Below are 57,671 nucleotides of genomic sequence, written 5' to 3'. Positions count from 1 at the left end.
ACCTTTTTCGTTGCTCTCAGACCGCTTGGATAGTACGTATATTGCGAAGAAACCCCGTTGCTTGCGTAAGTTGCAAGCTGATTCTTAGCCGTATAGGTGGAGAGACTCTCGATCCCGGCCGGGGCGCTAGGCATGGCTAAGCTGTTAGACAACGACGAGCGGTTGCCCATATCGTCATAGGTGTACGTCAATTGACCTGACAAAGCGGTCTCCGAGTTAATACGGTTCAACGCATCGTACTGGAACGTACGAGTTGTTGTTCCCTTCTGGATCGTCTTGATATTGCCGAATCCGTCCGTTCCGTAGGTCTCGGACCAGTTAGGCGTCGTGCTGTTGTTCAAATAGCTTTGCATCGTCGTAACGGATCCGAATGCGTCGTATTGCTTTACTTGCTTGTTATTATTCGGATATTGAATCGTGTAGGACGAGTTGTTGCTTCCTTTCGTGTATGCGTAAGTAATGGTTCCCATTCCCGGGTAGCTCACCGAATTAATGCGATTGGAAGTATCGTAAGTGTAGAGAACTTCCGACTGATCCGGGTATTTGAGCGAATTGAACCGCAGATTGGAGTCGTAATTGACGTCGTACACGCGGTTCGCGACCGTGAAGGTGTCCAAGTTGCCCCACTTGTCATAGATATAGCCAATGGTTTCATTCGCGGAATTAGTTTCATTGCTAACCAGGTACGTTACAGGATCATATTGATACGTTTCGGACAATTCGAGCTGATTGCTTCCATTGTAAACCTTATACGCTTCCACCTGGTATGCAGTCGAATACTCGTATTGATGCTTTTTGCCGTTGGCATCAACATAATAATCGACCAGTCCATTGATTTTGTAGGCATAGGTCTGCTGAACGTCATCTGTCTCCAGACTCTTCATTCTCCAGCCAGCCTCGTTATAGCTGTAGTTGGTCGTTTTCGTACCCGTTTTCGAGCGGATCAGATTTCCCATCCAGTCATACGTGTAAGAATAAGTCTGACCTTCGGCATCGTTCACTTTGATTAAATTACCGAAACTGTCGTACGCGAATTTCGTTGTCTGGGCGACTCCGCCGCTCGTTGCTTTTTGTTCGAGCAGTTGACCCAGCTTCGAGTAAGTATAGGTTGCAATGATATTTTTAGCTGCGTCTGGGGTCGTTGCCGTCGCCTTGACCAGCTCGCCCAACGGGTTATAGTATGAAATTTCTTCTTTTCCATCCGGCTGAACGGCTTTTACCGTATTCTGCAGCGTAGATTTGTTCGTGGCCAAGTTCTTCGCGCTATTGGAATAATAATAGGTGGTCGTTTCCGCTGCCGGGTTAACGGTTGTCTTGATTCTGCCTAGCGAATCGTAAGTGTACGTCGTTGCATAAGCTGCATCGCCGTAGGGCTTGGATTTATTAATATTCAGACCGTCGTAGGTCTCGTTGACTAACATCAATCGGACATCGGAGTCCTTCTTGACCTGCTGCTTGATTTCAAGTCCAAATGGCGTGAATGTGGAAATACTCTCGGTGCCATCCGGATTTAGCGTAGTAAATGTACGACTGGAATCCGAATACGTATAAGCGGTAACCCGCTCGGGTTTGTTCACCGGCTTAACTCTGTAAAGCTTCGTTCGATCCAGCGCATCGTATTCAAATTCCTCGTAGTTACCGTCCGGATACGTTTTTTTGATAAGCCGTCCCTGCGCATCATAATCATAATCGACAATGACATTGGATTGCGGACTACCTTCCTTGAGAGTAACCTTTACCTTCTCCGTATCTAACTGACCGACCGCTGTATACGTAAATTCAGATTCCGTGTTCACGGAAGATTGACCAAACTGCGCGCCGCTAGAAGACGCTTTGGTCGAGATAACCTGACGATTTGCATTGTAGTTCAGAAATTCGGTCGTTATCGTATCGCTATTAACTACACCTGTAAGGTTAGGATCAGGATATTGCTGGGTTATCGTCGTTTTTTTCAATTCGTTGCGGCGGTTGACATTCGCGTCGTTAGCCGGGTAGTACTCGTATTCTTCAATTCCCTTGTAAGCAGAGTCGGCGCTAATTTGCGTTTTCTTGCTTAAATGATGGTTTGGTCCGTTGTACTCGTAAGTAACGGTGTTATTCTTGGCGTCTTTTTCGGTTAGAACCTTTCCCCACGTATCGTAAGTCGTATCCTGAACAAGCGTACTTAAACTGTTGTTCGATGCGGAGCCTTTGTTTGAGACCGAAGTAAGATTCAGACCATCGTACTCGTAACCGTAATACGTATTGGCTTTATTATCATTCTCATATTGGATCTGGTTTGCCGTGTCAATCGCGCTGAATGGGTTATAATCGGTCCCTTGTTCCGTCCAAGTCTCCGTTAAATTCATATGACGGAATTTAGCGATATTGTCGTGTATTTCAAATTTTTGATAACTGCTTCGAGTTTTACCCGACTCGGTTCCGGGCGAGCGGGTCTCGATGATTTGTTGATGTCCGTAACGGGTAGCGAGATGCAGACGATAGTTCGTGTCGCCATACATGGAATTGTGACTTTTCAGCACTTCATTGATAGGGTAGTTCTTTACTTTGTTGTAGCTGATATAAGTATCCGTCAGTACTTTGGTTACTCCATCCTGAGTGTACTTGTAATTGACTTGATTAACAGCGTGATAGGAAATGTATTGCAACGCAAATTGATCCATGAACAGGCGCGTAGTGCCGCGAGTTTGCTCACGATTTCCGATTGTAGTAAGCGAAATTGTAGGCCAAGCACGAATATATTTGTCATACGTATACTGAATTTCCAATCCGTTGTAAAGAGTAACGGTGTTGAGAAGCAAATACATCGTTTCACCGTACGTCTCCGCTCTTCGGGTCTCTACCTGGACGGTTTCAAAGAAATTATCAACGATGCCGTCGTTGTTCCATAAAATTACATTATTCTGGCCTTTCGTACAACTGCAGAAGGGATGTTGAACAGTAGCTTCAGCATCGGATTGCGCATAATAATAGTACCCTTGGGGGCCGAGATTGAAATCTGCAGCCGTGTCCAATGACAAGTCCTTATAAGTATAACTAGCTATAGTTTTAGTTTCGCCTTTGACAGTATAGGTCACGCTGTTCAATGTCCAATAAGGAGAGTTCGCTATATTAGTATCGACTCCGAAGTGTTTTAACAAAGCCGAATCCTTTATTTTACGCTCGACAACGTATTGTCCGGACTTGATGGCGGTACTGCCGATTGACGCTGAAAATCCCATCACATTCTTGGTAGTCAAATTGCGTTGAATGACGATGTCTCGATTGTAGGAATCTTTAATAGTCAGTACATTTTCGGTATGGGTATAGGTGATCTGATCTCCGTACTCGTTCTTCTTGCTTTTTATTTTCCCGGAAGCGTCAAACGTATAGAAAATTTCATTATCGATGGAAATAACGTATTCAACTGCACCGGACAAGCTTGCGTTTCTTTGTTTGTATGCCGTAACGTTCTGATAAGGATATTCGGTTGCTGATAACGTTTTTTTCGTATAATCGCTTAAACCAATTGCACCGTAAAAATCTTTGAACTCGACAGAATTGCCGCTATCGAGTTGAAAAGTCACTTTATCATAGCCCTTATCAACGCCATCTACTTTGTTTGGAAAAAAAATATACCAAACGCTTTCACAACTTCCTTCCGTTGAAGTAGAAGACGCGCAAGCATTCGTTCTGCGTATGGAATTAAGATCTGCCTCAATGTACTGAACCGACATTGTCGGAATATTCAACGACCATCCAGTGGCAATAAAATTAGGGTCGTTTGCGATGACTGAATCATTAATGCTCGTAGTATAATTCTTCGAACCTTGTGAATAAACGTTATCCCCGTAATAAGCAATCATCTGCGGGCTGAACAGTTTGCTGTTCATCGAGTTGTATGTGCGTACTAGCGAAAAATCTAACCCCTTTTTGCCGTTCAGAAACAAGTCGACAGACTTTTGGTTAGCCGTTCGATACAACGGATCGACAACTTCGTCGGAATTAACCTTGTAGTTATACTGCGTTTTTCGCTCGTTAATTGTATACTGGGAGCTGGCTAGCGTGCGAACTTCGCCGCGTTCATTGGATTTCGAAGTTTTGGATTTATCCGGGTTCGTTTGCTGAAGCTCCTTCGTTTTCTGCTCTATCTGCTCCTGGGAATCTTTCATAATATTTCGCACATGCTCGCGATACGCCTCTTCTTGCTCCTCTGTAAGGCTTGACGAATTGGACGTAGCTTCCGGAAGCGTGCTTAAATACGCTTCGTAAGCGATCGGCGCATAGCTTTTCAATTGTTGCTTCTGCTTATTGGACAGAGAAGCCATTTTTTGTTGGACGATATCGTAATTCCAATCGAGTACTTCCAGCTTTTCCGTGTCGCTTAACGTTTCGAAAAAGTCGGGATAGTAGTAGGCTCCGATTTTGTAGATATCGGAAGACAGGTTTTTCTTTGCTGTTTGTCTGTCCTTATCAGCCTTGCTTTTAGAAGCGGAAACTTTTTGAGTAAGCTCGTTTTTCGAGTCTTTATCAGTAATTGTAATTTCTGTGCCTTCAAACGGATTGATTTCTGCCATATCGTCAACAGGAACTTCCTTCAATCCGTTAACCGATAAAACCTTGCTGTTGCTGCTGGCCGCATACACGTTGCCAAACGGAAGACTCGATTGGATGAGTACAACTACAAATAGAAAAGAAATAATTATTTTTTTAGACAGTCGATTTTTCAACTTTTTCACTCCACCTGAATGTATTCGAATTTAGAATATTAATGACTTGAGTGTTGCGAAAATAGTGCCGTCGACAAAAGCAGTATAAGACCAAGAATTTAGAAGCTTCGTCGAATCATAAAACAGAAGAGGGACATCGCCCTTGGATAGAAACATTGTTGTTCACTACATACACAATTTAATACTCACACGAAGCTGGAAAATCGGTCTGGTGTGACTTCGCGGACAGTTCTCCTTCCTAACCTGAGTAGTAACCGTACGTCCTAATTAAACTTCACATCATCGATATAAACCGTGCCGCTACCGCTAGCGGCAATGGGCTGTAAGACGATCAGAACGTTCGCCCGAACCGCATTGGACGGAACAGTATAGTTGCTCAGGTAAATCTGGTCATACGAGTTGCCGACGGTAGTGGACACCATAGAGTTCACCCCAACCACTTGGCCCTGGACGTCGAAAAAATTAATTTGGAGACGGACCAGGGCGTTGGTCAGACTCTCGACATAGACGTTGGCGCTGGTGGAGTAGAGGGCGCCGGGCGTCACCTTGATCGACTGGCATACGTACACGACGTATCCGTTCGGTATGCCTGAGCCTGCTAGCTTCTGGGCCCTTCTGCCGCTCAGGACGGGAGAAGAGACAAGGTCGAATATACTGGCGGCTCTCTGCCAGCCCGCCGCCAACTTCGGATCGGTACCGGCGACCTCAAAGCTTCCGTTTGCCACCTTGTTGGGCGCAGAGGTGTACTTCAGGTTGACCATGTCTGCGAATATGGTTCCGGTCCCTCCCGTTCCCGTCGAGCGGAGCAGGATGTAGACGATTGCATACGCCGTATTGGGCGGAGTAGTGCCACTCAACGACAGGGCTAGATTCGGTACGAGCAATGTATTCTCCGTGACGTTGTTGCCGATATACTGATGCTGGCTGTTTAAAAAATCGATAAACAGCTGAACCTTGGTATTCGTAAGGGCAACTGTGTCGAATACCGCGCTCAAATTGTAAGCTGCATTTCCCGACATTTTAACATTCTGATAGATGCCCGAAATTGCGCCGCTCGGAATATTCGAATCGAACACTTTGTGCGAGCGCAACCCTTCGCTGACGGATTCGTTCACCACCTGAATGTAAGGCGTGCTGCCACTAGACAACTTGATCCAGCCGTCCGCTGTGCCGCCAAGACCCGAGTAGCCTTCGAAGCCCGGATTCGTCAGCAGGTTGGGCTCGGAATCGTAGCGGAAGTTCATCTGATCGACATACAGAGTGGCCGAACCGTAATTGGCATTGGCGAGTACCATAATGTAAACATCCGCGTACGTCGCGTTGGCGGGAACCGTGCCTGTAGTCGTCATCGTTATATATTTGCTTCCTGTCGTACCGGAGTACGCATCGCCGCTATTGCCGATCCAATTGTTCTGGCTGTCCATAAAGTCCATATACAAATAAACGGTCGCGTTGGACAGCGCTTCGATATTAAGGCTGGCATTAGCGATAAACGGCTTGCCGCCGTCGACTCGCACGCGCTGCGACATGCCGACATAATAACCGCTCATTACGTTGCTTGCAGTCAACTTCTGCGCTTTCTGACCGCTTGTTACCGGAGAACTGACCGTCTGAGGGGTAAGATAGATCGGGTTCCAGCCATCTGCAATGCCGGTCGTGCCGGTGTTAAGTTCGAAGCTTCCGTTCACAAGCAGATTGTTGGACTTGGTCCTGCGGAGCAGATTGCCGTTGAGGTCGTACAGATAATCAACCGTGCCCAGCAATGAGACGGTCTGGGAGAGACGCCCGCCATTGTCGTATAAATAATAACTGCCGCCGCTGCTGACAGTGTTGTAGATGGCCGCAGTGGACGGGTCTACAATGATCGGGTACTTCAGCCCCTCGTCATTCAGCTTCAGTTGGATCACTGTTTTTCCTCTGCTCTCGACGATGCTCACCTCGAGGCGATCGTAACGGCGATCCGGGCTGGAGGAATCCTGCACCCAGAACGAAGGAATCTTGAAGACAGGCTGTCCATCAGCATTCAGGAAGTCGACCGATTGATCGGCGTTGATGCGGTATTGCACCCCCTGGGTCTGAATCTCGAATCCGAAAACCTTCGGTGCCTTGGCGTCGCGCAGCAGCAACTCCATCTTCAACTCGTCGTCCTGAACCTGATAGACGAGATCGGTGCTGGCCCACGCTTCCGGATAGCTGATCGTATCCTGCTTGACAACGCCTTTGACCGCCTTCATACCAACGGGCTTGTACGTCACCGCCTGATCGCCGATCGCGAACGAGACAGCTGCCTTCCCCGCTTCATGGTTCAGCCGCACCTTGAACTGGTTGGCCAGCATGCTGTAACTAAAGCCGGCGATGGAGGTGTCCGCTCGCAGCGTCGTGTCGATCGGAAGCCATTCCTTACCGGAAAAGTAATTCACCGAATACCGCGACTGGTCCACCCGCACGGAGCCGTCTGCCCGGACGAACGTACGCGAGTTTCGCGTGCGCTTGCTGACGTCCTCTTTGACCTTGCTTGACTGATTTCCGACTAGCGATCGATCCCGACTAAACTTCATTTCGGCCGCACCCGAAGCTTCCGTCTCCGGAACTGGGACCGCCACCTTCACGCCGCCTTTGCCGGAAGTATCCTTCGACAGATCGCGAGCTATCGCCGGAGAGCCGAAGATCTCCGAAGCTGGGGCAACTGTTCTCGCATCAAAGGAGGCACCCCCTGCGGACTGCGCCGAGCATATCCCCGACATGCTAAAGAGCAGCACCGCCGCCATGATCCATATCAAACCTCTGTTTAAGCTCCTTCTCATCTTGTTCCCACCTTATTTTGGTATAAATATGCTTTTACACGATACCAAACAAATCTTTAAGAGGCAATATAAGGATATAGATCTTGTAATTAATCAAAGAACGATGCCGAACATTGTAATCGGGCAGGCAAAAACAGGCGTATGTAAACACGCAAACGACAGATGCCAAGATATTTGACTCGTAGTATATTGCCGTAAGAATCGAAATTTTCGCAATCAATTTGTTGCAGCAAGGTTTCGAATGCACTCGATTCCCTCACCGCAGTCTGCGTGATGCCGCCTTGCGCATTGCGCGTATATCCCGTATAGCGAGTCTGTGTGCTGCTAATCGGTTCAAGCATGCTTTCCAACTGAACTGTGACCCCATATATGGACAGTAATGAAAAATGGTTACCATAGTCTTAAAGCAGCTAGGAGATGGCTCCTGTATTCATCAGGAGTCATCTTTTTTAAAGGATAGGTCATGTACTCATTAACCCGTAGACGTAGCTCTTTATGAGATTTACAGTCTTTGTAGTTAAGCTCGTCCTTCATATGACCAAAGAACGTCTCCATAGACGCATTGTCCCAGCAGTTTAAACCCAGCTTCGGCGATGACCATCCTACACACAAGAAAGATAGGCCCACTGACCGCTGCCATAGCGTATGTACGTGATGTCTGTAAGGAGGATTTTCTCTGGTTCTCCTTGATCAAACGAATGCTCCAGAAGATTAGGACATGTACGATGTTCTTGCATTGCTTTAGCCATCGCCTTTCGAGCACTTCTAGCTTTTTTAAGAGCTCGTTCTCCGCTTCGAGGAGTTTAATCCGAGCTGCTGCTTGTTTCAGCTTCTCTTCTGCTGATGATTCCGTTTTTGATCGTCTACCCGTACTTCCAATGCCTCTGCGTTCTTCAAGTAAACCTGCCTCTCCGTACTTAGCGTAGGTCTCCCTCAGCGATAGAGGCTCTCTATAGGTGTTCTCTGACCGATAAACTCGATACTAAAGCCTGCTTTCAAGAAAATCTCCATTGGCGGCTCTCCCGCTTGGCATGCTTGCACTGCTGAGAGTCTACACGCTGGAGCATACGAGATGTTCCTTCCCAATACACGGCTTACATTTGGATTGGACTCCAGCAGTTTGATCTCCGTTTCAGTAAATCCTGTTCTGATATTCCTCATGATGTTCATTCCCCGTGTTAACTCGATAGTTTGATTAAAATACAAAGACCCGTAAGAGGTCACTTTTTTCAAGTGTCCATCTTACGGGTCACAGTTCAAGGGATAGTCGCATTGTGGTCGATGAAGGTTAATTAACTCCATTTGATGTTCCTGCTATGATGTCTATTTTGAATTTCTCTTCAGGTATGCCAAGTTCTTTTGTCGTATACAGAATATATTCAGATTCGGTGTCCGTTGGTTCTAGCATGACCCAATGATTTACCTTTTTTACCCCAAGTCCTACAATCTTTCTTGTCTGAATATCGACAGGAATGTAGGTTTCTGTTCCCGAACCTGAATCTTTTAAATACAGTCGTGCATGACCGTTCTTTTGAAATAAACTAATTAATTCGATTCGATATTCATACTTTTTATCTGCCGTAACTTTGACAGAATCACTTTCAATCTTTTCATTTGCCCATCCGTTTGTGCTGACACTTTGAATTAATACGACTGAGAGTAGTATAGATACTAATAGCCCAATAGAGATCGCAGCATATTGTCCTCCGCTCGTTGGCTTCCATCCTTTAATAAGCAGAATAATAAATAATCCAACAAACAAAAGAACAGGTACAGCCGCACCCCAAAATGCGGTAGTTCCGATAATATCCATACTCCGTTGGAAATAAGCTGTTGAACCTAGAAGAAACCAAACAAAGGATGAAGCGCAAAATATTATTACTGCTACAAGTAGAAGCCGTAACCATAGTTGCATATTCGTTCCCCTTTGGATTGTGTATCATTCATCACAAATTTTTATATTGCTGTGCATATTAGGCTGTCATACTCGTAGGTTTCCGCGAACTGATTGGATGTTTTTACCCGGTTCAGTGCGTCGTACCCGAACGTATTCGTCGTCCCATTTTCGATACGTTGATTTATATTGCCGTTCGCATCGTAGTTGTAGTCGAATGATTGAATCACGGTATTGTCAGCTTTCCGGTGCGTGAGCGTATCGAGCTGAAGACCGTCGTACGTGTACGTGCTTGAAACGTCATTTTGCGTTGAATCTGCAACAATAAACCGTTGCCATAATACGTATATTCGGCTTCATAGTCATTGTATGCTGTGCCTACGTCGGCAACCCTTGCTGTGCCTACGTCGGCAACCCTGCTCAGGGCATCATACGCGTAATACACGTTGCCGCCGAACGGATCGATCATTTGGTTTCGACGGCCATTCACATCATAGCTGTACTGAATGGACTTGCTGTCCGGATAAGTGACTTTGGTGAGCAGCCCGTTATACGGGTTATATTGGTTCACCGTCGCCCCGGTCGAATCCGTCATCGTAAGACGCTTGCCTGCCAAGTCATACGTGTACGAAATCGTCTCGTCGGAGGCGATCTTCTTCGTCTGGGAATTCCGGTTGTTGTACTCGAATGCAAATGTCTTGTTGTTCCGATCCTCTGAGAGACCATGTTGTTATTCGTATCGTATGCATAGGTAGCCTTCTTGCTATTGCCGTCCTGCCGTTTGATCAAACGCCCTAGCCCGTCGTACTTCTTCACAATGAAAGTTTGATCTGGGAAGGTCGTGCGAATTTGCTGCCCCAACATGTTATAACTATAATGCGTCGTCTCCTGCTTCGCGTTCGTAACACTTGTAAGCTGGCCCAAGAAGTTGTACCCATAGAAGGTAGACTGCTGCTTCGCGTCCTTCGATTCACGCACATTGCCGGCGTAATCGTAGACATTCTCCGCTAACGTGGTGACGAGTCCCCCGGGCTTATTCTCTTCTTGCTTGACAGTTCTCCCTACAATATCCGAAGTGGTTATCGACTCGTTTCCTACAGCGTCCGTAGAAGTCACTTTTTTCTGAATATCGTTGTAGGCAGTTGTAGAGAATGTGGTGTCTGGATACGTGACCCGATCCGTGCGACTCCAAGCGTCATACTGAAATTGTGTCCGGTTGCCGATCGCATCTTCCTGCCACAGTAGACGTCCGTAGTCGTCATGCCGCCGACCCGACTAGCATTCCGAGCTGTTCGATACGAAGGCTCTCCAATTGTGATTGCAGGCTGCCTAGGCTGCATCCTTGTCAGCCTATTCGATCAGCTTCAATCCGACGACGCAGCCGATCACTCCGGCGATGCAAAGCATTCGCAGCCTGCTTTTCGACTCTTTGAAGAACAGCATCCCCACCACCGCGGCCCCGACCGAACCGATGCCGGTCCAGACGGCGTACGCGGTGGACAACGCGATTTCGTCGAGCGCTTGGAGGAGAAACTGGAAGCTGATCACGAAGCCTCCGATCAACAGCAGGTTGTTCGTCCAATTGTTTTTGACCGCTGTCCTCTTAATGCCGATTACCCCGACAACCTCAAGCATTCCCGCTATTATCAAGTACACCCAAGCCATCAATGCCCCTCCTTTCCGCTCGTCAGCTTAAGGCCGATAATAAACAGCAACAGCAAAAGTACGAGACCGACCTTGCCTAGCCCGATCTCCCCGCCCTCGGCCACTGCCTCGACGACTACCATCCCGACCGTTCCGATCCCGGCGAATACGGCGTAAGTCGTACCGACCGGCAGAACCTTCGTCGCCCGAACGATAAGGTCGAAGCTGACTAATAACGATATGATGACCACAATCATCGGTACCGCATCGTATTTGAATCCCGAAGCCCAGATGATTTCCAAAGCTCCGCCGAGGAGCACGTAAGCCCACGCCCGGTTCCGGCTGGCCGGATTGGCTTTTGCGTTGCTGTTGTCCGTGTGCTGCGTATCGCTCATGACATGCGTTCCCCCTTTTTCCTCTTCTACGTTGATTTCCATATTCGGGTAACAAAAAAACCGACCCAAGGTCCGTTTTCGACCCTCATGCCGGTTCTAGTTTGTATGTGCGAATTCCGACAAAATAGCGCGATACTTCGCCTATTTCTCCACCGGATGACTCGGACCCGCCAGCTCATATTCGTAAAAAGCCAGGTTCAGCCACCGCCCGAATTTGTAGCCTGCGTTCCGGATCGTCCCTGCATGAGAAAAACCGTGCTTTACGTGCATTCGAACGCTTGCGTCATTGGACTCGTCGATCCCGGCGACAAGCGTCTTATAGCCGCGTTCTTCCGCGATTCGAATGAGCTCCTTCAGCAGCGCCGTCCCGATTCCCCGCTGGCGGTAGCCGCCGTGCGCGTAGATCGAGTGCTCGATCGTATACTTGTACGCCGGCCACGCGCGAAAAGGCCCGAACGTCGCAAAGCCCGCCGCTTCCCCGTCCGCCTCGAATACGAGCACCGGATAGCCCGCCTCCCGTTTTTCGCAGAACCATTGCTCTCTTTGACTCAGCGTTTGCGCTTCATAGGTATAGACGGCGGTCGTGTTCAGAATGGCATCGTTGTAGATGTCCAAAATAGCGGGCAAGTCCCGTTCGAGGGCTTCTCTGATCATGTTAGGCTCCGGCGCTCCTTATGAAAACTTGATATCCTTAATGTTCCCGCTCTCGATGAACCCGATATTCCGGTATACCTTGTTCGAATCGGGGTTGCTCTTGTCGGCGTACAGCATCGCGTTTCGGCCTTCGCTGGCGGCGACCGCGCTCAGCTCGGCGACCAGCGCGCTGGCATAGCCGTTCTTCCTGTGATTCCTCGGGGTATACACGCCATTGATCCGCGCATGCCTTCGCGAGCGATGGGCAATGCTGGCCATGGAGACGGGAAGTCCTTGAACCTGCCACAAATACAATCCGCCGGACGCAACGGCCGATTCCGCGTCTTCCACTTGACTCGACGGCTTGACCGTTAATCCGAAAGCGTCGAAAGCGAACTCCGCCAGAAACTCCGCCACCCTCGGAACGTCGTCTCGCCGCGCGCTTCGGAGACTGCCTTTTACGCGCAACGGCTTGACGGCCTCCTCGCACCGATAAGCTTCCAGCATCATGTTCGTCCGATACGAATAACCGCGCGCCGCCGCGTACGCATGAGCAAAAAAATCGGCCGTAGCCGGGCGCGCGCACACTCCGGGAACCGGTCTGTCGCCCAGATACTCGATTAACTCCGCAAGCCGCTCTTGCGCCTCTTCGTCGGACAAGTCTCTCTGCATCCACAGCCAGCCGTTCAGGCCCGGATTCTGCGCATATATCAAGCTTCCGTCGGAGCGCTTGAGACGCAGAGCGTCGTTGGAATCGCATATCCGAAACAAAAGATTATACGGAACCTCCTCATCGGTAAAAGGAGGCTCGTGAAGCAGCGTATCGTCAGCCGGCATCTTCTCGAGCATTCGCAACGTTTCCCCCTCGCACGAGCTTTCCGCCCCTATTTGCCTCTAAGTCTAGGGATGCCGCCTGCCTCTGTCAATCTTCCCGCTCTTCGCGCTGCCAATTGACCGTCGTCTCCAGCAAGACGGATACGACAATGCCGACGATCAGACCGCTTCCGAGGAGAGGCCGGATATAGACGGGCAATACGGAGAATGCTTCCGCAGGCACATTCATGATGCAGATGCCTAGCAGAATCGGAAGCGCCAGCCTGTAGATCGTTTTCGAGTCGAAGGCTTGGCCGCGTATCGTTCGGACGGCCGTGCCGAACATTTGCAAATAGGCGACGAACAGCACCGCGCTGCCGATGCTAAGGGGCATTTCCGACAGGAAATCCCCCAGCGGCGGAACGAGTCCGAAGAGGAAGAATAGGCCACTGCCGATAACCATCGCGGAACGGTTCAAAATTTTCGTACTCTCCAGCAAGCCGAGAGACGAAGCGAACGTTCCGAAAGGGAGAAGTCCGAACGCCGGCGATAGCGCGCTGAACGCTCCGGTCAGCACGAACGAGCGCCGATACTGTGCGTTGGTGGTCTTCCTCTTGTATAGTTTTTCCGCCGACGATAAGGCAGTAACCGTGTTGGACATGTTGACCAGCCCGACGACGAAAGAGGTGATCATAATTCCAATTTCAATCCGGGGCGCTCCCCAAGGAAACCAGGCGAATGCCGCTTCTGCGGAAGGATGGGACGGAGGAGGGGCGTGTCGGGAGCTGTATCCGGGAAACAGCCATTCGAAAACGATCCAGCCGACGATCATGCCGAGCAGCAGTGCAAAGTTGCTGATCCATCCTCTCCCCTTCAAGTAGAGCAAGCCGACGAACAGAGCCGTAGCTGCCGATAATGCGGCAATGGAAGGATTCAGGCGTCCCTCTCCGTCAACGGCGAGCATTCCGGAAAAAAAGTTCATCTCTAGCTGAACGGTCAGAAGAAATAGAAATACGCTTATGACGATCGGATTGAACACCTTGGTCAGCACGCTCACGAAGCCAAGCGCTCCGAGAGCAACCATCAGCAGCGCCGACAGCAAGTAGCCTGCCGCAAGTCCGCCGCCGACCGCCGCCAGCCCGGGTCCTCCGGAGCCTGCGCCCGCCGTTGCCGCCAAGCTCAGCGTCAATCCCCACCAGACGCCTGAGGGACCTTCCATGAGCGCATAGCGATGCCCGATCCAAGCTTGCAGTACGCAAGCCGCTCCGGTCAGGACGAAGGACATTTGCACGGAAGCGGCTATTTGCTCCGGCTGCAGGTGAAAAGCCTGTCCCAGCGTCAATGGAACGACAACCGTGTTGGTCAAAATAAAAAACATCCATTGGATGCCTGCGAACAGGATTTTGGGTGAGAGGTCTGGTTTCACTTAGCTGTCTCGTTCCTTCCATAGCTCGTAAGAGCTGCTAGCGGCAGCCGATCTTGGCGGTACCGGCTTTATATGTCCCGACTGTCGCGTTATTTTCCGTAGGTTGCGCCTGCTTTCTTCTGTCGATTCCCCTTCAGGTCTATCAAAGCCCTTGATTGGATAGCTTCACAACGTCGAGAAGACCGATGCGCTCCTGCGTCTGTTCGTGAAACAACCAAGGGGTTTGAACGTGATCGATGAACAGAATGCCTTCCAGATGATCGATTTCGTGCTGGATGCAGCGGGCGAGGAAGCCTTCCCCTTCAAGCTCGAACGTCTCTCCCGCCCTGTTCAGACTTTCGATTTTAACATAATTGGACCTGAGGACGTGCCCGTAAAAGCCGGGAAAAGACAAACAAGCCTCAGCTCCCGTCTGCTCGCCGGACCGCTCGACGATTCGCGGATTGATGAGCTCGATGAGTCCGTCGCCGCAGTCCATGACGATGACCCGACGCAGGATGCCTACTTGCGGCGCGGCTAGTCCGGCGCGGCCGTCGGTCGCGTACAAGGTCTCGGCCATATCGTCGAGCAACTGAATGATTTTGGGCGTTACGGCATCGACGGGCTTGGCTTTCTTGCGCAGGATCGACTCGCCGAACGGGAGAATAGTTTTAACGGACATGCTGCTGCCCCTTTCGCTTTTCGGTATTCAAGCATTCAATTATACGTTCTTCCTCGTACCATAATACTGCAAGACGCCCGTCTATTTCATTAGGAATTAGCTTCGGGCTCCGCCATGCGGCGTGACGAACCGTGTTGCATAAATGGGTTGTAAAGTCTTCCTTCGCTTTACTTTTGTGAGTAATAGGAATACTTTTGAGGGAGAGCTTTTGTTTGCGGGATTCGAAGAAAGAAGGGTAATCATGCTATCGGAAAATAAAACTCGAGTGCTCATCATGACCGCGGTCGATGCGGAGAGGGACGCCGTCTTGCGCGGTCTTGGCGAGAGGGGCGACAAATTCGATGTTAAAAGTAACACGGGCTTGCCTGAGTCTGGCGACAGAATCGAATTTGAAGTGGAACTGGCGGGCGTCGGACCGGCGCTTGCTGCGGCTCGCACGGCGAGAGCGCTCGCTCGCGGCAGGTATAGCCTTGTTGTTAGCGCGGGGATTGGCGGAGGATTTGTCGAACGCGCCGAGGTCGGAACTTTGGTTATGGCGAGCGAGATTGTTGCCGCCGATCTGGGGGCCGAGACGCCCGACGGTTATTTGAGCGTTGACGAGCTGGGCTTTGGGGCCTCACGTATTGCGGTAGAGTCGGGGCTGGCAAAAGCGTGGGCCGATAAGCTCGTCGAGCAAGGGTGGACGGTTTGCTCGGGCCCGATCTTGACCGTGTCGACGGTGACCGGGAGTGCGGAGACGGCATTCGACAGAGCTGCGCGGGTTGTTGGCGCAGCAGCCGAAGGGATGGAGGGCTACGGCGTCGCGGCAGCCGCGCATGACGTCGGGGTGCCTGCGCTCGAAATTCGTTCTGTCTCGAACCCCGTCGGTCCCCGCGACCGCGCCGCTTGGCGGATCAAAGACGCTCTTACGGCTTTGGAAGCCGCATTTTCCAACTTTCCGGAGGTATTACGATGAATATTGCATTCTCGCCTTGCCCTAACGACACTTTCGTCTTCCATGCTTGGGTGCACGGGCTTATCCCCGGAGCTCCGAAGCTGGATGTTCAATATGCGGACATCGACATTACGAACGGCCTTTCGGCCGGCGGCGAAGGACCCGAGGTGCTGAAAATTTCCTACGCCGCGCTGCCGTGGGTATTGTCCGATTACCGTCTCATTCCATGCGGAGGAGCGCTTGGACGCGGCTGCGGCCCGCTCGTGCTGACGGCTGGCGGAGTCGACTTGTCGGCTAACCCCGCCGCTTTAGCCGGACGTCGCGTCGCGGTACCGAGCGAGCGTTCTACCGCCTATTTGCTGTTCCGGCTATGGGCCGCACAGAACGTTCCCGGCGGCTTGGGCGAAATCGTCGTCCTGCCTTTTCACGAAATCATGCCCGCCGTACGAGACGGCCGTATCGATGCCGGGCTTGTCATTCACGAAGCGCGCTTCACTTACCCGAACTATGGCCTAACGCTGCTGACCGATTTGGGCAGCTGGTGGGAAGCCGACACGGGATTGCCGATTCCGCTTGGCGCCATCGTTGCCCGACGTTCGCTCGATGCCGAGGCTATCGCCGAATGGGCCCGAGCCTCCGTCGAGTATGCATGGGCACACCCGGAAGCATCCCGGGACTATGTCATGAAACACGCGCAAGAGATGGATCCTGAAGTAGCCAAGGCTCATATCAGCCTGTACGTGAACGAGTTCACGGCAAGTTTAGGCGAAGACGGATACGCGGCAGTCACCGCGCTGCTCGGCCGCGCCGCGGCGGAAGGCCTCGTACCGGTGATCGACCCGGCTCTTCTTCGTTGAGGGAAATGGGTTGGCGGCGCGGTACGACGGCTCTCGTAACCGGCTGTGGGTGGGTTACCGGAGTTTGCGCACACTCGATTCATACTCGTAACCGGCTGCGGGTGGGTTACCGGGGTTCGCACACGTTCGATTCGCGCTCGTAACCGGCTCCGAGCGGGTTACCGGGGTCCGCTCACACTCGTTTCGCTCTCGTAACCGGCTGCGGGTGGGTTACCGGCGTTCGCGCACGTTCGATTCATACTCGTAACCGGCTCCGAGCGGGTTACCGGGTGCGCATACGCTCATTTCACACTCGTAACCGGCTCCGAGCGGGTTACCGGGGTCCGCTCACACTCGTTTCGCTCTCGTAACCGGCTGTGGGCGGGTTACCGGGGTTCGCACACGTTCGATTCGCGCTCGTAACCGGCTCCGAGCGGGTTACCGGGTGCGCACACGCTCATTTCACACTCGTAACCGGCTGTGGGTGGGTTACCGGGGTGCGCACACGCTCATTTCACACTCGTAACCGGCTCCGAGCGGGTTACCGGGGTCCGCTCACACTCGTTTCGCTCTCGTAACCGGCTGTGGGCGGGTTACCGGGGTTCGCACACGTTCGATTCGCGCTCGTAACGGCTCCGAGCGGGTTACCGGGGTTCGCGCACGTTCGATTCACACTCGTAACCGGCTCCGAGCGGGTTACCGGGTGCGCATACGCTCATTTCACACTCGTAACCGGCTCCGAGCGGGTTACCGGGGTCCGCTCACACTCGTTTCGCTCTCGTAACCGGCTGTGGGCGGGTTACCGGGGTTCGCACACGCTCATTTCACACTCGTAACCGGCTGTGGGCGGGTTACCGGGGTTCGCACACGTTCGATTCGCGCTCGTAACCGGCTCCGAGCGGGTTACCGGGTGCGCACACGCTCATTTCACACTCGTAACCAGCTGCGGGCAGGTTACCGAGACTCACGCACACTCGATTCCCGCTCGTAACCGACTCCAAGCGGGTTACCGGGGTCCGCTCACACTCGTTTCGCTCTCGTAACCGGCTGTGGGCGGGTTACCGGGGTCCGCTCACGCTCATTCCACACTCGTAACCGACTCCAAGCGGGTTACCGGGGTCCGCTCACACTCGTTTCGCTCTCGTAACCGGCTGTGGGCGGGTTACCGGGGTGCGCACACGCTCATTTCCCGCTCGTAACCGACTCCAAGCGGGTTACCGGGGTCCGCTCACACTCGTTTCGCTCTCGTAACCCGCTCCGAATGGGCTACCGAGACCCGCGCACGCACGAATGGCTTGCACAAGCTCAACAACCTTAACGCCGCGTCAACGTTCCTCTGCAACTCCCCATATCCGAAGAAGGAGGCCTGCCTTGCCTATGAGAATCAAAGAAGTCGCGAATATGCTCAACCTCTCCCCGAGAGCAATCCGCTTCTACGAGGAACAGGGCTTGCTCGCACCTTCCAAGGATAAAACAAACCGCTACCGCACGTTCACCGAGCAGGAGCTCGAACGCTTGCGGACAATCATCTCTCTGCGCGAAGCCGGAATGCCCCTTGAGCACATCAAGCAATGGCTGGACGGCAGCAGCGATGAAACCGAAGCCCGCGACGAGCTGCTGCGATTTCTGGAAATGCGCCGCTCCGCCATAGTCGCCGACTGGATCGAAATGAAGCAAGTCATCGAAACGACCGACCGAATGCTGCTCCTCCTGAAGGATCGGGATAAAGAAATTCCCTACGCTGACTTGTTCCAATTAGCCGACGACTCGAGACAGCTTCGCGAACAGCGCAAAAATTGGCTGGATCGCTGGAATTACGACCTTCTCGCTGACCATCATGACGAACGGGTGCGAGCTTCATCCGGAACATTCGCCGATTACGAGGAGGCGCTGGAGCTTGTTGCCGAATGGCTCTCTCCCATACCCGGAGAGACCGGCCTCGATCTGGGCGTCGGGACGGGTAATCTGGCAAGCAAGCTTCTCGACCGGGGAGCGCGAATGTGCGGCGTCGACCAATCCGCCAAAATGTTAGAGCAGTGCGCAGCGAAGCTTCCTGAGCTCGAGACGAAGCTGGGCAATATGCTCGCCGTTCCTTATACGAACGGACAATTCGATTTTATAGCATCCAGCTTTGCATTCCGGCATCTATCGGCGGAGCAGCAGCCTCTCGCGCTGGAGGAAATGCGCCGGGTACTAAAGCCTCACGGCCGCATCAGCATCGCGGACTTATTCAGCCTTAGCGACGCCGATAGCGACCTCGACGACAGCGATCCGATGAGCGGCTATCCGAAGCTCCCCACCGTCATCCGATGGCTCGAAGCCCATGGGTATATGACCCGGGCTCGCCGGATCAACGACATGCTTCATCTCGTCTGCGCCGTACCAATCCGACCGCAAAATCGCTATTGACCTTCACGTTACGTCAACCGCTAGGCTTAAAGCCGAAGCAGTCGAACTTATACGAGGAGGTTTTTTTCATTATGCCGGACCACGCGAAAATTTACTTGGAGGAAGCGGAAAAATACGCCCGGTTAATCGCGTCGCAGCCGCCGCTCGATGGAGTTATCGAGGAAATCAGGCCGTTCGAGGGGTTGGACATCGTCGACATAGGCGCCGGAACGGGGAGGTTGTCCGCCGTCCTGGCCCCACGCGCCAAATCGCTCGTCGCCCTGGATGCCTCGCAAGCGATGTTGAACGAGACGGCCAGACAATTATCGGAGGCGAAGCTGAGCAATTGGCGGACAGAAGTCGCCGACCATCGAAGATTGCCTCTGGAAGATGGATGCGCGGATCTGGTCGTAGCGGGCTGGAGCGTCTGCTACCTGGCCAGCGCCGACGCTCCCGATTGGGAGGACAACCTGCGCATCGTCATGTCCGAATTGAAAAGAATTGTCCGCAGCAAAGGGACGATCATCCTGTTCGAAACGATGGGAACAGGCGTCGAAACGCCTGCTCCTCCAGACTTTCTTTTGCCGTACTACGCCCAGCTTGCGAACCTTTACGGCTTTGCCCACAGGTGGATACGGACGGATTATCTCTTTGAATCGACCAAGGAAGCCGAGGAGATGACCCGCTTCTTCTTCGGAGACGAGCTTGGCGACCGGGTCGCCCGCGAGGAACTTCTCCGCGTTCCGGAATGCGGCGGAGTCTGGTGGCTGCATGCGGATTGACCCCGGAACGCCCCCATATCTTGGCACTCCATACGCGAATATGCTATCATTCACGAAGGTAAAGACAAGTTAAGGGGGTACTACCGTAATGATTAAAAAACCGAAATTAGCCGTTACCGCAATCGTAATGATCGCCCTCCTGCTCGCTTTGACGACAGCATGCGGCAAAAGAGTCGAGACTCCCGCAGCCGAGGGCACCAGCACCTCTTCAAGCGGGAATGGAGGCGCAGCCTCGTCCTCTCCCAGCGCAGAGCCGACGCCTACTCCTTCGCCGTCGTCTACCGATCCGTTGGACAACCCGAACCATTCGGATCAAAATCCGGTCGTCACAATCGAGATGAGCACCGGCAAGACGATCACCGTCGAGCTATACCCGAAAGTAGCGCCGAATACGGTCAACAACTTCATTTCCCTCGTCAAAAAAGGCTTCTACGACGGGCTCATTTTCCACCGCGTTATTCCCGACTTTATGATTCAGGGCGGTGACCCGGAAGGTACAGGCATGGGCGGCCCCGGCTATGGCATTAAAGGGGAGTTTTCGACTAATAAATTCACAAACGATTTGAAGCATACGCGTGGAGTCATCTCCATGGCGCGTTCCCAAAGCCCGGATTCGGCCGGCTCGCAATTTTTCATCATGGTCGCCGATTCCCCTTTCCTGGACGGCCAATACGCCGCGTTCGGACAAGTGCTGGAAGGAATGGACGTCGCCGACGAGATCGTGAGGCAGAATACAGCCGATCAAGATCGCCCGCTCGATCCGATGTCCATGACCAAAGTAACGGTCGACACGAAGGGCGTCGACTATCCGGAGCCGGAAACGATCAAGTAAGCCTCTGGAGCTGATTCGCGAACATTCGGCTGTACTCGCCGTTCCTCTCGATCAGCTCTTCGTGGCTTCCTTGCTCCGCGATGCCCCCTCTATCGACTACCATGATCGTATCCGCTCCCTGGATCGTATTGAGCCGGTGGGCGATGATGAAGCTCGTGCGTCCTTGCATGACGGTCAGCAGCGCGTCCTGAATGTGCAGCTCCGTCCGGGTATCGATACTGCTGGTAGCCTCGTCGAGGATCAGAATGGACGGCTTCGCCAGAATGGCTCTCGCGATTGCCAGCAGCTGTCTCTGCCCCTGGCTCAGATTGCCTCCGTTCTCCGACAGAACGGTTTCGTATTGCCGAGGCAGCCTTCTTATGAATACGTCCGCGTTTGCCATTGCGGCAGCTCTCGCCACTTCTTCATCGGTGGCGTCGGGGCTGCCGTATTTGATATTGTCCTTGATCGTGCCGGAGAACAGGTAAGTATCCTGCAAGACGATACCGAATGTTCGGCGAAGGCTGTCTTTCGTATACTCCCGAATATCGCGGCCATCGATCCGGATGCTGCCGCTCGTCACGTCGTAGAAGCGCGCAAGCAGATTGACGACGGTCGTCTTGCCCGCCCCGGTCGGTCCGACGAACGCGGTGCTGCTGCCCGAAGGGGCAACGAAGCTTACATCGTGCAAAATCGTGACGTCCGGGCGGTAACCGAACGACACTCGGTCGAATTCGACATGCCCCCCGGGTTGGACAGCGCGACAGCCCCCGACGGATCGGCCGGCTCCTCCTCCTCGTCCAGAACCTCGAACACCCTTTCCGCGCCGGCCACTCCGGATTGCAGAAGATTGAACACGTTCGCCAGCTCGTTAAGCGGCCGCACGAATTGCCGGGAATAGCTGATAAAGCTGGCGATGATGCCTATCGTAATCAGCCCTTTGACCGCGAGGATTCCCCCGACAATGGCTACGGCTGCGAAGCCAATATTATTGATAACGTTCATGATCGGCATGAGGAAGCCCGCCCGAATTTGCGCCTTGATCCCCACCTCGCTTAGCTCCCGGTTGACGGCGTCGAATTCGGCGATCGCATGCTCCTCGCGATTGAACGCCTTAACGACTTGTATGCCGGAGATCGTCTCCTCCACATGGCCGTTCAGCTTGCCGAGCCGATTCTGCTGCTCCTTGAACAGCGGGCCGGTCGAGCGGGCTATCGTCCGGGTTAACAGGAAGACGGCAGGAACCGTAATAAGACTGGCCAACGTCAAAATCGGGCTCATGACCAGCATCATGACGAGCGCGCCGACGATAGCTACCGAGCCTGTCATGACCTGCACGGCGGACTGAGCGATCGTGCTGCTGACGTTGTCGATATCGTTGGACATGCGGCTCATCATTTCCCCGTGCGAGCGCGAATCGAAGTAACGGATCGGAAGCTTTTGCAGCTTGGCGAACAGAGCTCCGCGAAGCCGCATGACAATGCGCTGGGATACGCCCGCCATCAGCCAGCCTTGCACGAAAGTCAGCGCCGCGTCCGCTATATAGGCGGCAATAAGCGCGACAAGAGCTATTTCCAGCATGCCGAAGTCGACCGGCCCGCCGCCGGCGGCCTCCATCGCGTCCACGGCTACTCCGATCAAATAGGGCCCGGCCAGGACAATCGCCGAATCGACCGCAACGATAACAAAGATAAGAGCAAGCAGTCTCTTCTCCTTGCCGAAATACGACCAGAGCCGAGCTAGAGTCTCTCTTAAATTTTTCGGTTTGGCGACAGGCCCCCGCCGCATTCCTCCGATGGGAGGACGGCCGGCTACCTGCACCGGCGGCATCGGAGGAGGCGGCGACGCTTCTTCTTTGCGAGCTTCGGAGAAAGCGGCTCCCGTTCTCCCCTCTATAGGCTCATTCGATTTGTTAGGCATGTCCCGCCGCCTCCTTGCCCGCCTGCGAGCGGTAAATTTCCCGGTATGTACGGCATTGCCGAAGGAGCTCGTCGTGCTTGCCCATGCCCGCGATCGCCCCATCGTCCAGAACGACGATCCGGTCCGCATCCATGACGGACGTAATTCGCTGTGCGATAACGAGACAAGTCAGCCCGCTTGAATAGCCTCGCAGTCCCGCCATGATCCGGGCCTCCGTCGCCACGTCGACCGCGCTCGTGCAATCGTCCAGAATCAAAATATCAGGACCCCTGACCAAAGCGCGCGCAATGGACATTCGCTGCTTCTGTCCTCCGGACAGATTCACGCCGCCTTGCCCAAGGAAAGTGTCGTAGCCTTCGGGAAAGGACGCAATGAATTCATGGGCCTGCGCCAGCTTCGCCGCAAGCACGATCTCTTCGTTCGATGCGGCCTCCTTGCCCCAGCGGATGTTCTCCGCCACGGTTCCGGAGAACAGCACCGCCTTCTGCGGAACGACCGCGATCCGCTCCCTGAGCGCTCGGGGCTCAAAGCTTCGTGCGTCCGCTCCGTTAACACGAACCGTGCCGGAGACCGCGTCGTAGAAGCGCGGGATGAGGCTGACTAGCGTGCTTTTTCCAGAGCCAGTCGAGCCAATGATGCCTACCGTCTCGCCCGGCAGACAAGAGAAGGTTACGTTTTTTAGCACGGGATCGCCGCCCGCTCCCTCGTAGGAAAAGACCACGTTCTCGAAGTCGATCCTTCCTCTGTCTCGCTCACTGAAGACCAATTCCGTCCTGCTGCGCCCCGCTAACGACGCGTTTTCCGCATCTGCCTCCGACCGTGTTTTCTCCGTTCCTATATTCCGATCGGTCTCCGAGAACACTTCGCCGATTCTATCCGACGATGCCTTGGCTCTCACATACATCGTGAATACGTTCGATATCATCATGAGAGAGAACAAAATCTGCGTCATGTAATTGATAAACGCGATAATATGCCCGACCTGCATATGGCCTTGATCGACCCGAACTCCTCCGATCCAGATGACCGCCGCGATGCCGAAGTTCACGGTCAACATGATGCCGGGCCGAAGACGGCCATGAGCCGCATCGCTTTCGTCGACTGGTCCCGGTATTCGCCGTTGACCGAGCCGAACTTGTCCGTCTCGTAGTCGAACCGGTTGAACGCCTTCACGACGCGTACTCCCGACAAATATTCCCGGGAAGCTCCGTTCACCCGGTCAAGCGCCTGCTGGACTTTGGCGAACAATGGAAATCCGATTCTCATGTTCATGACGATCAGAATGGAGACGAGCGGGACGACAACCGCCAGCACGACGGAAAGAGGGGGATTCAATCGCACCGCCATAATAAGACTGCCTATGCAAATAAGCGGCGCCTTCACAAAAATTCGCATCAAGCCGTTCACGAAGTTTTGTATTTGCGTCACATCGTTCGTTAGGCGGGTCACGAGCGACGCCCGGTCGAACTTGTCGATGCTCTGGAACGACAGCGATTGGATGTGGCGGAACAGGTTCGATCTCAGCTCGGCCCCGAATCGCTGCGACACATGGCTGGCAACTATGCTTCGCACGGTAGCCGCCACTGCGCCCGCAGCCGTCACGAGAAGCATGAACATGCCGATTCGGAAGACGATCGGCAGCTCCTTGTTCGCTACGCCCTCGTCGATGATCCGGGCCATAAGCGTCGGCTGAAGCAGATCGCACAACGTCTCGAACGTCAGAAACAGGAGAGCAACGAAGAATAGCTTCCAATAGGTACGAAAATAGGGGTACAAGTAGCGCACGATTGCTTCTCTCCTGTTCGAACGAAGGTTTCTTTCGGAACGGCCGGCTAAACAAGGCTTGTCCGTGCCGACTCAGCGATAATGTCCGTGTCGCGAGGAACACGGAGCTTATCGTATCGCTGATCTTTATTGTATCGGGTGTATCGCCCAACCTCAATTACGGCCCTACGATTGTCCGTTGGCCGGCCCGGACGAACTTGTTCGCCACAGACCGCTTGCTCGCCCGGCTTCGGACGGCTTTCGCCTTCCGTACCGCCCTCCCCGTCCTCAATCTTCCGCTTCTGGCAGACAACGGCTTGCGGTTTCGGGCTCTGCTCGCGGCTTTCGGCGCCGGAGCTTTCGCCGCCGGACTCGCGGAATCGGCAAGCGCGGACACGACGACTCCGTCTTCAGCAGGTTTGGAATCGGCAACTGCTGCATTCGCTTGCGGTTCTGTTGCGACTGCCGCTGCCTCGGTCTCCTTTTCCCCGTCTTCGATCTTGACGACCGGCAGCGCAGCCGCTCTCGCGGTATGAACCGCGCTTAGATTAATCTCCGCCGTTTTGCCGTTGGAATATTCGATTTCCGCCTCCTCTACCTTTTCCCAATCGACCTCTCTCAAAATTCTCGCGAGCGCTTCCTCCCGGTTGCCGACTTTATCGGGCTCCAGGCAATACGTCGCTTTTTTCCTTCCGTTTTTGTATTCGACTTGGACCTCGACGATCTTGTCGGACTCGTTCTTCAGCGCGTTTCTCATGATGTCGATTTTTTGCAAGGCGTATCATCCTTCCCTGTCCATTAGCCTTTTTCCGAGCTCTTGTTATCCTATTGCCTATGCTTGAATCGGTATAGGCTTATGATGCGGGACAAAGGCGGATTTGACGGGACAAAAGTTGACTCTTGCCGCATGCAATATCCACTCCTATACATGTCAACCCCCTCTTGTGAGACATATGCATACAAATAACCCTAAACCGCTCATGACAGGATGTGACGACAAAAGGAATGGAGCCCTACATCGTTCAGCCTTGGGATCATCTTACCGCTGCGGAGCTGCCCGGCATCGTGCTGGAGCAATATGTCCCGCCCGAGCTTGAAGCCATGGCCTATGAAGTCATGGAGCTCTACGACATGCGCGTCTCTGAAATGACCTTGATCACGTCCAAGCCGGACAAAGGCGGCGCCATCTGGAAGATCGTGACGAACCACGGGCCGCGAAGCATCAAGGTGCTGCATCGAGAGCCTTCCCGCAGTCTGTTCAGCATTGGCGCTCAGCAATATTTGGTCGAGCAGGGCGCTCGCGTTCCGCAATTGATTCCGACAGTGGAAGGCGCCCTGTACGTGGAAGCCGGAGGCAAGCTGTGGATCGTGACCGACTGGATCGAGCCTTTGATTCCGGTGTCCAAAGTGGACGTGGAAGGCGCGGCCTCGCTCTGCAACGGGCTCGGAGAATTCCATCGCATATCCAAGGGCTACGTGCCGCCCCCCAATGCAGGCAAGTCGTCCCGCCTGTACGGCTGGAAAAAGAACTATGAGAAAATAATCGCCAAAATCGGCTGGTTTCGCCACATCGCGGAAGCTTATCCGGAGACGGCCGCAAGCGCCCGCTTATTGTCCGTCGTCGACGAGTTCGAGCGGCAGGCGCTGGACATTTTCGCCCGCTTTCAAGAATCTCCTTACGGCCGGATGAAAGCGATGGGCGAGCCCTATTGGGGTCTGGCTCATCAGGACTACGGATGGTCGAACGGACAAATGGGACCGGACGGCATCTGGATTATCGACCTCGACGGCGTCGCTTACGATTTGCCCTTCCGCGATCTGAGGAAGCTCATTACGAGCACAATGGACGACATGGGCGTCTGGGATTTGACGTGGGTGCGCGGAATGATCGACGGCTACCATCAAGCGAATCCGATCGATCAGGAGATGTTCGAGCTTCTGTGGATCGACATGGCGTTCCCGAACGAATTCTATAAGCACGTCAAGGAAGTCGTGTTCGATCCCGTTACTTTCATGAACCTGGAGCTCGACCCGATCCTCCAGAGGGTCATGCTGACCGAGGCGAGCAAGTGGGAAGCGTTGACGCAGCTGGAAGCCGATAAAATCAAGTATGAGCCCGGCGATTATACGGCTCCGGAGCCTGTCGTGGACAGTCCTTTTGCCGTAATGGAATTTACGGTCGAAGGAGCTCCGCTCGCCGCGTTCGCGGCATCGGCCCCCGCTATGGATCCCGTTCTAGCGCCCGCGGTTTTCGAGCCGCCGCTCGTTCCGGCCGCAGCGGCGGCAGCCGCCGCGGATCCGGCTGCCGTCCCGCCCGCCGCCGTGCCTCTCGTCCGGCTTGTATCTCAGGCGCCGCCTGCTAGAACGCCTGCGGCAGCCGCATCCGTTCGAACTCCTGCCGCCGTCGGTGCCGAGAACGATCCTCCGGCCCAACCGCGCAGACGGCGCAAAGCCGCTCGCAAACGGAAACGGAGCAAATCCGTCAAAACCGCACCCTCTCGTCTTAAACGCAAATCCACTCGAAGAAAATCCGCAACCCCGCTTGTCGCCGTACGAAAAAGAAAAAAATCGTCTCGCTCCTCGCGGCGACCGGCTAGCGCTAATGCCAGGTCGAAACGGAGCAGGACGACTCGAAGGGTGAGGGCGCAGTGAACATATTGATGATCTGCACGGAAAAGCTGCCTGTCCCCAACATTCGCGGCGGCGCAATCCAGACTTATATCGGCGGAATATCCGGAATCTTAAGCCGGCATCATCGGCTGACGATTCTCGGCAGAAGCGACCCGGAGCTGCCGGCGGAGGAAGCTGCGGACGGCGTTCGCTACGTCCGGGTCGACTCCGACGGCTTGCTGAACGTGTATACCCAGGGCGTTGTCGAGTTTCTCGCTCGCAGTCAGGAAGTCTACGATATCATCCATATTTTCAATCGTCCGAAGCTCGTTCTTCCCGTCCGTCAATTCGCTCCGGCTGCCCGAATCATCCTGAGCATGCACAACGACATGTTCTCTCCCGAGAAGCTGTCCCGCGCCGAAGGAGTTGCCGTGCTCGAGAATACGGAACGAATCGTCACGATAAGCAACTTCATCGGCAGTTCGATCTGCCGCTACTATCCGGAGGCGGCTCCCAAAATCAGAACGATCTATTCGGGCGTCGATCTGTCGCGCTTCGCCCCTTGGCTGGAATCGGATTTTGCCCGGCAAGCCCGGCAAACCATTCGCTCGCAGCATCAGCTCGACTCGAAAAAAGTCATTCTCTTCGTGGGCCGTTTGTCGCGAAACAAAGGTCCCCACGTTCTCGTAAGAGCCATGTCTCAACTTAAGCATCCCGATGCCGCGCTTGTCGTCGTCGGTGCGGCTTGGTACAGCGACGACTCGGTCAGCGATTACATCGCCTATATTCGGGCCATCGCCGCCCGCAGCAAGATTCCGGTCGTTACGACCGGCTATGTGCCGGCGCACGAGGTTCACCAATGGTTCTGCGCGGCGGACGTCTTCGTCTGCACATCCATATGGGATGAGCCGCTGGCGCGGGTTCATTATGAGGCGATGGCAGCCGGACTTCCGTTCATTACGACCGCACGCGGCGGCAACCCGGAAATCGTGCGGGACAACAACGGCCTGCTCGTACAAAATCCGGAGGATCCGCTTGAGTATGCAGGAGCGCTCAACCACATTCTGTCCGACTTAAACGCCGCTCGCCAAATGGGAATTCGCGGACGGCGGATGATAGAGAACCATTTCACATGGGAGCATGTAGCTGGCAACGTATTGAGCGTCTGGGAACAGCGAGGGTAGGTGCAAAAGGGCTGTCTCCAAGCCGTCAGGCTGGGGACGGCTTTTTTCTATGGTTTCGTTGGTTTGTGGGAGCTCGTACCACTGTGGCGCGTCCGGACACACTTTTCGACGAATGTGTGGGCACTCGTACCACTGTGGCGCGTTCGAGTGCTTTATTCGGCGAATGTATGGGAGCCCGTACTACTGTTGCGCGTCCGGGTGCTTTATTCGGCGAATGTATGGGAGCTCGTACCACTGTTGACGCGTCCGGACACACTTTTCGTTGGATGTGTGGGAGCTCGTACCACTGTGGCGCGTCCGGACACACTTTTCGATGAATGTGTGGGCACTCGTACCACTGTTGACGCGTCCGGACACACTTTTCGATGAATGTATGGGAGCTCGTACCACTGTGGCGCGTCCGGACACACTTTTCGTTGGATGTGTGGGAGATCGTACCACTGTGGCGCGTCCGGACACACTTTTCGATGAATGTGTGGGAGCTCGTACCACTGTGGCGCGTCCGGACACACTTTTCGATGCTCGTACCACTGTTGATCGTCACGACCTAAAATAAAAGACGAAAAGAGCAGCATATCAAACCTAAGCTGCTCTTACGTGAAGTCAGATCTTAAGAGATTAGGAATGAGCACCGGACGGATGGCTATGCCAGCCGAACGATCGTCATAGTAGCTCCCCCTTGAACACTGAAGCCGCTCGTATTTACGAGTGACAATGTGCTTGCGGGTCCTACTGGCGTATTAAAAATGCCCGTACCCGCCGCGGTAGCTTGCTGACCGCCGAATGGCGAGCTTGAGAAGCTTGCCGCGCTAAGGGTTCCGTTCAACGACAACTGAAATTGCGCATTAACATTCGCTGCAATACCTTGAATGCTGTCCACTTCATAAACAACCAGATAAGTGCCTCCGCCTTCCAGAAAAACTTGCGAGTCCGATCCAACTGTCCTCGTAATGCTGGTACCATTAATAAGAACATTATTGCTAAATAGAAATGGTTCGTTAGAATTTACACTTGCAAATGAGGCATCGACAAATGCATTGTTAGCCGTTACCGTTGGCCCTGTGGCTCCTGTTGCGCCTGTTGCCCCCGTTGCTCCCGTTGCACCGTTTTCTCCCGTTTCGCCCGTAGCACCTGTGGCTCCTGTCGCTCCGGTTGCTCCCGTTGCACCGTTTTCTCCTGTTTCGCCCGTAGCACCTGTGGCCCCTGTCGCTCCAGTTGCTCCCGTTGCACCGTTTTCTCCCGTCTCACCCGTTGCACCTGTGGCTCCTGTCGCTCCGGTTGCTCCCGTTGCTCCGGTTACTCCCGTTTCGCCCGTAGCACCTGTGGCTCCTGTCGCTCCGGTTGCTCCCGTTGCTCCGGTTACTCCCGTTTCGCCCGTAGCACCTGTGGCCCCTGTCGCTCCGGTTGCTCCCGTTGCACCGTTTTCTCCCGTTTCGCCCGTAGCACCTGTGGCTCCTGTCGCTCCGGTTGCTCCTGTTGCACCGTTTTCTCCCGTCTCACCCGTAGCACCTGTCGCTCCTGTTTCGCCTGTCGATCCCGTGGCGCCTGTCGATCCTGTCCCCCCGCTTGCCCCGGTTCCTCCCGCATCGCCTGTTGCACCTGTTGGTCCCGTAGCTCCGGTTGCACCTGTGGCTCCCGTTGCACCTGTCGCCCCCGACGCTCCCGTCGCCCCAGTTCCGCCAGTCGCTCCTGTAGCTCCGGAAACCCCGCCGCTTCCGCCTGTAGACCCTGTCGGCCCAGTGGGGCCAACGGAAATCGGAGTGTTCAAGATACTTTCCAGACTGTTTTGGAGAATCCACTCTTTTTTCGTAACTTCCTTAATGGTGTCTCGTACGCTTTCATTCACAAGCAGCAAATCGCTGATCGAGGTTATAACCGGAGCAGTTGCTCCCGGCAGCGTCCCAAGCACGTATTGCAGCTTCTCTCCCTCGGCATTCAAAATATGACTGAGACCCAATTCCTCCAGAGCGATGGAAGACAGCAGCAAATTAATGGCATCTTCCCTTGTCAGAGTAATATCAGGCGTAATGTTAGGTATATTGGACTGTGACAAGCTAATCGCACTCCTTTGCATTGAATTGTTGTATACTATGAAGCTTTAACCAAGCCCGCAAGGGATACTTGGGAGTAAAATACCGATATACGGACGGTACACTTCGACTAATTAGCGAGTAAGATGGGACATCACTCCATTCCGAAGCGGAGGAACCGTCTATGAGCCTGGAAGTTACTTTTGTCAAAATGACACCTTGGGCAATCCCGCCAGTCAAAGAGAAGCTCGTCGTCCATCCTGTCCCTGACGAAGATTTTCGCTGGATCAAGCAAAGACGGGTGAAAGGCGCGTGCTGGCCATACCGGGCCGCCAAGGAGCTGGGATGGACGATCCGTTCACCGATCGATGTGGACATTGAACCCGTATCCGAAATGCAAATTACGACGGAAAAGCCTGAAGAAATTGCACAAATTCAACATTTATCCGGGATAAGTTACTGGCAGCAAAGAGAGAACATTTACTTGGGCGTCAAGCCCTCCGGTTGGTTTCAGCTTCATCAATTCAAAGTCCGGAACAACTGGTATCAAATGTTTATTCCGAACGGGGAAGGCACTTTTGAATGGAGATTGGGCTGGAGTATCAAAATCCCGAACGAGCACGTGCTGTTATTTCAGCCGTTGGAGGATACGGACAGCAGCTTTGTTGTGCATCCCGGCCTTCTTACCGCGAAGGGGCTGGAACGTTTTCATAGCGGCCTTGGGCTTCCCATTGCATTCGAACCGAGACAGACGAGACGGATCCGGCGCAACGATCCGCTCGCCAAACTATTGGTGCTGCATCAATCCGCTCTCTCGTTGAAAGATACCGTAATCGAAGTCGAATAGTCAGTCAGTGCCGCCAACTCAATTCGTATGTACATTCCAAAAAAAATGATTTAAGGGGCTACCCCTTAGGTCCATAATGACCGTTCGGGATAGCCCCCATACTCTTTCCGGACACTCAGTCTTTCTCATCATCGTCATCGTCGGTATAATCATCATCGTCATCGTCGTCTTCGTCATAGTCATCATCTTCGTCGACGACGATCGCTCCCCCGATTGTCTCCGCTTCCTCTTCGTCTCCGTCGCCATCATCGTCTTCTAATGCGGCTGTATCTTCCGGTTCTTCGCCCTCTTCGTCTTCGTCTTCGTCTTCGTCATCGACTTCGCCGTCTTCATCGTCGTCGATATCTTCATCCGCGTCTACCGCGACCGCTTCGCCCTCGGATTCCGCTTCAGCTTCCTCATTTTCATCCACTGCGTCACCCTGGTCATCTGTATCTGTATCCGCACTCACGTCATCAATCGCATCCTGGAGCGCCACGAACGCTTCCTCCCGGGCAGCGCTTCCTGCAATCCCTTCAGCCAGATTATCATCATCGTCATCATCGTCGTCTTCCCCTTCGACCTCAAGGTCGACTTCGATTTTGTCGCCGTTCTCATACTCGATCTCGACTTCCTCGGCGGCATCCCAATCGATATCCGCGAGAATCGACTCCAGCAGCTCTTCCCTCGTCTCCGTCCCTTCAGCTTCGAGCGAATAGGCCACCTTATCGCCATTTCGAAACTCGACTTCGAGCTCGATCGCATTAACGTCCTCTATCACCTTGCGAACCAAATCCGCTTTGGACATAACCGTTCACCCTTTCGTCCCTCAAAAAATGATTTTCAAATCCCTACATACTATCCCAATCCGCCTGTTCCGTTTGGGCATTTGCGGTTCGGACGAGGGCGGAATTTTTGGACTCGTCTATTTTTACATTCCTCTAACACTCGCCCTGTCCCGTAACGCGTTCAGGCATACTTTATAATTACATTTCATTCAGACAAGGAGCCTACCGCTTATGAAAGGTCTCATCCTCGGTGCAGGCAACGGATCCAGGCTTCAGCCCTTTTCCCAACTGAAACCCAAAGTCTTGCTTCCCGTGATGAACAGGCCAATGATCGGCTACTGCATCGACAAACTGGCCGAATTGGAACTGAAAGAAATCGGAATCGTCATTCAATCGAGGCACGAAAAGCTATTTCGCGATGAAATCGGTACAGGCAGACGGTGGGGCGTATCTATTACTTATATTTTTCAGGACCAGCTTCTTGGAGTTGCGGATGCGGTCAAGCAAGCAAGCTCCTTCATCGGAGACGACTCCTTCCTGCTATTGCTGGGAGACAACCTGATCGAGCAGCCGCTTACCGCGTTGCGCGATGCCGTCGTCCGAGACGGGCACAACGCTTCAATCCTGTTAGGCCCCGTTGCCTCGCCGCAGGAGTACGGCATAGCGGAGGTTGTGAATCATCGAATCGTCAGCTTGGAGGAGAAGCCGCTTCACCCCAAATCCAACTTGGCCATCGTAGGCGCTTATGCGTTCGGGCCGACCGTTTTCCGCGCTATTGATACACTCTCTCCCTCCGTCAGGGGCGAATTCGAAATAACGGACGCCATCGGAGCTATGATTCGTCTTGGCGATTCCGTCTCGTATTGCATCACGACGCAAAAGCATCTCGACATGGGAAGGCACGAACGCTGGCTTGAGGCGAACCGCTGGATGCTGAAGCTGTCCCAAGAAGCGCGGCGAAAAGCTGCCATGGCCAAATACAAGGGATGCACCTTCATCGAACCGGTAGCCATCGCGGAAAACTGCAAGCTGGAGGGCTGCATCATCGGTCCCAACGTGACGGTAGGACCGAACGTCGAGCTGACGCAATGCCTGATCGCCAACAGCATCGTTCTCGAAGGGACGCACCTGACAATGAGCAGCCACAGCAGCTCCATCATCAGCCCGATCGCCACGTTCAGCCTGCGGAACGGAGGCGGGTCCGATTGGACATCATGATGATAAGGCGCGGACGGGGGGAACAGGCCGGACGGCAAGAAGATGACCGCCTTGGGCTATCGCTGCATCGGAGTTCGAGTCGGCCGAGGCTAGGAGGTTCAGACCGTGAAAATCATCGTAACTGGCGCGGCGGGGTTCATCGGCTCTCATCTGTGCGAGCGTCTGCTGCGGGACCCTTCGAACGAGATCGTTGGAATCGATTGCTTCCTTGACTCCGGTACGCCTCCTTGGATCCGCGAACGGAATATCCGCGATTTGCTTGCTCACCCGCGATTCGCGATGCACAGGAGCCACTTGCTGCAAATCGATTGGGATCCCATCCTTCCGGGAACCGACGTCGTCATCCATCTGGCGGGAGTACCGGGCGTACGATCCAGCTGGGCGGCGATTTTACAGCCTATGTAACAAACAATGTACTGGTGACACAATCGCTGCTGGAGGCGTGCCGCAAACACCCGGTGCGCAAATTCATATACGGGTCGACCTCATCGGTGTACGGGGAAAAAACGGGGAAAGTATCGGAAGACGCAGAGGTAGTCCCGCTATCCCCCTATGGAGTCAGCAAATTGTCGGGCGAGCATCTGTGCCGGGTCTATCAGCTTAACGATGCGCTTCCCGTTGCGATATTGCGTTTTTTTACCGTCTATGGACCGAGACAGCGGCCGGATATGGCATTCCACCGGTTCATCCGGCGGATATTGGCGCGCGAGCCGATTCCCGTCTTCGGCAACGGAGAGCAATCCCGCGATTTTACGTTCGTCGAGGATTGCGTCGCCGGAATCGCAGCTGCGGCGTATGCGGACGGCATTCTGGGCGAGACGATCAACATCGGCGGCAAGGAACGCGCTTCGGTCCTGCAATGCGTCTCCCTGCTGGAGGAAGCGTTCGGGAGTCCCGCACACATCGAGTTCGCAGGGCCTGTCAGCGGAGAACCGCACAGCACGTGGGCGGACATCTCAAAAGCCCGGCGTCTGCTCGGCTATGATCCGAAAGTCAGCCTGCGGGAGGGCTTGCGCCGCGAAATTGCCGATTTGCGGGACTTGTACACAGGCTTGCTATAAAAGAACCCGTCCGGGAGCTTATAGCTCCGGACGGGTTCTTGTCGCATATGCCAAAGCTGCCCGATCGCGCAGCTTAGAAGTTGAAATTGTCCGGATCGGGGCCGACACGCTCATTGCGGTTCAAAGAGTCAATGGACGCCATGTCTTCGTCGCTCAGCTCGAAGCCGAACACGTCGGCGTTCTCGACGATCCGCTTTTCGTTAATGGACTTCGGAATGGTCACGACGCCGTTCTGCAAATCCCAGCGGAGAACGACTTGGGCGACGGATTTGCCGTGCTTGGCCGCGATTTCCTGCAAGACCGGATTGTCGAGTATCTTGCCTTGCGCCAGTGGAGACCAGGCTTCCAATTGAATGCCCTTGCTCTTGCTGAACACGAGAAGCTCCTTCTGATTGAGCAGCGGATGATACTCTACTTGGTTGACGGCCGGCACGATTTCGGCATCCTGCAGCAGATCCTCTAGGTGGTGGACATGGAAGTTGCTCACTCCGATCGCTTTGACTTTTCCTCCGCGATACAGCATTTCGAGCGCTTTCCACGTCTCCTTGTATTTGCCCTTAACCGGCCAATGGATCAAATACAAATCAATGTATTCAAGCTGAAGCTTCCGTAAGCTTTCCTCAAACGCGCGAAGCGTGGATTCGTAGCCTTGATCCGAATTCCATACCTTGGTCGTGATGAACAGCTCTTCCCTGCTCAAGCCCGTTTCCAGAAGCGCTTCGCGGATTCCTTGACCGACCCCGTCTTCGTTCCGGTAGACGGCCGCCGTATCGATGCTTCTATACCCGTTGCGAATAGCCGCTTTTACGGACGCGACGACTTCTTGTCCTTCCTCGACCTTGAATACGCCCAATCCGAACCATGGCATCTTAACCCCGTTGTTGAGCAGCGTCGTATCTTGCAAGTGGTTTGGCATTTTCGTTTCCTCCCGTTCTTTTCTTCCTGTAATTGTCTGTCGTTGTTGATACATAAAACGATTTATTCGTCCTATTTGCCCCTTATGGTCATAACTGCGGCGCAATAAGACGATTTTTTCGTGTTATTTCTCTTTTGTTACCCAATTTGGGGACATTGTACGGGCAATAGAACGATTGCTTCGTCTTATATCGTGTTACAAGCGGCTGTGGAGAGACGATAGGATGATTTTTTCGCTCTATTGTACGGCTGCCCGTTAAAAATCCTCGTGAGTCAGATCGGAGTTGATTGCAATCGCCGTACGGCTGCCGTCCGCAGCCGCGATGACGAGCTGCGCCGGCGCAATAACGGAAGCGTCGCCAGCCGCATAAACGCCTTGAACCGTCGTTCTGCCGACGTCGTCCGTCCGCAAGCCGCCCGCCTCGTTAGCCTCGCAGCCGAGCGAATGTCCGAACGTCGAAGCATGCTCCCACGTCCCTGCGACGAAGCCCCCGTTCCGCTCCAACTGCTCCCCATCCTCGAAAACGATTTTCTCCAGAAACCCGTCTTCGCCGACCAATGAGACAATTTTCCGCTCGTCCACGACGATGCCCTTGGCTGTGAGCCGTTCCTTCTCTTCCGCCGTCAGAACCGATGCGCCGTTCGTGCACAGCACCAAATCCTGCGACCAACGATAGACGGTCTTGGCCATGTGAAAGGCGGCAGAGTCAGTCTCGGAAATAACGACAAGCGCACGATCTCTCAGCTCCCATCCATCGCAATAAGGGCAGCTGAACAAGCTTTTTCCGTAATAGTCGCGGATGCCGTCCACCGCGGGAAGAACGTCCTTCAGTCCGGTAGCCAGAAGAACCTTTCGCGTCTGGACGACTTCTCCGCTAGCCGTCTCCACGCGGAAAGTCGATCCTTCCGCCCGAATAGCCGTTACCCGCACGCGATGGACTTGCACCGAATCGTATTGGGCTATGTCTGCGTGGGCGATGGCCCGGAATTCGCCGGGAGTGATCCCGTCCCGCGTAATAAATCCGTGAGAATGCCTCGTTACCGCATTCCTCGGCTTGCCTTCGTCGAACAAAGCGACGTCCCTTCTTGCCCGGCCAAGCACGAGCGCCGCGTTAAGACCCGCCGGACCTCCGCCGATAATCGCGCAGTCCAGCAGCTTGTCCGTCATCGTTCATCATCGCCTTCCCGCTCATCCTCTAACTGTAATGATATCGATTACTGTTTCGGATTGCAACTTTTCATTGCGGGGCGTCCAGAATATAACAAAGACGCGCTGCAAAAGAGCGCCTCTTTGCTTAATCCGCGTTTTCCGTCATACTGCTGTGAATCTTCTACTTTGGGGGTTTGCTAAACAATCGCGCCCTTCGGCGTGTATTCAACTCAAATTTCCGTTTTAACTTGTCCATCAGCCAACTTTCCTACCCCGGGCTTTCAAATCGGCCGAATAGTGGGTGAGCGTGTGCTGTAACCATACCTCGTTGGGCTATTCGGCGAGATGGTTGGTGAGCGTGTGCTGTAACCATACCTCATTGGGCTATTCGGCGAGATGGTTGGTGAGCGTGTGCTGTAACCATACCTCATTGGGCTATTCGGCGAGATGGTTGGTGAGCGTGTGCTGTAACCATACCTCGTTGGGCTATTCGGCGAGATGCTGGGTGAGCGTGTGCTGCAACCCCACATCGTTGGGCTATTCGGCGAGATGGTTGGTGAGCGTGTGCTGTAACCATACCTCGTTGGGCTATTCGGCGAGATGCTGGGTGAGCGTGTGCTGTAACCATACCTCATTGGGCTATTCGGCGAGATGGTTGGTGAGCGTGTGCTGTAACCATACCTCGTTGGGCTATTCGGCGAGATGGTTGGTGAGCGTGTGCTGTAACCATACCTCGTTGGGCTATTCGGCGAGATGCTGGGTGAGCGTGTGCTGCAACCCCACATCGTTGGGCTATTCGGCGAGATGGTGGGTGAGCGTGTGCTTCAACCCCACATCGTTGGGCTATTCAGCGGTATGGTAGGCGAGCGTGTGCTGTAACCATACCTCATTGGGCTATTCGGCGAGATGGTGGGTGAGCGTGTGCTGTAACCATACCTCATTGGGCTATTCGGCGAGATGGTGGGTGAGCGTGTGCTGTAACCATACCTCGTTGGGCTATTCGGCGATATGGTTGGTGAGCGCTTGCTGTAACCTTACCTCGTTGGGCTATTCGGCGGTATGGTGGGCGAGCGTGTGCTGTAACCTTACCTCGTTGGGCTATTCGGCGAGATGTTGGGTGAGCGTGTGCTGTAACCATACCTCGTTGGGCTATTCGGCGGTATGGTGGGTGAGCGTGTGCTGTAACCATACCTCGTTGGGCTATTCGGCGATATGGTTGGTGAGCGTGTGCTGCAACCCCACATCGTTGGGCTATTCGGCAGTATGGTGGGCAAGCGTGTGCTGTAACCATGCCTCGTTGGGCTATTCGGCGAGATGGTGGGTGGGCGGTTATCAAAAGATGAAATATCAATTCCATTGGAGTACACTCATACATATACGGCCAAGATTCCATACGCCGCACCGACGAAGCAAAGGGAGATGACCGATCGTGAACAATTTCGATTTCCAGAACCCGACCCGAATTCTGTTCGGAGAAGGCACGCTGGCCAAACTGGGTCAGGAGGCGGCGGCTTACGGAAGCAAGGTACTGCTCATGTACGGCGGAGGCAGCATCAAACGAACAGGCCTCTACGACAACGTGACGGCGCAGCTGCGGGAACGCGGCATAGAGGTGTTCGAGGTCGGCGGCGTAGAGCCTAATCCTCGTCTGTCTACGGTGCGCAAAGCGATCGAAATCAGCCGCGCAAACGGAGTGCAGTTCATCCTGGCCGTCGGCGGGGGCAGCGCCATCGATGCGGCCAAAGCGGTAGCGATAGGCGTTCCTTACGAGGGAGACGTGTGGGACTTCTTCGTCCAGAAGGCGCAAGCCAAGTCCGCGCTTCCTCTCGGAACCGTGCTGACGCTAAGCGCCACCGGAACAGAGATGAACGGCAACACCGTCATCACCAACTGGGAGGAAAATTTGAAAAAAGGCTACGGCAGCCTGCACGCGTATCCGAAATTTTCGATACTCGATCCGACGTTGACGTATACGGTTCCCGCCGACCAGACGATGAACGGCACCGTCGATATGATGACGCACGTATTCGAGCAATATTTCAGCTTGACCCCTGACACTCCGCTGCAAGAACGGATGTGCGAATCCGTCCTCCAGACGGTCATCGAGAACGCCGAATCAGCGCTCGCGAATCCCGAGGATTACGTCGCCCGCGCCAATTTGATGCTATGCGGAACTTACGCTCTCAACGGCGGGTTTATTAGCGTCGGTATGCGAGGCGATTGGGCCAGCCATGGAATCGAGCACGAAGTCAGCGGGATTTATGACATTCCCCATGGCACCGGACTCGCTATTATTTACCCCAACTGGATGAAGTACGTCTACCGGGAGAGAATCGAGCGCTTCGCTCAATACGCGGTGCGCGTGTGGAAGGTGAACCCGGACGGCAAAACCGATGAAGAAGTCGCGCTGGCGGGCATTCAGGCGACGCGCGATTTCTTCACCCGCATCGGCGCCCCTTCGAAGCTCTCGGAGGTCGGCGTAGGCGACGAGAAGATCGACGTCATGGCTGCGGAAGCGGTGCGCTTCGGTCCGATCGGCTCCTTCAAGAAGCTGAACAAGGACGACGTAGCGGAGATTTACCGAATGAGCCTATAAGGACGAGCGAGCAAAAACGGCTTCGGTGTCTAGCTGGCTTCCCTTTTCTCCGGCTTCGGCAGCATAGGGGTCGCGCGTTGAGACGCTGTAGCCCGAATAGCCCATTCGTCAAAAAGCCGGGAACAGCATCAAGCTGTTCCCGGCTTTTTCGCGCCATTCGATGCCCCGTCTACCATACAGTCTACGGCTCCTTCGAAGGCTGTTCCGTGAGCTGCGCTTGCGCGAGCCGGATCATCTCGCGAACCATGGTGCCGCCGATTTTGCCTCCGACGCGCCCGGCCTCTTCCGTTCTCAGCCTGCCATTATCCCCGGCTTGCAGAGGAACTCCGAGCGACCTCGCCACCTCATACTTGACATCGTCCGGACGACTCGGGTCTACCTCGTACCCTTCGCCGCGCATGACGTTCGCCTTGAACGCATTCAACCCTTGCTCCGCTCCGGGAACGAGCAGCCTTCTTCGCGATCTTCGTGACATACCGGCCCCCGCCTTTCCTTGATTTTAGCGATCTCTCACAGGTTACGTCTCTCCTGCGTTGGCGATCTCCCTCGGGTTGCGGCCCCCATACGTTTGGCGATCTCGCCAATCATACGGTTCCCCTGGCGGGAGGCGTCTCATTCACGGAGAAGAGCGAGGGTGCTATAATCGTTCCAGTAAGCCATTACGATTAGGCGGTGCTAGCAGTTGACCGAGACGGCCGATCCAACCAAGCAGCGAGCAGGAAGAAACCGAACCCTCACGCTAGACGGCGCTGAGAGAGAAATCTACAAGAAACGGTTGATTACCCTTGACCGTCCCGCAAGCCCGGAAGAGCTGACGGACAAAACCGTGCATCAGGATTTGTTCGCCGCGCTCGACTTTTTGCCGGCGGAATTCGTCGATTTGCTGTTCGTCGATCCGCCCTATAATCTGACGAAGACGTTCAACGGAAAGACGTTCTCGCGAATGGACAACGAGGCTTACACGGAATGGCTCGACTCCTGGTTCTCCAAGCTCGTCCGCGTCCTGAAGCCGAACGGCTCGGTCTACATATGCGGCGATTGGCGTTCGAGCAGCGCCATCTTCGATGTCGCCTCTCGCTACTTGAAAATCCAGAACCGGATTACCTGGGAGCGGGAAAAGGGACGGGGAGCTTTAGCCAACTGGAAAAACGCATCGGAGGATATTTGGTTCTGCACACGCTCCTCCGAATACGCCTTCCATGTCGACCGGGTGAAGATGAAAAGAAAGGTGCTCGCCCCTTACCGCAACGACGCGGGAACGCCGAAGGACTGGGGAGACGAAGAGGACGGCAAGTTCCGGCTCACTCACCCGTCCAACCTGTGGACCGACTTGACGGTGCCCTTCTGGTCGATGCCGGAAAATACCGATCACCCGACGCAAAAGCCGGAAAAGCTGCTGGCCAAAATCATTCTGGCGAGCTCCGAAGAGGGCGGCGTCGTGTTCGATCCGTTCCTCGGCTCCGGCACGACGTCCGTCGTGGCGAAAAAGCTGAACCGGCGATACGTCGGCATAGAAACGGACGAAACCTACGGCTGTCTGGCCGAGAAGCGTCTTGCTATCGCGGATCGGGAGCCCGCCATTCAAGGATACTCCGACGGCGTCTTCTGGGAGCGCAACTCGCTGCAGGAGCAGACAATGCAAAAACGCCGCCGTCCAAGCAAGGACGACGGCGAATCGATAATTAACGCGGATTGATCCGTTCTCTACACCGAGACGTTGTTGGCGACTTGATTGCGCCCTTTTTTCTTCGCGTCGTAGAGGGCGAGATCGCTCCATTTGTAAAGCTGGCTTAGCTGAACGGTCTTGTTCGGCTCGATCGTAACGACTCCGAGACTAATCGTATACCGGAGCGGCAAACCCTCGAACGAAGCGCTCTCGATAGCCGATCTGAGCCGTTCCGCCGTTCCCCGGGAACGCTCTTCATTTTGCCCGGGCAGCAAGATCGCGAATTCGTCGCCTCCGAACCGTCCGAACAGGTCTTCGGAGCCGAGCCTTCCCTTGATCTCTGCCGTCAAATGCTGAAGAACCCGATCACCCGCATCGTGTCCGAACTCATCGTTGATCGCTTTGAATTCGTCGATATCGAACAGAATGAAGGAAAACGGCTGACCGGCCTTCTTCAAGCCCGAGATGGTCTTCTCCGCAGCCTCGCCGAACGCTCTCCGATTCATCACGCCGGTCAAATCGTCGAGGCTGGCCCAACGGAGCAGCTCGCCGTCCGTCTTTTCCTTGGACATGAGCGCGAACCCGGTATTTCCGAGAATCATCAGAAGATAGAGGCCTAGAAAAGAAACGGTCTGGAACAAATTAGGGGATAACAGCCCCATATTGATGCCGAATATCCCTACCGCTGTCACCCGCCCGACAAGCAGCACAACAGCCGCAGCGTAGAGAGCACCCATCATGCCCTTCAGCAGCGATTGCTTGCGCTGACTGAGAAGCAAGTACGCGGGAGCCGGTACGAATAGAATGAACAATAGCGAAGCGACGAGCGTACGAGCTTCCTCGTCTAGTCCCGACAGCGCCACAAGCTGAAAGCCGACGATGCTGACCGCCGACAGTCCGATGTAGAACCTCTTCATGAGGGGCGTAAACCGGCCTAGCAGCATGAGAATAGCGGAGGTCTCCAGAGCGATGCCCAGGAATAGAACCGTATTGCCGAACAAAATGGAAAAGAGATCGAGCGCTTTTCCGAAAATGCCATAGTAAGCCCATACGGCCGACTGAAGCACCTTCGCTGCGAAAAAAGTTCGCGACGATCGGTCTATCCCGTCCTTCTGACGATACAGAAAGACCAGCAATAAGGTGAATAGGTTCCCGATAACGAGAGAAATCAGCACCGTTGTCATATCAAGCAAGCTGTTCATGCCGCAATGTCACCAACTTGTCGAATCTTGGCTAGTTGGGCTTATTATAACACTAATTTTGAAGCTCCACGTAGCGATATTTGTTCAAGTCGATCCGGCCGCCAAGCTCGAAAACAACCCCTTCGCTCTCCAGGCTTAGCTTTTGCGAATAACCGGCTTCTCCTTCGCCCAAGGCGATTTCCCCTCGGGCATTGACGACCCGGTGCCACGGCAAGCCATGCTTCTCGCTCAGAGAATGCAAAATACGAACAACCTGCCGGGCTCCTCTTCGGCTGCCCGCTTCCTCTGCGATCTGCCCGTAAGTCATCACATAACCCGCAGGGATAGCTTTAATAATGGCAACGACCCTCTCCGTAAATGGCTGCATGCCCTCCTGCCCCTCTCCAACCCATCGTTCAAATCATATTATCATGAAAAAAGCCTTCCGGTACCGTTGGAGAAACGGAAAGCCGGAGGGCTTCGTCGAGAATATCAAGCTTATGCGCGGCTAAGCTCCAGCATCCAGCCGAAAGGATCGGGCTCGGTCCCTCTCTGGATACCGGTAAGCGCGTCGTAAATTTTCGCGGACAGATCTCCCGTCCGGCCTTCGTTAACGGAAAACTTCTCGCCTTGCCAGTACAATTCCCCGATCGGGGAAATGACGGCAGCCGTGCCGGTGCCGAACGCTTCCGTCAGCGACCCGTTCCGTTGCGCTTCGACCAGCTCCGCAATGGAAATCCGGCGCTGCTCCACGGCAATTCCCCAATGCTTAAGCAGGCGAATGACCGAATCCCGCGTTACGCCGTCCAGGATGCTTCCGTTCAGCTCAGGTGTCAGGACGGTATCGCCCACTTTGAAAAAGACGTTCATGCTGCCGACTTCCTCGATGTAGGTCCGATGGACTCCGTCCAGCCACAGCACCTGGGAGTAGCCTTGCCGCGAAGCCTCTTGCTGCGCGATAAGACCGGCGGCGTAATTGCCCGCCGTCTTGGCGTTGCCGACGCCGCCCGCTACGGCGCGGACGAATTCAGGCTCGACATAAATGCTGACGGGGTTGATGCCTTCCGCGTAATAAGCGCCGACCGGCGACAGAATGACGATGAAGCGGTATTGCTCCGAAGGTGCGACTCCTAGAGCCGGCTGCGTCGCAATTACGAACGGCCGGACATAGAGCGATGTGCCGGGCTCCGCCGGAATCCAATCGCGTTCCAGCAGAACGAGCTGCCGGATCGCTTCCAGCGCAACCTCTTCGTCAAGCTGCGGGATGCTCATCCGATGATTGGAGAAATTCAGGCGGCGCAAATTTTTCTCCGGACGAAATAACAGAATGCGCCCGTCCGAGGCGACGAAAGCTTTCATTCCCTCGAACACGGTCTGACCGTAGTGGAACACCTTTGCCGCCGGATCCAGAACGATCGGCTGATAAGGCACGATCCGGGGGTCATGCCAGCCTAAGCCGGAATCGTAGTCCATGATGAACATGTGGTCCGTGAAATATTTGCCGAAGCCTAGCTGATCGGCCGAAGGCTTAGCCTTCTTGTCCGTCGATTCGTTAACGATGATCGGGGTGTTCACCGCGCTTCATCTCCTCGCCCATAGTGATGCTATGAGTTGAATGATAGCAAGGGTTCATCTATATTGGAAATATCGGTTTTGACGGGATAAGCATACCTTCAAGGTATGCTCATTAGAAGGAGAGAACGAGCATGGACATCCGGCAGCTTCGCTATTTTCTGGCGATTGCGAACGAAGGGCAAATTACCCGCGCGGCCAAGCTGCTCAATATGGAGCAGCCTCCGCTCAGCCGCCAGCTCAAGCAGATGGAGCAGGAGCTTGGCGTCCTACTGTTCGACCGCAGCGGCAAGCGACTGAAGCTGACGCAAGCCGGAGAGCTGCTGCGGCAGAACGCCGAACGGCTGCTTGCGCAATTAAGCGAGACGATCCAGCAGGTGAAGGAATTCGACGAAGCCGTCCACGGCGTGCTGTCGATTGGCGCGGCGGTCTCCTGCACGTCGCTGCTGCCTCCGAGAATCAGCGCGTTCCGGGAGCGTTATCCGAATGTAACGTTCAAAATCCGGGAAGGCGATCATTTCCTGCTCTACGAGCAGTTGGAGAACCGCGCCATCGAGCTCGCTGTGACCAGGCTGCCGTTCGAATCCGCGCCCGACTCGGAAGCTTTTGCCGTCATGCCCCTTCCGTCGGATCCTTTCGTCGCCCTCATTCCGAGCGCTTGGCTGCCGGAATCTTTCCCCGAGTCGATGTCCTTGCGCGAGCTGGCCGACTTTCCGCTGCTCACGCTCAAGACGGATCGGACGACCGGCATGCACGAGAAGGTGATTCATGAGTTTCGTCTCGACGGGATCGATCCATATATCTTGTGCGAATGCTCCAGCGTGGCGATTATCGTCTCGCTCGTCGCCGCTGGAATTGGAGCGACCGTCCTGCCCGGATCCGTCATCTCCTCCTTCGCCATCCCGGGAATCAAGACGGCCTCCATCTCTAACGCCGGGTTCCACACCGACGTCGGCATCGTCTGGCTGAAGGATCGCTATTTGTCCAAAAGCGCCCGAACGTTCATGGACATGTTCACGGTATCCGAATGTGATACTATGAAAGATATTGAAAGCGACGGGAGTGTGGCCCCTAATGAAAAATGAAATTTTGAAGCGTTTCACACAGTATGTCCAAATCGACACCCAATCCGACGATTCGAGCGATACGTGCCCCTCCACTCCGGGGCAGTGGAACCTCGCCCGTCATCTGGTCTATGAATTACAAGACATCGGCATGGAGGACGTGACCGTCGATGAGAACGGCTACGTCATGGCTACTCTCCCCTCCAATACAGACAAATCGGTTCCGACGATCGGCTTTCTCGCGCACATGGACACTGCGACCGACTTCACGGGCGCGAACGTCAACCCGCAGGTCGTGGAGAGCTACGACGGGGGCGACATTGTCCTGAACAAGGCGCTCAACATCGTTCTGTCTCCGCGCGATTTTCCCGAGCTGTCCGGCTATAAGGGACAGACGCTGATTACGACCGACGGCACGACTCTGCTCGGCGCGGACGACAAAGCCGGAATCGCGGAGATTATGACTGCGATGGCTTACCTGATCGCTCACCCCGACATCAAACACGGCAGAATCCGCGTCTCCTTCTTGCCCGACGAAGAGATCGGCCGAGGCCCGCACCGGTTCGACGTAGCCGCCTTCGGAGCCAAATTCGCCTACACGATAGACGGCGGGCCGCTCGGCGAGCTTGAATACGAAAGCTTCAATGCCGCGCAAGCGCGTATTACGGTCAAAGGCGTCAACGTTCATCCCGGGACCGCCAAGGGCAAGATGGTGCATTCCTCCAAGATCGCCATGGAGCTTCATACGCTGCTTCCCGTCCAGGAAGCTCCCGAGTACACGGAAGGCTATGAAGGCTTCTATCATCTGATTTCCATTCAAGGAAATACCGAGCAGACGAAGCTCGTCTACATTATCCGCGATTTCGACAAAGTCACGTTCGCGTCTCGCAAAGCTTTCGTCGAGAGCGTCGTCGGGCAACTGCGAAGCAAGTACGGAGAAGACAGCATCGAGCTGGAGCTGAAGGACCAGTACTTCAACATGAGGGAGAAGATCGAGCCGGTCAAGGAGATCGTCGACATCGCCCACGACGCCATGACGAACCTCGGCATTGCGCCGATCGTGAAGCCGATCCGCGGCGGCACGGACGGCTCCCAGCTTTCGTACATGGGGCTGCCGACTCCGAACATTTTCTCCGGGGGAGAAAATTTTCACGGCAAATTCGAATACGTCTCGCTCGATACGATGGTACAGGCGGTTCGGGTTATCGTCGAGATTGCGAAATTGTACGAGGAACGGGCGGAAGCTTGAGATGAAAATGAGATGAACACCTACGTAAAAACAGCCTCCTTGATCCGGCAGCAGCCGAATCAGGGAGGCTTCTTTTTGCGTTCTCGCGACCGTATCTAGAGCGACTTGGCGTAGCTGCGGTACTTCTCGGGCGACATGCCGACGATCCCCGCGAACACCCGGTAAAATTGGCTCGCGCTGGAGAAGCCCAGAGCGAAGCTGATGTCCGTCACCGTATCGGCGGTTCGCCGAAGCCGTTGCTGAGCGTCCTCGACGCGCAGCCTAAGGACATATTGATAGGGAGTGCATCCCGTCAATGCCTTGAAAGAGCGGATGAAATAAAACCGGCTTTGCATAGCGACCGCCGCCATCTCGTCCAAGTTCAGACGTTCGGCGTAATGCGCATGGACATACTCCAGCACCCGGGCCATGCCCCGATCCGTCTGGGCGGTGTTCACCCTCGTTCCCGAACCGCGGAGGATGTCCGTCTGATCGGCCCATAGCATTCGCTGCAAATACGAGAGCACCTTGGACTCCGTCTCCTCGGCCGCCATAGGATCCACTTGGTCGAGCGCGAACACATCCGTTGTCCATTTGCGGAACTGCTTCGCGAACTCGGAGGCGTCGACGCTGTGGCGGAAAGCCGGCTCGACCCGCTCCGTCAGATGCGCCGGGTAGAAGCTCCGTTCGTCCACCTTGATTATGATAACTCCGGAATCCGGACCGATGCGGAACGAATGACGGTCGCTCGGATTGAGCACCAGGCTCTCTCCGGCGTTCAGGACGTACTCTTTGTTCTCGCGATTAAAGTAACACGCTCCGCGTACGGGAACCGTCACTTGAAAATGATGGTCGTGGACGTGCGGAACGTTATCGAATTGTTCGTCAATTCTGTGCAGCTCTAGCTGCGGCAATTTCATTTGCATATGCATGAGCGTTCACCTGATCCGATTATAGCAAAAATTGCTCGGATAAAAGGCAACTTTCGCGGCGACGTTCTTCCCGCATTCCGTTAGCATGGTAACAAACACGTTACCGGAAAGGATGTCGCTTCATCATGACTACGTCTGCCGCCACCGAATCTACCAAGAACACCGCTCTGTCCATCCTGCTCGGAGTCAGCGGAGCGCATTTGCTGAACGATGCGATGCAAGCGGTCGTACCCGCCGTCTTCCCGCTTTTTCAACAGGAGATGCACCTAAGCTTCGCCCAGATCGGATGGGTCGCTTTTACCTTGAACATCACCGCCTCCATCCTGCAGCCCTTGATCGGAACGTATACGGACCGCCGGCCGATGCCGATGCTTCTTCCTCTCGGGATGCTCTTCACCTTGTTCGGCATGCTCGGACTTGCTCTGTCGCCTACGCTCGCTTATCTGCTCGTTTCATCGGCGCTCATCGGCATCGGCTCCTCCATCCTTCATCCGGAGGCGTCCCGCGTAGCCCACCTCGCAGCCGGCCGGGGCAAAGGGTTCGCCCAGTCCGTCTTTCAGGTAGGCGGAAATACCGGACAGGCGATTGCGCCGCTGCTGGCAGCCTACGTTATTGGCCCGCAAGGGCAGCTTGGCTTTCTCTGGTTCATCCTGCTCGCCGTCGCCGGAATTATGCTGCAATATGCGATTGGCAAATGGTACGGTCAGCAAGCCCGCCGCACCGGAGCCGCACGCCGAGCCTCGTCGTTGGCTTCGGACAAAGGGTTCAGCCGCGCCTTCATCGCGTTCGTGCTCGGTATCCTCATTCTGATGCTGTTTTCGAAATTCGTCTATTTAGCCAGCATGACCGGCTACTACTCGTTCTACTACATGGAAAAGTTTCATTTGCCGCTGGAACGGGCGCAACTCTGCCTCTTCGCGCTGCAATTCGCCGGGATGATCGGAACGTTCCTGGGCGGGCCGCTCGCGGACCGGTTCGGGCGGCAAAAAATCATCTGGTTCTCCATTCTCGGAACGGCGCCGTTCTCGCTGCTCCTTCCTTATGCCGGGCCGACAGGCTCCGTCCTCTTGTGCTTGGCGATCGGCTTGATTCTCATGTCCGGATTTTCGGTCATTATCGTCTATGCTCAGGAGATGCTGCCGGGCTACGTCGGAACGGTAGCCGGACTCTTCTTCGGACTTTCCTTCGGCATGGGCGGTCTCGGATCGGTCATCATGGGGGCGATCATGGACTCTCACGGCGTTTCCTTCATGATGAAGGCTTGCGCCTACCTCCCGCTGCTCGGACTGTTCGCGCTTCTATTGCCTAAGGATTCCGTTATTATGAACGGCAGGCGGTTGCCGGGAATGTAGACTTCGGGGGAATCGATAAGAATGATTTTCCGGAGCTTCGCTCGCTCGGTGTCGCATCAGCGGGTCGTAGCACCACTCTTTCGACGAATATCTAGAACGAATGGGATAAAGCGAATTTTTCGTCTTATTTGTTCGATTTGGTCATAGTTGAGCGAAATAAGACGATGAAGTCGTGCTATTTGGGTGCGGGAGTTCGGAGTGGAGGGCGATAGAGAGGTAATAAGACGAATTCTTCGTCTTATTACACCCTTGGTTAGTGGTCACACATGGAATAAAACGATTTTTTCGTTCTATTATTTGGTGTGCTTGCTCTCGCATCAGTGGGACGCAGTACCGCTCTTTCGACGAATCGTGGGCTTACGCTCGCACCAGTAGGACGTAGTACCACTCTTTCGGCGAATGGTGTGTTTGCGCGCGCATCAGTGGGACGTAGTACCACTCTTTCCGCGAATGGTGAGTTTGCGCGCGCATCAGTGGGACGTGGTACTACTCTTTCCGCGAATGGTGAGTTTGCGCGCGCATCGGTGGGACGCAGTACCGCTCTTTCGGCGAATGGTGTGTTTGCGCGCGCATCGGTGGGACGCAGTGCCGCTCTTTCGGCGAATGGTGTGTTTGCGCGCGCATCGGTGGGACGTAGTACCACTCTTTCCGCGAATGGTGTGTTTGCGCGCGCATCAGTGGGACGTAGTACTACTCTTTCCGCGAATGGTGAGTTTGCGCGCGCATCGGTGGGACGCAGTACCGCTCTTTCGACGAATCGTGGGCTTACGCTCGCACCAGTAGGACGTAGTACCACTCTTTCCACGAATGGTGTGTTTGCGCGCGCATCAGTGGGACGTAGTACCACTCTTTCCGCGAATGGTGAGTTTGCGCGCGCATCAGTGGGACGAAGAACCACCGAAACGATTGTAATTGACCTGCTGCCCGACCGGCTTGCGATAACCGCGAGGCCGGATTTTCGCCGTGTCCGACTTGCCGATCGTGATCAGCATGACGGGCACGAATGGCTCGGGAACGTCCAAAGCCTCGCTCATCGCTTGCGGATCGAACCCGATCATCGGACACGTGTCCCAGCCCCGGTCCTTCGCGATCAGCATGAGCTGCATCGCCGACAGGCTGGCGCTGCGAATCGCTTCGTCCCGTTGGAACCGTTCGCCGCGCGACTCATAGAAAGCGGTGACGTTCTCCACTTCCAAGTCATAATCCAGCTTGCTCATAACGCCTAACGCCAGCATTCCTTCGTTCAAAGCTCCGACCTGGCGGTACGCTTTCGGATCTCCCAGAACAAGAATCGCCGCCGACGCGGTTTTCACCTTATGCTGTTTGTTGGCGGCCAAGTACACCTTGTCCTTGATTTCAGGATCGGTAACAACAACGTAATGAGTGTGCTGCAGGTTAAAAGCCGACGGAGCGAATTTGTTCAAGGAGAACATCGCTTCGAACTCGCTCTCGGGAATATCGACCCCTTCCACGAAATTCATGGCCGATCGTCTGTTTGTGACCAACGTTTCCAACTCGCTCATGTCCTACACGGCTCCCCCACGACTTTTGTATTCCTTACTGCGGTCTCTCTATCGAAAAAATGTCCCCTAGCTTTGCGTAGCTCGTTCCCGCCAGTCTGCTTACCGGAGCCAATTGCCCCGCGTCGATCCGGCCGCCTTCGTAAAGCGCCGCATCGATATGAAAAGCGACGACGCGGCCGATCAAAAGATCGCAAGCCGGCCCTTTATCGTCGGTTCCTCCAAGCGTGATGACGCGCTCCAATACGCACTCCATCCGGATTTTCGGCTCCGCAACGCCGGGAACCGAGATTTTGGAGCTGGCCGCCGGAGTCAGACCGGCCAACTCGACCTCGCTTTGGTCCGAAGGAAGGCTTGCCGCGGTTTCATTGAGCTGAGCGACGTAGCCTTCGTCGGCGATATGAACGACGAACTCTCCTCGCGCTTCCGCGTTCAGCGCAGTGTCCTTCCTTTTGCCGCCGCTTCTTTGCACCGAGATCGACACCATCGGCGGGTTCGCGGTTACGATGTTGAAGTAGCTGAAGGGAGCCGCGTTCAGCGTTCCTTCGTCGGACAGCGTCGTTACGAAGGCGATCGGCCGCGGGAGGACGCTTCCGATGAGCAGCTTGTAATTGTCGCGTTCGGATTGGTCGGCCGGATCGATATGAATAGTTGTTCCCATTGCGCGTTCGCTCCTCGTCTTATTGAAATTGTTCGCGAAGCCATTTGGCGGAAGCCTCGGTCTCCGATTGGGTCAGCCGGTGCCCTTGGTTCTCCCAATGGACGGACACGGACGAGCCTGCGTTCCGGAGCAAGCCTTCCAGCTCCTCCGTCTCCTGCGGGGAGCAGATCGGATCGTTCCGGCCCGCCCCGATGAATATCGGCGTGCGTGTCAGGTCAGGCAGCGCGATGCCGCGGCGCGGCACCATCGGATGGAACAGAATAGCGGCCCGAAGCGCATCCGGGTAATGAAGCAGGAGACTCCCGGCGATGTTCGCTCCGTTCGAGTAGCCGACGGCAACAACGTTGCCGCGGTCGAACCCATACTCCGCCGCCGCATGGTCCAAAAATTCGGCCAGCTCTTTCGTCCGAAACACCAAATCTTCTTCGTCGAATACGCCTTCGGCAAGACGCCGGAAAAATCGGGGCATCCCGTTCTCCAGCACATTGCCTCTCACGCTCAGTACGGACGACGAGGGCGACAGAATCGGGGCAAGCGGGATTAAATCCCGCTCCGTCCCGCCCGTTCCGTGGAAAAATACTAATGTCGGCGCCTTGGCGTCCGTTCCTTGCCTGTAAATGTGAATCATCCGTTCTCCACCTCCGGTTCTCTAACTTGAATAGGCGCAAGATTCGCTTCGATCTCCGCGCGATGCGGCTCGTACCAGCTCGGGAGCATCAGCTTTTCCCCAAGAGCCTCCTGCGCTTCATCCCTCGCGAAGCCCGGAGGATCGGTCGCAATCTCGAACAGTATGCCGCCTTCCTCGCGGAAGTAGATCGCATTGAAATATTGGCGATCCATGACGGGCGTCGGCGAAAGCCCCTCTTCTTGAAGTCTGCTGCGCCACTCGGCATGGTCTTGATCGTCTTTGGCGCGCCACGCGATGTGATGCACCGTGCCCGACCCGCCATTGCCGCGGCCGACGGGATTCGCAGGCATGTCGATGATATTGCCGAGGTCGCCGGACGCTCTGTACCGGTTATATTCGGCGTGACGACCGACGAAATCGAGTCCCATGACGTTCGTCAACACGGCCTCGGTACGGTTCGGCGCGGAGCTGTAGAGAACGGCTCCCCCGAACCCTTTGATCGCTTTGTCCGAAGGGACGCCGGCGAACGACCATTGGCTCGCCCGGCCATCGGCGCGCTCGACGATTTCCAGACGCAGCCCATCGTAATCCTCGAATTGCAGGAATTGTTCGCCGAAGCGCTCCGACTCGCGCGTCTGAATCCGATAAGACGCCAATCTTGCGCGCCAGAATTCAAGCGACCCCGGCGGCACGACGAACGTCGTGATGCCCACCTGTCCGCCGCCTACCGTCCCTCTGCGGCTGTTCGCCCACGGAAAGAACGTCATGATCGTGCCCGGGCTTCCCGCTTGGTCTCCAAAATACAGGTGGTACACTTCCGGAGCGTCAAAATTGATCGTCCGTTTCACCAACCGAAGCGCCAAAACCCCCGCGTAAAAATCAACATTGCGCTGCGGGTCTCTCGCGAAAGCGGTAATGTGATGAATCCCCGTCGTCCGTTGCGTAGTCATAATCAATCGCTCCTCTTTTATTTTATCTTTAATTTAAGATATTTGATCTGCGAAAACGTTGCTTCTTGTACTTTGCCGGTCTCCAGCTATTCACCCTGCCCGCTCCTAATTCTACCCCGCATCGCCCTTCGCTACACCCAGGCCCAGCTTCTTCAAGAGACTGGCAGCCGTCTCTTTCTCTTCCGACGATAAGCCTCTCATGACCGAATGGATGGCGGCGGCATGATCGGGAAAAATACGATCGAAAAGCTGCTGCCCGGCTTCCGTTATTCCGGCGAAAGTGACGCGCCTGTCGTCGTCGCAAGGGATCCGCTTCAGATAGCCTTTCTTCTCCAGCTTGTCGATGTTATAGGTCACGCTTCCGCTCGTTACGAGAATCTTCTCGCCGATCTGCTGAAGCGGAAACTTTCCCTTGTGATAGAGCAGCTCAAGGACGGTAAATTCGGAAGGCGACAGTCCATGCTGCTTCATATCCTTGACGGCATGGTCCATAACCGCCTTGTAAGCCTTGGACAAAACGACAAACAGCTTGAGCGAAGCCGCTGTGGCTTCTTTCTCCGTTTGATTGCCCATTCCGCCTCTCCCCTTTCCGCATTTATCTTTAATTTGAATATCTTAAATTTAAGATAAATATAAACCATTTCCTCCCCCTGTCAACACCCCTTAGAACGAATTTTGATTACGGTGCAAAATTGGGCTGGGCAACGGCAAAGGACGGCGAGTTTTTACCTTGTTAACGGATAATATGAGTTAGCGAATAGAATTCTTTGTCAGACAATGTCTAATATTTCGCAATAAAAAAGAGTCTTTTAGCCCAATTTGTTGCAGGATTATGTCGCATTTTGGTGAATACTGTTAGTAATCATTTTTTGCTTAGACCGCGCGTCGGCACGAAGGGGAATCCTCCATGAATTTATGGTCTCAAGACCTCAAACCGCGTCAGACGACTTCCTTAAGCACATGGGGCATCCTTCTGCTCGTCTTCCTCTTCCTTGGAGGACTGATAACGGGCTTCGCTTACCTTTGCAAGGATCGGCTTGCCGAAGAAGTCTATCGGGACGCTTCTGCCGAGCTGACCGCCAACGCCTCCTCATTGAAGCTGTCGATCGAACGCCGGCTGCTCATGTCGGAGGGCCTCAAAGCTTTCACTTATACGGAACTGATTCACAATGACGGCTCCGTCGATCCGGTTCGATTCGATTCGTTCGCTTCGCACTTCACCTTGCCTCAGCAAGGAATACGCAATTTATCTATCTATCCTAATGGAATAGCCCGCTTCATCTATCCGCTTCAAGGCAACGAAAAGGTGCTGGGGCTCGATCTGTTCGCTCATTCGGACCCGAAAGTCCGTCTCAATGCCGAGCGAACGAAGGAGCTGACGCGGGTAACGCTTCTCGGCCCCTTCGAATTAACGCAGGGCGGAAGCGGCCTGCTGACCAGGCAATCGGTTTTTTTTCACGATCGGTTCTGGGGGTTTGTCTCCGTCGTGCTCGACGTGCCTCCGATTCTGGAGGAAGCCGGGCTGAAAGCCGAGGACAAAGGCATCGAGCTGGCTGTCCGGGCGGACGGGCAAGTCATATTCGGGAACCCGAAGCTGTTCGACGACGCGTCAAGGCTGCGGGAGACGGTATCGCTCACCGAGGGCGCATGGGAAATGGCAGCCGTTCCAAAAAGCGAACGACTCGAATCGATCTCATCGAAGGTTCGTCTGATCGTTCTTTTCAGCACGTTGTCCATGCTGCTGCTGATGTTCTTGCTCTATGTATTGCTCACGCAGAAGACAAAGCTGCAAAAGAAGGTCAACGAACGAACCGTCGAGCTCGTTGAAGCGAACCAGCATATTGAAGCTACCTACGAGGAGCTGTTGGCCGTCGAGGAGGAGCTGCGGGAGCAGTATCAGGTGCTGGAGGGCAAGGAGCAGTCCTTGCGCCACATGGCTTACCACGACCTCGTAACGGGCCTTCACAATCGGACCTTCTTCAACGAACGGCTGGAAGATCAGATTTCGGCGGCTAAGCGCTCGCATCGTTCGATGGCGCTGCTGTTCCTTGATCTGGATCAGTTCAAGCTCGTGAACGATACGCTCGGCCACGCTTTCGGGGATCTTCTGTTGAACGAAGTGGGCAAAAGGTTGTCCGAAGAGTTGACCGGGGAAGAGACGGTATCGCGAATCGGCGGGGACGAATTTACTATCGTGATGCCGAACGTCTGCAATCCGGACGAGGCTCGCCAAGTCGCCGAACGAGTCGTCGGCCTGTTCCAGCAGCCGTTCCTGCTGCACGACTCGGAATATTTCATCACTTCAAGCATCGGGATCGCGCTCTATCCCGAGCATGGCGAAGACGCTGCGACACTGACCAAGAATGCGGACAAAGCCATGTACCGGGCCAAAGACGAGGGAAAGAACAACTACAAATTTTACGACAGCAATCGGAATTCGGACGTCGAGGAAAAGATGGAGATCAAGAACAGCCTCCGCCGCGCGCTGGAGAGGGACGAGTTCGACGTCCATTACCAGCCGCAAATCCAGGTCGAGACCGGGCAGTTGATCGGGATGGAGGCGCTCATTCGCTGGCATCATCCGAAGCGGGGCACGATCTCCCCCGCAACCTTCATCCCGGTAGCCGAAGAGACGGGCATGATCGTGCCGATGGGAGAATGGATTCTGCGCAAAGCCTGCGCCCAGAACAAAGCGTGGCAGGACGCGGGATTACCTCCGATCCGGATGGCGGTCAACCTGTCGGCGAGGCAGTTCGGCCATAACAATCTGCTCGAATCCATACGGCGGATTCTGGAGGAAACCGGGCTGGACCCGCAATACCTGGAGCTTGAGATTACGGAAAATCTGGCGATGAAGGACGAAAGTCTGCCTACGCTGACTGAGCTTAGAAGCATGGGCATCACGATTTCCATCGACGATTTCGGCACCCAGCATTCCTCGCTCGGCTACTTGAAGCGGCTGCCGGTCAACCGGATCAAAATCGACCGATCCTTCATATGGGGCATAGGCAAGGACACTCGGGACGAGGCGATAATACTGGCTATGCTGCTTGTCGCGCAAAGACTGGAGCTGTCCATTCTGGCCGAGGGCGTGGAGACGGAAGAGCAGTTCGCCTTCCTGCAAAAGCACGGCTGCGACGATATTCAAGGGTTTCTGTTCTACCGGCCTCAACCGGCCGACTTGATTCAAAAGGTGCTGCTCGACCATCTCAAATAACCGCTACTTCCCGATCTTCGCGGATTTCTGCAGGCGCTCCAGAACCAAATCCGCGAACAAGGCCAACAGTGCGGCCGGAACGGCCCCCGCGTACAACCGCGCGGGGTTGTTCATGTTAATGCCCGAATAAATTTCGCGGCCCAGACCGTCGCCTCCGACCAAGGGCGCTATTGTCGCGACGCCGATCGCGACGACGACCGCAATCCGAATACCGGTCAGGATGAACGGCAGCGCGAGCGGCAGCTGGACGGTCGCCATCGCCTGCAAGGAGCTCATGCCGACTCCCCTCGCCGCCTCCATCAAGGTCGGAGATACTTGGGTAAGCCCTACATAGGTGTTGCGGATTACCGGGAGCAGCGAGTAAAGGAATAAGCCGATGACTACCGTCGTCGTCCCCAGCCCGAACACGACCATGAGCAGGACGAGCAGCGCCAAGGTCGGAAACACTTGCAAAATATTCGCCAAAGCCAGAATGACTCGCGCCAGCGGCCGGCTTCGGGAAGCAAGGACGCCGAGCGGAATGCCGACCGCCAAAGCCAGGAGCAGGCCGACGGCCACCATTGCAACGTGCTGCCAGGCAAACACGAGCAAGTCTCTCCAATTCTCGCCTACATAGCGAAAAAACAACTCCATGCCTTCACCTCGTCAGCTCAGCAATCCGACCTTTTTCAAATATTCCTCGGCTACCTTCTTCTCGTTCCGCTTGTTGACGTCCACCTCGTAGTTCAGATCGACCATCGTCTGAGCGTCGATTTTGCCGATAAGCAGCCCGATGATCTCGTCCAATTCCGGATGCTTCTCCAATACGTCTTTGCGAATAACGGGGACGCGTCGTAAGGCGAAAAAAAATGCTTGTCGTCCTCTAGCGTCACCAGCTCGTACTCCTTCAGTCTTGCGTCCGTGGAGTATGCCAGAACGATGTCCATTTTCTTGCTGGCAACGGCGTTGTAGACAAGCGCGACCTCCATCGGATACGTCTTGCCGAATGAAATCCCGTACTCTTTGCGAAAGGCTGGGTACCCGTCGCCCTCCCGCTCCATCCATGTCGTGTCGACTCCTAGCCGCATGGAGGCGGCCTCCTCCTTGACGTCGGATATTTTCGTCCAATGCTTCAGCTCCGCCAAGTCCTTGCGTACGGTAAACGCATATGTGTTCTCGAAGCCGAACGAATCGTACCACTTCAAGCCGTAATGCTTGTCGAACCCCGCTTGCGCCTGCTCAAGCACCTTCTTGCGGTCCTTCGTCGGCTCGAAGGGGAAGTAATTGTCCAACACGATTCCCGAGTAAAGCGTCGCCATCTGAATGTCGTTGTCGGCTACGGCGCTGAGCACGACAGGACTGGCCGCCAAGTCCGGCATAACCTTGACCTTAAGGTCGGTCCGATCTTCGATCAGCAGCCTGTACATCTGAGCGAGGATTTTGGGCTCGGAGAACGTTTGCGTGCCGATTCGGATCGTATTGCCGCTGCCGCAGCCCGACAGCGCAGAGCCGCAAATTATCGCGAGCGCAACGGCGATAACGGGAAAGCGAAGCTTCGTCTTCGTCCGCTTCTTCTGTCTCATCTGGTTCCCTCCTTGCGCGCTGTCACGCCGGATTTTGCACCGGCTTGCTTCTCGTTCGGGCCGTTACCCTTTTCTCCGCCAGCCCCAGAAGGAAATCCGCGACAAGGGCCAGAAGGACGGCAAGAAGCGCCCCCGTAACGATGAGCTCCTTCTTGTTCACTCCGAGACCGGAAAAGATGAGCTGGCCGAGACCGCCCGCGCCAATCAAGGTAGCGAGCGTCGCCCAACTGATAATGTACACCGTCGTTACCCTTAGACCGGACATGATGTACGGAAAAGCGAGCGGAAGCTGAATTCGCAGAAGCCTCTGGATACGGCTGTAGCCCATCCCGCGCGCGGCTTCGAGTACGTTCCCGTCTACGGCCAGAAATCCCGAGTACGTATTGCGCATGATCGGCATGAGCGAGTACAAGAACAGGGCGAAGACGGCCGGAGTACGGCCGATGCCCAGCAGAGGAATGAGAATCGCAAGCAGCGCCAGACTTGGTATCGTCTGCAGCACGTTCGCGAGAGTGAACACGGCGCCGTTCAGCCACCCCCGGCGATTGCCCGCCAGCCAGATGCCGATCGGTATCGCGACGATTGCTCCCAGAAGGATCGATACGGCGGAAATGTAGACGTGCTCCCTAAGAGCGGTCAGAATATCCGCGTGCCTGCTTCTCAAGAACTCCCCGTAGTCGGACAGCCATCCCATCACGATCGCCCTTCTCCTTCCTCGGCGACCGACTCCGGTTCAGGCTTTTCCGGCCCCGGTTCCGCCTGCGCGCCTTCCTTGCTTTTTTCCGCTTCGGCCGTCAGCTCCTCCAGGCTCATATCGTCCGGATTGTACACATCGGCCAGATGGCGGACGACACTCCCTTTGGTAATGAGCCCGGCAAGCTGTCCCTTGTCGTTGACGACCGGCAAGTAGGGGAGGCGATGCTCGCTCATGAGCGCAAGAGCAAGCGCGACCGAGGACCCCGACTCGACCACGTGGGCGAACGGCTGCATGACGTCGGACAGCCTCGCGTCCTCTTCCTTGAACCGCCTTAGAACACGGAATATGGAAGCATGGCCGAGAAGCCGCCTGTCAGGGCCGACGATGATCAGCGAATCGACGCGATTTTTCTCCATGAACTTAACGGCTTCGGCCATTCCCCGATTCGGGGAGGCGGTGACGGGATGCTCCGACATGACGTCGTCTACGGTAAGATCGGGATTCAACGTGTCGGTCGGCAGCCTTTTTTTGCCGATGAAGCTGGAGACGAATTCATTGGCCGGATGCCGCAGAATATGATCGGGCGTACCTCGCTGGACGACTTCTCCGTCCTTCATCAGAACGATCGTATCGGCGATCTTGATCGCCT

The 57,671-nt window shown here is 54.8% G+C and carries 46 protein-coding genes and 4 pseudogenes (2 of these 50 running past the window's edge); 16 read left to right on the top strand and 34 right to left on the bottom strand.

The genetic code is table 11. The features are described 5' to 3' along the window. The 12 genes from D3H35_RS13945 to def form a co-directional block, all read right to left on the bottom strand. Window positions 1-4,709, bottom strand: the 5' portion of a protein-coding gene (locus tag D3H35_RS13945; protein ID WP_119149926.1) for a polymorphic toxin-type HINT domain-containing protein. It extends 1,561 nt beyond the left edge of the window; the window shows 4,709 of its 6,270 coding nt (coding positions 1-4,709); its start codon is at window positions 4,707-4,709; its stop codon lies off the left edge, out of view. A 263-nt stretch (window positions 4,710-4,972) separates the two neighbouring features. Then, a complete protein-coding gene (locus tag D3H35_RS13940; RefSeq protein WP_147355837.1) occupies window positions 4,973-7,513 on the bottom strand; it encodes a hypothetical protein in 2,541 nt (846 codons plus the stop codon). 390 nt (window positions 7,514-7,903) lie between these two features. After that, window positions 7,904-8,068 (bottom strand): IS3 family transposase, encoded by a 165-nt coding sequence (locus tag D3H35_RS32425; RefSeq protein ID WP_267901391.1) that lies wholly within the window; start codon window positions 8,066-8,068, stop codon window positions 7,904-7,906. A 733-nt stretch (window positions 8,069-8,801) separates the two neighbouring features. Continuing rightward, window positions 8,802-9,428 carry a hypothetical protein gene (locus D3H35_RS13925; protein WP_119149923.1) on the bottom strand — a complete coding sequence of 209 codons (627 nt, stop codon included), beginning with the start codon at window positions 9,426-9,428 and terminating at the stop codon, window positions 8,802-8,804. Between the two features lie 41 nt (window positions 9,429-9,469). After that, entirely contained in the window at window positions 9,470-9,637 is a 168-nt protein-coding gene (locus D3H35_RS30775; protein ID WP_158594107.1) for a hypothetical protein, read from the bottom strand. After that, window positions 9,634-10,002 (bottom strand): RHS repeat domain-containing protein, encoded by a 369-nt coding sequence (locus D3H35_RS13920; RefSeq protein ID WP_119149922.1) that lies wholly within the window; start codon window positions 10,000-10,002, stop codon window positions 9,634-9,636. The genes D3H35_RS30775 and D3H35_RS13920 overlap by 4 nt, the downstream gene beginning before the upstream one ends. Before the next feature lie 755 nt (window positions 10,003-10,757). Continuing rightward, a complete protein-coding gene (locus D3H35_RS13910) occupies window positions 10,758-11,072 on the bottom strand; it encodes a DMT family transporter (protein ID WP_119149920.1) in 315 nt (104 codons plus the stop codon). Further along, window positions 11,072-11,446: a DMT family transporter gene (locus tag D3H35_RS13905; protein WP_119151155.1), complete on the bottom strand. Its 375-nt coding sequence runs from the start codon at window positions 11,444-11,446 to the stop codon at window positions 11,072-11,074. The genes D3H35_RS13910 and D3H35_RS13905 overlap by 1 nt, the downstream gene beginning before the upstream one ends. A 141-nt stretch (window positions 11,447-11,587) precedes the next feature. Beyond that, on the bottom strand, window positions 11,588-12,100 hold the full coding sequence (locus tag D3H35_RS13900) for a GNAT family N-acetyltransferase (RefSeq protein WP_119147793.1): 513 nt from the start codon (window positions 12,098-12,100) through the stop codon (window positions 11,588-11,590). An 18-nt stretch (window positions 12,101-12,118) separates the two neighbouring features. After that, the gene (locus D3H35_RS13895; protein WP_119147792.1) at window positions 12,119-12,928 is read right to left on the bottom strand and encodes a GNAT family N-acetyltransferase; all 810 of its coding nucleotides are present in this window, start codon (window positions 12,926-12,928) and stop codon (window positions 12,119-12,121) included. 73 nt (window positions 12,929-13,001) lie between these two features. Beyond that, complete coding sequence (locus tag D3H35_RS13890; protein ID WP_119147791.1) at window positions 13,002-14,318, bottom strand: uracil/xanthine transporter; 1,317 nt, start codon at window positions 14,316-14,318, stop codon at window positions 13,002-13,004. A 142-nt stretch (window positions 14,319-14,460) separates the two neighbouring features. Beyond that, the gene (def, locus tag D3H35_RS13885; protein ID WP_119147790.1) at window positions 14,461-14,979 is read right to left on the bottom strand and encodes a peptide deformylase; all 519 of its coding nucleotides are present in this window, start codon (window positions 14,977-14,979) and stop codon (window positions 14,461-14,463) included. 241 nt (window positions 14,980-15,220) lie between these two features. Here def and D3H35_RS13880 point away from each other — a divergent pair, with 241 nt between their 5' ends. The 5 genes from D3H35_RS13880 to D3H35_RS13860 all read left to right on the top strand — a co-directional run bounded on the left by D3H35_RS13880 (window position 15,221) and on the right by D3H35_RS13860 (window position 20,751). Beyond that, window positions 15,221-15,934 (top strand): futalosine hydrolase, encoded by a 714-nt coding sequence (locus D3H35_RS13880; protein WP_119147794.1) that lies wholly within the window; start codon window positions 15,221-15,223, stop codon window positions 15,932-15,934. After that, the gene (locus tag D3H35_RS13875; RefSeq protein ID WP_119147786.1) at window positions 15,931-16,770 is read left to right on the top strand and encodes a 1,4-dihydroxy-6-naphthoate synthase; all 840 of its coding nucleotides are present in this window, start codon (window positions 15,931-15,933) and stop codon (window positions 16,768-16,770) included. Before D3H35_RS13880 ends, D3H35_RS13875 begins: the two co-directional genes overlap by 4 nt. 1,356 nt (window positions 16,771-18,126) lie before the next feature. Continuing rightward, the gene (locus D3H35_RS13870) at window positions 18,127-19,158 is read left to right on the top strand and encodes a MerR family transcriptional regulator (protein WP_119147787.1); all 1,032 of its coding nucleotides are present in this window, start codon (window positions 18,127-18,129) and stop codon (window positions 19,156-19,158) included. Between the two features lie 71 nt (window positions 19,159-19,229). Next, a complete protein-coding gene (locus D3H35_RS13865; protein WP_119149919.1) occupies window positions 19,230-19,919 on the top strand; it encodes a class I SAM-dependent methyltransferase in 690 nt (229 codons plus the stop codon). 88 nt (window positions 19,920-20,007) lie between these two features. After that, window positions 20,008-20,751, top strand: a complete 744-nt coding sequence (locus D3H35_RS13860; protein WP_119149918.1) for a peptidylprolyl isomerase — start codon at window positions 20,008-20,010, stop codon at window positions 20,749-20,751. Here the strand turns inward: D3H35_RS13860 and D3H35_RS13855 are convergent. From D3H35_RS13855 to D3H35_RS13845, 3 genes and pseudogenes are all read right to left on the bottom strand, one after another. Beyond that, window positions 20,744-22,560: pseudogene (locus tag D3H35_RS13855) on the bottom strand (ABC transporter ATP-binding protein). The gene D3H35_RS13860 and the pseudogene D3H35_RS13855 sit on opposite strands and share 8 nt — an antisense overlap. Window positions 22,561-22,642: 82 nt before the next feature. After that, window positions 22,643-24,435: pseudogene (locus D3H35_RS13850) on the bottom strand (ABC transporter ATP-binding protein). 157 nt (window positions 24,436-24,592) lie between these two features. Further along, window positions 24,593-25,189, bottom strand: a complete 597-nt coding sequence (locus D3H35_RS13845; protein ID WP_119149917.1) for a hypothetical protein — start codon at window positions 25,187-25,189, stop codon at window positions 24,593-24,595. Window positions 25,190-25,419: 230 nt separating this feature from the next. Here D3H35_RS13845 and D3H35_RS13840 point away from each other — a divergent pair, with 230 nt between their 5' ends. Next, window positions 25,420-27,066, top strand: coding sequence for a CotS family spore coat protein (locus D3H35_RS13840; RefSeq protein ID WP_119149916.1), 1,647 nt, complete (start codon window positions 25,420-25,422; stop codon window positions 27,064-27,066). After that, a complete protein-coding gene (locus tag D3H35_RS13835) occupies window positions 27,063-28,208 on the top strand; it encodes a glycosyltransferase family 4 protein (protein ID WP_119149915.1) in 1,146 nt (381 codons plus the stop codon). The genes D3H35_RS13840 and D3H35_RS13835 overlap by 4 nt, the downstream gene beginning before the upstream one ends. A 643-nt stretch (window positions 28,209-28,851) precedes the next feature. On the opposite strand, the gene D3H35_RS13830 is transcribed toward D3H35_RS13835, so the two are convergent. Next, the gene (locus tag D3H35_RS13830; protein WP_233567932.1) at window positions 28,852-30,261 is read right to left on the bottom strand and encodes a collagen-like protein; all 1,410 of its coding nucleotides are present in this window, start codon (window positions 30,259-30,261) and stop codon (window positions 28,852-28,854) included. 161 nt (window positions 30,262-30,422) lie between these two features. On the opposite strand from D3H35_RS13830, the gene D3H35_RS13825 reads away from it, so the two are divergent. Further along, entirely contained in the window at window positions 30,423-31,085 is a 663-nt protein-coding gene (locus D3H35_RS13825) for a hypothetical protein (RefSeq protein ID WP_119149914.1), read from the top strand. 115 nt (window positions 31,086-31,200) lie between these two features. Here the strand turns inward: D3H35_RS13825 and D3H35_RS13820 are convergent, their stop codons facing one another. Continuing rightward, window positions 31,201-31,872, bottom strand: a complete 672-nt coding sequence (locus D3H35_RS13820; protein ID WP_119149913.1) for a hypothetical protein — start codon at window positions 31,870-31,872, stop codon at window positions 31,201-31,203. A 211-nt stretch (window positions 31,873-32,083) separates the two neighbouring features. On the opposite strand from D3H35_RS13820, the gene D3H35_RS13815 reads away from it, so the two are divergent. Further along, window positions 32,084-33,070 carry a sugar phosphate nucleotidyltransferase gene (locus tag D3H35_RS13815; RefSeq protein ID WP_119149912.1) on the top strand — a complete coding sequence of 329 codons (987 nt, stop codon included), beginning with the start codon at window positions 32,084-32,086 and terminating at the stop codon, window positions 33,068-33,070. Window positions 33,071-33,175: 105 nt separating this feature from the next. Beyond that, window positions 33,176-34,131 (top strand): annotated as a pseudogene (locus tag D3H35_RS13810) (NAD-dependent epimerase/dehydratase family protein). 73 nt (window positions 34,132-34,204) lie between these two features. Here D3H35_RS13810 and D3H35_RS13805 read toward each other — a convergent pair. Both D3H35_RS13805 and D3H35_RS13800 read right to left on the bottom strand, forming a co-directional pair. Beyond that, the gene (locus D3H35_RS13805) at window positions 34,205-35,047 is read right to left on the bottom strand and encodes an aldo/keto reductase (RefSeq protein ID WP_119149911.1); all 843 of its coding nucleotides are present in this window, start codon (window positions 35,045-35,047) and stop codon (window positions 34,205-34,207) included. A gap of 255 nt (window positions 35,048-35,302) precedes the next feature. Next, the gene (locus D3H35_RS13800; RefSeq protein WP_119149910.1) at window positions 35,303-36,214 is read right to left on the bottom strand and encodes an NAD(P)/FAD-dependent oxidoreductase; all 912 of its coding nucleotides are present in this window, start codon (window positions 36,212-36,214) and stop codon (window positions 35,303-35,305) included. Between the two features lie 1,411 nt (window positions 36,215-37,625). On the opposite strand from D3H35_RS13800, the gene D3H35_RS13795 reads away from it, so the two are divergent. Continuing rightward, window positions 37,626-38,792 carry an iron-containing alcohol dehydrogenase gene (locus D3H35_RS13795; RefSeq protein ID WP_119149909.1) on the top strand — a complete coding sequence of 389 codons (1,167 nt, stop codon included), beginning with the start codon at window positions 37,626-37,628 and terminating at the stop codon, window positions 38,790-38,792. Window positions 38,793-38,973: 181 nt separating this feature from the next. Here the strand turns inward: D3H35_RS13795 and D3H35_RS13790 are convergent, their stop codons facing one another. Further along, the gene (locus D3H35_RS13790; protein ID WP_119149908.1) at window positions 38,974-39,267 is read right to left on the bottom strand and encodes an alpha/beta-type small acid-soluble spore protein; all 294 of its coding nucleotides are present in this window, start codon (window positions 39,265-39,267) and stop codon (window positions 38,974-38,976) included. A gap of 207 nt (window positions 39,268-39,474) precedes the next feature. Here D3H35_RS13790 and D3H35_RS13785 point away from each other — a divergent pair, with 207 nt between their 5' ends. After that, the gene (locus D3H35_RS13785; protein WP_119149907.1) at window positions 39,475-40,488 is read left to right on the top strand and encodes a DNA-methyltransferase; all 1,014 of its coding nucleotides are present in this window, start codon (window positions 39,475-39,477) and stop codon (window positions 40,486-40,488) included. A gap of 8 nt (window positions 40,489-40,496) precedes the next feature. On the opposite strand, the gene D3H35_RS13780 is transcribed toward D3H35_RS13785, so the two are convergent. From D3H35_RS13780 to D3H35_RS13770, 3 genes are all read right to left on the bottom strand, one after another. Next, on the bottom strand, window positions 40,497-41,660 hold the full coding sequence (locus D3H35_RS13780) for a GGDEF domain-containing protein (protein ID WP_119149906.1): 1,164 nt from the start codon (window positions 41,658-41,660) through the stop codon (window positions 40,497-40,499). A gap of 52 nt (window positions 41,661-41,712) precedes the next feature. Then, window positions 41,713-42,027, bottom strand: coding sequence for an MGMT family protein (locus tag D3H35_RS13775; RefSeq protein WP_119149905.1), 315 nt, complete (start codon window positions 42,025-42,027; stop codon window positions 41,713-41,715). Between the two features lie 110 nt (window positions 42,028-42,137). After that, window positions 42,138-43,214, bottom strand: a complete 1,077-nt coding sequence (locus D3H35_RS13770; protein WP_119149904.1) for a branched-chain amino acid aminotransferase — start codon at window positions 43,212-43,214, stop codon at window positions 42,138-42,140. A 131-nt stretch (window positions 43,215-43,345) separates the two neighbouring features. Here D3H35_RS13770 and D3H35_RS13765 point away from each other — a divergent pair, with 131 nt between their 5' ends. Both D3H35_RS13765 and pepT read left to right on the top strand, forming a co-directional pair. Then, entirely contained in the window at window positions 43,346-44,296 is a 951-nt protein-coding gene (locus tag D3H35_RS13765; protein ID WP_119149903.1) for a LysR family transcriptional regulator, read from the top strand. After that, a complete protein-coding gene (pepT, locus tag D3H35_RS13760; protein WP_119149902.1) occupies window positions 44,286-45,524 on the top strand; it encodes a peptidase T in 1,239 nt (412 codons plus the stop codon). The genes D3H35_RS13765 and pepT overlap by 11 nt, the downstream gene beginning before the upstream one ends. Before the next feature lie 95 nt (window positions 45,525-45,619). On the opposite strand, the gene D3H35_RS13755 is transcribed toward pepT, so the two are convergent. Continuing rightward, window positions 45,620-46,429 carry an AraC family transcriptional regulator gene (locus D3H35_RS13755; RefSeq protein ID WP_158594105.1) on the bottom strand — a complete coding sequence of 270 codons (810 nt, stop codon included), beginning with the start codon at window positions 46,427-46,429 and terminating at the stop codon, window positions 45,620-45,622. Between the two features lie 131 nt (window positions 46,430-46,560). Here D3H35_RS13755 and D3H35_RS13750 point away from each other — a divergent pair, with 131 nt between their 5' ends. After that, window positions 46,561-47,787, top strand: coding sequence for an MFS transporter (locus D3H35_RS13750; protein WP_119149900.1), 1,227 nt, complete (start codon window positions 46,561-46,563; stop codon window positions 47,785-47,787). Between the two features lie 878 nt (window positions 47,788-48,665). Here the strand turns inward: D3H35_RS13750 and D3H35_RS13745 are convergent. The 5 genes from D3H35_RS13745 to D3H35_RS13725 form a co-directional block, all read right to left on the bottom strand. After that, window positions 48,666-49,310 carry a nitroreductase family protein gene (locus D3H35_RS13745; protein WP_119149899.1) on the bottom strand — a complete coding sequence of 215 codons (645 nt, stop codon included), beginning with the start codon at window positions 49,308-49,310 and terminating at the stop codon, window positions 48,666-48,668. A 34-nt stretch (window positions 49,311-49,344) separates the two neighbouring features. Next, window positions 49,345-49,968: a flavin reductase family protein gene (locus tag D3H35_RS13740; protein WP_119149898.1), complete on the bottom strand. Its 624-nt coding sequence runs from the start codon at window positions 49,966-49,968 to the stop codon at window positions 49,345-49,347. Window positions 49,969-49,987: 19 nt separating this feature from the next. After that, window positions 49,988-50,596 carry an alpha/beta hydrolase gene (locus D3H35_RS13735; protein WP_119149897.1) on the bottom strand — a complete coding sequence of 203 codons (609 nt, stop codon included), beginning with the start codon at window positions 50,594-50,596 and terminating at the stop codon, window positions 49,988-49,990. Then, window positions 50,593-51,546 (bottom strand): ring-cleaving dioxygenase, encoded by a 954-nt coding sequence (locus D3H35_RS13730; protein WP_119149896.1) that lies wholly within the window; start codon window positions 51,544-51,546, stop codon window positions 50,593-50,595. The genes D3H35_RS13735 and D3H35_RS13730 overlap by 4 nt, the downstream gene beginning before the upstream one ends. A 111-nt stretch (window positions 51,547-51,657) precedes the next feature. Beyond that, window positions 51,658-52,119, bottom strand: a complete 462-nt coding sequence (locus tag D3H35_RS13725) for a MarR family winged helix-turn-helix transcriptional regulator (protein WP_119149895.1) — start codon at window positions 52,117-52,119, stop codon at window positions 51,658-51,660. A gap of 334 nt (window positions 52,120-52,453) precedes the next feature. On the opposite strand from D3H35_RS13725, the gene D3H35_RS13720 reads away from it, so the two are divergent. After that, a complete protein-coding gene (locus tag D3H35_RS13720; RefSeq protein ID WP_119149894.1) occupies window positions 52,454-54,763 on the top strand; it encodes a putative bifunctional diguanylate cyclase/phosphodiesterase in 2,310 nt (769 codons plus the stop codon). A gap of 3 nt (window positions 54,764-54,766) precedes the next feature. On the opposite strand, the gene D3H35_RS13715 is transcribed toward D3H35_RS13720, so the two are convergent. The 5 genes and pseudogenes from D3H35_RS13715 to D3H35_RS13700 form a co-directional block, all read right to left on the bottom strand. Then, complete coding sequence (locus D3H35_RS13715) at window positions 54,767-55,396, bottom strand: ABC transporter permease (RefSeq protein ID WP_119149893.1); 630 nt, start codon at window positions 55,394-55,396, stop codon at window positions 54,767-54,769. Window positions 55,397-55,408: 12 nt separating this feature from the next. Then, window positions 55,409-55,549: a hypothetical protein gene (locus D3H35_RS34155; RefSeq protein ID WP_325050072.1), complete on the bottom strand. Its 141-nt coding sequence runs from the start codon at window positions 55,547-55,549 to the stop codon at window positions 55,409-55,411. Beyond that, a complete protein-coding gene (locus D3H35_RS13710) occupies window positions 55,489-56,325 on the bottom strand; it encodes a glycine betaine ABC transporter substrate-binding protein (RefSeq protein WP_325050071.1) in 837 nt (278 codons plus the stop codon). Before D3H35_RS13710 ends, D3H35_RS34155 begins: the two co-directional genes overlap by 61 nt. Window positions 56,326-56,347: 22 nt before the next feature. Further along, window positions 56,348-57,019 carry an ABC transporter permease gene (locus tag D3H35_RS13705; protein WP_119149892.1) on the bottom strand — a complete coding sequence of 224 codons (672 nt, stop codon included), beginning with the start codon at window positions 57,017-57,019 and terminating at the stop codon, window positions 56,348-56,350. Next, window positions 57,019-57,671: pseudogene (locus D3H35_RS13700) on the bottom strand (betaine/proline/choline family ABC transporter ATP-binding protein); it runs 594 nt beyond the window's last position. Before D3H35_RS13700 ends, D3H35_RS13705 begins: the two are co-directional and overlap by 1 nt.

The organism is Cohnella faecalis (assembly GCF_003570905.1).
Classification (GTDB): domain Bacteria; phylum Bacillota; class Bacilli; order Paenibacillales; family Paenibacillaceae; genus Cohnella; species Cohnella faecalis.
This window is presented reverse-complemented; position numbering and strand designations above follow the sequence as displayed.

Bases quoted from the DNA above. Each gene is read 5' to 3' on its own strand.
- D3H35_RS13940 (WP_147355837.1), bottom strand. From the start codon at position 7,513: ATGAGAAGGAGCTTAAACAGAGGTTTGATATGGATCATGGCGGCGGTG.
- D3H35_RS32425 (WP_267901391.1), bottom strand. From the start codon at position 8,068: ATGGAGACGTTCTTTGGTCATATGAAGGACGAGCTTAACTACAAAGAC.
- D3H35_RS13925 (WP_119149923.1), bottom strand. From the start codon at position 9,428: ATGCAACTATGGTTACGGCTTCTACTTGTAGCAGTAATAATATTTTGC.
- D3H35_RS13920 (WP_119149922.1), bottom strand. From the start codon at position 10,002: ATGACGGATTCGACCGGGGCGACGGTGAACCAATATAACCCGTATAAC.
- D3H35_RS13910 (WP_119149920.1), bottom strand. From the start codon at position 11,072: ATGGCTTGGGTGTACTTGATAATAGCGGGAATGCTTGAGGTTGTCGGG.
- D3H35_RS13905 (WP_119151155.1), bottom strand. From the start codon at position 11,446: ATGAGCGATACGCAGCACACGGACAACAGCAACGCAAAAGCCAATCCG.
- D3H35_RS13900 (WP_119147793.1), bottom strand. From the start codon at position 12,100: ATGATCAGAGAAGCCCTCGAACGGGACTTGCCCGCTATTTTGGACATC.
- D3H35_RS13895 (WP_119147792.1), bottom strand. From the start codon at position 12,928: ATGCTCGAGAAGATGCCGGCTGACGATACGCTGCTTCACGAGCCTCCT.
- def (WP_119147790.1), bottom strand. From the start codon at position 14,979: ATGTCCGTTAAAACTATTCTCCCGTTCGGCGAGTCGATCCTGCGCAAG.
- D3H35_RS13880 (WP_119147794.1), top strand. From the start codon at position 15,221: ATGCTATCGGAAAATAAAACTCGAGTGCTCATCATGACCGCGGTCGAT.
- D3H35_RS13875 (WP_119147786.1), top strand. From the start codon at position 15,931: ATGAATATTGCATTCTCGCCTTGCCCTAACGACACTTTCGTCTTCCAT.
- D3H35_RS13870 (WP_119147787.1), top strand. From the start codon at position 18,127: ATGAGAATCAAAGAAGTCGCGAATATGCTCAACCTCTCCCCGAGAGCA.
- D3H35_RS13865 (WP_119149919.1), top strand. From the start codon at position 19,230: ATGCCGGACCACGCGAAAATTTACTTGGAGGAAGCGGAAAAATACGCC.
- D3H35_RS13860 (WP_119149918.1), top strand. From the start codon at position 20,008: ATGATTAAAAAACCGAAATTAGCCGTTACCGCAATCGTAATGATCGCC.
- D3H35_RS13840 (WP_119149916.1), top strand. From the start codon at position 25,420: ATGGAGCCCTACATCGTTCAGCCTTGGGATCATCTTACCGCTGCGGAG.
- D3H35_RS13825 (WP_119149914.1), top strand. From the start codon at position 30,423: ATGAGCCTGGAAGTTACTTTTGTCAAAATGACACCTTGGGCAATCCCG.
- D3H35_RS13820 (WP_119149913.1), bottom strand. From the start codon at position 31,872: ATGTCCAAAGCGGATTTGGTTCGCAAGGTGATAGAGGACGTTAATGCG.
- D3H35_RS13815 (WP_119149912.1), top strand. From the start codon at position 32,084: ATGAAAGGTCTCATCCTCGGTGCAGGCAACGGATCCAGGCTTCAGCCC.
- D3H35_RS13805 (WP_119149911.1), bottom strand. From the start codon at position 35,047: ATGCCAAACCACTTGCAAGATACGACGCTGCTCAACAACGGGGTTAAG.
- D3H35_RS13800 (WP_119149910.1), bottom strand. From the start codon at position 36,214: ATGACGGACAAGCTGCTGGACTGCGCGATTATCGGCGGAGGTCCGGCG.
- D3H35_RS13790 (WP_119149908.1), bottom strand. From the start codon at position 39,267: ATGTCACGAAGATCGCGAAGAAGGCTGCTCGTTCCCGGAGCGGAGCAA.
- D3H35_RS13780 (WP_119149906.1), bottom strand. From the start codon at position 41,660: ATGAACAGCTTGCTTGATATGACAACGGTGCTGATTTCTCTCGTTATC.
- D3H35_RS13775 (WP_119149905.1), bottom strand. From the start codon at position 42,027: ATGCAGCCATTTACGGAGAGGGTCGTTGCCATTATTAAAGCTATCCCT.
- D3H35_RS13765 (WP_119149903.1), top strand. From the start codon at position 43,346: ATGGACATCCGGCAGCTTCGCTATTTTCTGGCGATTGCGAACGAAGGG.
- pepT (WP_119149902.1), top strand. From the start codon at position 44,286: ATGAAAAATGAAATTTTGAAGCGTTTCACACAGTATGTCCAAATCGAC.
- D3H35_RS13755 (WP_158594105.1), bottom strand. From the start codon at position 46,429: ATGCAAATGAAATTGCCGCAGCTAGAGCTGCACAGAATTGACGAACAA.
- D3H35_RS13750 (WP_119149900.1), top strand. From the start codon at position 46,561: ATGACTACGTCTGCCGCCACCGAATCTACCAAGAACACCGCTCTGTCC.
- D3H35_RS13745 (WP_119149899.1), bottom strand. From the start codon at position 49,310: ATGAGCGAGTTGGAAACGTTGGTCACAAACAGACGATCGGCCATGAAT.
- D3H35_RS13740 (WP_119149898.1), bottom strand. From the start codon at position 49,968: ATGGGAACAACTATTCATATCGATCCGGCCGACCAATCCGAACGCGAC.
- D3H35_RS13735 (WP_119149897.1), bottom strand. From the start codon at position 50,596: ATGATTCACATTTACAGGCAAGGAACGGACGCCAAGGCGCCGACATTA.
- D3H35_RS13730 (WP_119149896.1), bottom strand. From the start codon at position 51,546: ATGACTACGCAACGGACGACGGGGATTCATCACATTACCGCTTTCGCG.
- D3H35_RS13725 (WP_119149895.1), bottom strand. From the start codon at position 52,119: ATGGGCAATCAAACGGAGAAAGAAGCCACAGCGGCTTCGCTCAAGCTG.
- D3H35_RS13720 (WP_119149894.1), top strand. From the start codon at position 52,454: ATGAATTTATGGTCTCAAGACCTCAAACCGCGTCAGACGACTTCCTTA.
- D3H35_RS13715 (WP_119149893.1), bottom strand. From the start codon at position 55,396: ATGGAGTTGTTTTTTCGCTATGTAGGCGAGAATTGGAGAGACTTGCTC.
- D3H35_RS13710 (WP_325050071.1), bottom strand. From the start codon at position 56,325: ATGAGACAGAAGAAGCGGACGAAGACGAAGCTTCGCTTTCCCGTTATC.
- D3H35_RS13705 (WP_119149892.1), bottom strand. From the start codon at position 57,019: ATGGGATGGCTGTCCGACTACGGGGAGTTCTTGAGAAGCAGGCACGCG.